Source organism: Campylobacter sp. IFREMER_LSEM_CL1097 (assembly GCF_025772225.1).
In the GTDB taxonomy this organism is placed as follows: Bacteria; Campylobacterota; Campylobacteria; order Campylobacterales; family Campylobacteraceae; genus Campylobacter_D; species Campylobacter_D lari_D.
In genome coordinates this window covers 1-56,928 of sequence record NZ_JAKMRT010000001.1, presented here as the reverse complement: position 1 = coordinate 56,928, position 56,928 = coordinate 1, and the positions used below count along the sequence as shown (strand labels likewise).

63 protein-coding genes, 1 tRNA gene and 1 other RNA gene (1 of these 65 only partly in view) are annotated in these 56,928 nt (G+C 29.7%); 39 read left to right on the top strand and 26 right to left on the bottom strand.

Annotation, left to right across the window (positions count from 1 at the left end):
- The 14 genes from pstC to msrA form a co-directional block, all read left to right on the top strand.
- Positions 1-262, top strand: the end of a protein-coding gene (gene pstC, locus L8W64_RS00325) for a phosphate ABC transporter permease subunit PstC (RefSeq protein WP_047208303.1). 653 nt of this gene lie to the left of the window's left edge; the window shows 262 of its 915 coding nt (coding positions 654-915); its start codon lies beyond the left edge, outside the window; its stop codon occupies positions 260-262.
- Positions 259-1,347: a phosphate ABC transporter permease PstA gene (gene pstA, locus L8W64_RS00320; RefSeq protein WP_133318866.1), complete on the top strand. Its 1,089-nt coding sequence runs from the start codon at positions 259-261 to the stop codon at positions 1,345-1,347. The genes pstC and pstA overlap by 4 nt, the downstream gene beginning before the upstream one ends.
- Complete coding sequence (gene pstB / locus L8W64_RS00315) at positions 1,344-2,084, top strand: phosphate ABC transporter ATP-binding protein PstB (RefSeq protein ID WP_087700725.1); 741 nt, start codon at positions 1,344-1,346, stop codon at positions 2,082-2,084. Before pstA ends, pstB begins: the two co-directional genes overlap by 4 nt.
- Positions 2,085-2,143: 59 nt before the next feature.
- Positions 2,144-3,355, top strand: a complete 1,212-nt coding sequence (locus L8W64_RS00310; protein WP_263672575.1) for a DUF2920 family protein — start codon at positions 2,144-2,146, stop codon at positions 3,353-3,355.
- A 71-nt stretch (positions 3,356-3,426) separates the two neighbouring features.
- A complete protein-coding gene (locus L8W64_RS00305) occupies positions 3,427-4,743 on the top strand; it encodes an MATE family efflux transporter (RefSeq protein WP_263672574.1) in 1,317 nt (438 codons plus the stop codon).
- A complete protein-coding gene (locus tag L8W64_RS00300) occupies positions 4,719-5,384 on the top strand; it encodes a M48 family metallopeptidase (RefSeq protein ID WP_263670249.1) in 666 nt (221 codons plus the stop codon). The genes L8W64_RS00305 and L8W64_RS00300 overlap by 25 nt, the downstream gene beginning before the upstream one ends.
- A gap of 64 nt (positions 5,385-5,448) precedes the next feature.
- Positions 5,449-6,963, top strand: coding sequence for a hypothetical protein (locus tag L8W64_RS00295; protein WP_263672573.1), 1,515 nt, complete (start codon positions 5,449-5,451; stop codon positions 6,961-6,963).
- On the top strand, positions 6,944-9,142 hold the full coding sequence (gene hypF / locus L8W64_RS00290) for a carbamoyltransferase HypF (protein WP_263672572.1): 2,199 nt from the start codon (positions 6,944-6,946) through the stop codon (positions 9,140-9,142). Before L8W64_RS00295 ends, hypF begins: the two co-directional genes overlap by 20 nt.
- 63 nt (positions 9,143-9,205) lie before the next feature.
- Complete coding sequence (hypB, locus tag L8W64_RS00285; RefSeq protein ID WP_261530076.1) at positions 9,206-9,940, top strand: hydrogenase nickel incorporation protein HypB; 735 nt, start codon at positions 9,206-9,208, stop codon at positions 9,938-9,940.
- On the top strand, positions 9,940-10,221 hold the full coding sequence (locus L8W64_RS00280; protein ID WP_012661500.1) for a HypC/HybG/HupF family hydrogenase formation chaperone: 282 nt from the start codon (positions 9,940-9,942) through the stop codon (positions 10,219-10,221). Before hypB ends, L8W64_RS00280 begins: the two co-directional genes overlap by 1 nt.
- Positions 10,208-11,299, top strand: coding sequence for a hydrogenase formation protein HypD (gene hypD / locus L8W64_RS00275; protein ID WP_263672571.1), 1,092 nt, complete (start codon positions 10,208-10,210; stop codon positions 11,297-11,299). Before L8W64_RS00280 ends, hypD begins: the two co-directional genes overlap by 14 nt.
- Position 11,300: 1 nt before the next feature.
- Complete coding sequence (hypE, locus tag L8W64_RS00270; protein ID WP_263672570.1) at positions 11,301-12,272, top strand: hydrogenase expression/formation protein HypE; 972 nt, start codon at positions 11,301-11,303, stop codon at positions 12,270-12,272.
- Complete coding sequence (locus L8W64_RS00265; RefSeq protein ID WP_039641489.1) at positions 12,272-12,637, top strand: hydrogenase maturation nickel metallochaperone HypA; 366 nt, start codon at positions 12,272-12,274, stop codon at positions 12,635-12,637. Before hypE ends, L8W64_RS00265 begins: the two co-directional genes overlap by 1 nt.
- Positions 12,627-13,127: a peptide-methionine (S)-S-oxide reductase MsrA gene (msrA, locus tag L8W64_RS00260; RefSeq protein ID WP_263672569.1), complete on the top strand. Its 501-nt coding sequence runs from the start codon at positions 12,627-12,629 to the stop codon at positions 13,125-13,127. The genes L8W64_RS00265 and msrA overlap by 11 nt, the downstream gene beginning before the upstream one ends.
- 58 nt (positions 13,128-13,185) lie before the next feature.
- Here the strand turns inward: msrA and tpx are convergent, their stop codons facing one another.
- The 5 genes from tpx to L8W64_RS00235 are packed head-to-tail and all read right to left on the bottom strand — an operon-like array spanning position 13,186 to position 19,140.
- Positions 13,186-13,710, bottom strand: coding sequence for a thiol peroxidase (gene tpx, locus L8W64_RS00255; RefSeq protein WP_263659853.1), 525 nt, complete (start codon positions 13,708-13,710; stop codon positions 13,186-13,188).
- 60 nt (positions 13,711-13,770) lie between these two features.
- Positions 13,771-15,792: an ATP-dependent helicase gene (locus L8W64_RS00250; protein WP_263672568.1), complete on the bottom strand. Its 2,022-nt coding sequence runs from the start codon at positions 15,790-15,792 to the stop codon at positions 13,771-13,773.
- A 7-nt stretch (positions 15,793-15,799) separates the two neighbouring features.
- The gene (locus tag L8W64_RS00245) at positions 15,800-17,041 is read right to left on the bottom strand and encodes an ArsS family sensor histidine kinase (protein ID WP_133318879.1); all 1,242 of its coding nucleotides are present in this window, start codon (positions 17,039-17,041) and stop codon (positions 15,800-15,802) included.
- Entirely contained in the window at positions 17,038-17,712 is a 675-nt protein-coding gene (locus L8W64_RS00240; protein WP_039626094.1) for a response regulator transcription factor, read from the bottom strand. The genes L8W64_RS00245 and L8W64_RS00240 overlap by 4 nt, the downstream gene beginning before the upstream one ends.
- A gap of 12 nt (positions 17,713-17,724) precedes the next feature.
- The gene (locus L8W64_RS00235) at positions 17,725-19,140 is read right to left on the bottom strand and encodes a DegQ family serine endoprotease (RefSeq protein WP_133318880.1); all 1,416 of its coding nucleotides are present in this window, start codon (positions 19,138-19,140) and stop codon (positions 17,725-17,727) included.
- Between the two features lie 152 nt (positions 19,141-19,292).
- On the opposite strand from L8W64_RS00235, the gene L8W64_RS00230 reads away from it, so the two are divergent.
- From L8W64_RS00230 to L8W64_RS00150, 17 genes are all read left to right on the top strand, one after another.
- On the top strand, positions 19,293-20,165 hold the full coding sequence (locus L8W64_RS00230; RefSeq protein WP_263664672.1) for a J domain-containing protein: 873 nt from the start codon (positions 19,293-19,295) through the stop codon (positions 20,163-20,165).
- 12 nt (positions 20,166-20,177) lie between these two features.
- A complete protein-coding gene (locus L8W64_RS00225) occupies positions 20,178-20,552 on the top strand; it encodes a heat shock protein transcriptional repressor HspR (RefSeq protein WP_039668403.1) in 375 nt (124 codons plus the stop codon).
- Between the two features lie 25 nt (positions 20,553-20,577).
- Positions 20,578-22,203 (top strand): cation:proton antiporter, encoded by a 1,626-nt coding sequence (locus L8W64_RS00220; RefSeq protein ID WP_133318882.1) that lies wholly within the window; start codon positions 20,578-20,580, stop codon positions 22,201-22,203.
- A complete protein-coding gene (locus L8W64_RS00215) occupies positions 22,200-22,532 on the top strand; it encodes a hypothetical protein (protein ID WP_258107332.1) in 333 nt (110 codons plus the stop codon). Before L8W64_RS00220 ends, L8W64_RS00215 begins: the two co-directional genes overlap by 4 nt.
- Complete coding sequence (locus tag L8W64_RS00210) at positions 22,529-23,155, top strand: HAD family hydrolase (RefSeq protein ID WP_263672567.1); 627 nt, start codon at positions 22,529-22,531, stop codon at positions 23,153-23,155. The genes L8W64_RS00215 and L8W64_RS00210 overlap by 4 nt, the downstream gene beginning before the upstream one ends.
- A 2-nt stretch (positions 23,156-23,157) precedes the next feature.
- Positions 23,158-23,421, top strand: a complete 264-nt coding sequence (locus L8W64_RS00205; RefSeq protein ID WP_039618310.1) for a DUF2018 family protein — start codon at positions 23,158-23,160, stop codon at positions 23,419-23,421.
- Complete coding sequence (locus L8W64_RS00200) at positions 23,421-23,858, top strand: exporting protein (RefSeq protein WP_263672626.1); 438 nt, start codon at positions 23,421-23,423, stop codon at positions 23,856-23,858. The genes L8W64_RS00205 and L8W64_RS00200 overlap by 1 nt, the downstream gene beginning before the upstream one ends.
- Positions 23,859-23,912: 54 nt before the next feature.
- A complete protein-coding gene (locus L8W64_RS00195; RefSeq protein WP_263672565.1) occupies positions 23,913-24,806 on the top strand; it encodes a polyprenyl synthetase family protein in 894 nt (297 codons plus the stop codon).
- Positions 24,806-26,113: a glutamyl-tRNA reductase gene (gene hemA, locus L8W64_RS00190; RefSeq protein WP_258107336.1), complete on the top strand. Its 1,308-nt coding sequence runs from the start codon at positions 24,806-24,808 to the stop codon at positions 26,111-26,113. The genes L8W64_RS00195 and hemA overlap by 1 nt, the downstream gene beginning before the upstream one ends.
- Positions 26,100-27,800 (top strand): proline--tRNA ligase, encoded by a 1,701-nt coding sequence (locus tag L8W64_RS00185; RefSeq protein WP_133318978.1) that lies wholly within the window; start codon positions 26,100-26,102, stop codon positions 27,798-27,800. Before hemA ends, L8W64_RS00185 begins: the two co-directional genes overlap by 14 nt.
- On the top strand, positions 27,797-28,192 hold the full coding sequence (locus tag L8W64_RS00180) for an FxsA family protein (RefSeq protein ID WP_133318888.1): 396 nt from the start codon (positions 27,797-27,799) through the stop codon (positions 28,190-28,192). Before L8W64_RS00185 ends, L8W64_RS00180 begins: the two co-directional genes overlap by 4 nt.
- Positions 28,183-29,109 carry a hydroxymethylbilane synthase gene (gene hemC / locus L8W64_RS00175; RefSeq protein ID WP_263672563.1) on the top strand — a complete coding sequence of 309 codons (927 nt, stop codon included), beginning with the start codon at positions 28,183-28,185 and terminating at the stop codon, positions 29,107-29,109. Before L8W64_RS00180 ends, hemC begins: the two co-directional genes overlap by 10 nt.
- Positions 29,110-30,903 (top strand): menaquinone biosynthesis decarboxylase, encoded by a 1,794-nt coding sequence (locus L8W64_RS00170; protein ID WP_263664676.1) that lies wholly within the window; start codon positions 29,110-29,112, stop codon positions 30,901-30,903.
- A gap of 119 nt (positions 30,904-31,022) precedes the next feature.
- Positions 31,023-31,364, top strand: coding sequence for a FlaG family protein (locus tag L8W64_RS00165; protein WP_133318891.1), 342 nt, complete (start codon positions 31,023-31,025; stop codon positions 31,362-31,364).
- A gap of 2 nt (positions 31,365-31,366) precedes the next feature.
- Positions 31,367-33,667, top strand: a complete 2,301-nt coding sequence (gene fliD / locus L8W64_RS00160) for a flagellar filament capping protein FliD (protein WP_263672562.1) — start codon at positions 31,367-31,369, stop codon at positions 33,665-33,667.
- An 18-nt stretch (positions 33,668-33,685) separates the two neighbouring features.
- Positions 33,686-34,057: a flagellar export chaperone FliS gene (gene fliS / locus L8W64_RS00155; protein ID WP_133318893.1), complete on the top strand. Its 372-nt coding sequence runs from the start codon at positions 33,686-33,688 to the stop codon at positions 34,055-34,057.
- A complete protein-coding gene (locus L8W64_RS00150) occupies positions 34,054-34,269 on the top strand; it encodes a hypothetical protein (protein ID WP_133318894.1) in 216 nt (71 codons plus the stop codon). The genes fliS and L8W64_RS00150 overlap by 4 nt, the downstream gene beginning before the upstream one ends.
- On the opposite strand, the gene rnpB is transcribed toward L8W64_RS00150, so the two are convergent.
- The 8 genes from rnpB to L8W64_RS00110 form a co-directional block, all read right to left on the bottom strand.
- Positions 34,264-34,585, bottom strand: an RNA gene (gene rnpB, locus L8W64_RS00145) — RNase P RNA component class A. The genes L8W64_RS00150 and rnpB overlap by 6 nt on opposite strands.
- 26 nt (positions 34,586-34,611) lie before the next feature.
- Complete coding sequence (locus L8W64_RS00140; protein ID WP_133318895.1) at positions 34,612-35,151, bottom strand: hypothetical protein; 540 nt, start codon at positions 35,149-35,151, stop codon at positions 34,612-34,614.
- The gene (locus L8W64_RS00135) at positions 35,114-36,124 is read right to left on the bottom strand and encodes a hypothetical protein (protein WP_263672561.1); all 1,011 of its coding nucleotides are present in this window, start codon (positions 36,122-36,124) and stop codon (positions 35,114-35,116) included. The genes L8W64_RS00140 and L8W64_RS00135 overlap by 38 nt, the downstream gene beginning before the upstream one ends.
- The gene (era, locus tag L8W64_RS00130; RefSeq protein ID WP_263670233.1) at positions 36,114-36,986 is read right to left on the bottom strand and encodes a GTPase Era; all 873 of its coding nucleotides are present in this window, start codon (positions 36,984-36,986) and stop codon (positions 36,114-36,116) included. Before era ends, L8W64_RS00135 begins: the two co-directional genes overlap by 11 nt.
- Positions 36,983-38,302, bottom strand: coding sequence for an ATP-dependent protease ATPase subunit HslU (hslU, locus tag L8W64_RS00125; RefSeq protein WP_263672560.1), 1,320 nt, complete (start codon positions 38,300-38,302; stop codon positions 36,983-36,985). The genes era and hslU overlap by 4 nt, the downstream gene beginning before the upstream one ends.
- A complete protein-coding gene (hslV, locus tag L8W64_RS00120) occupies positions 38,299-38,841 on the bottom strand; it encodes an ATP-dependent protease subunit HslV (protein WP_263672559.1) in 543 nt (180 codons plus the stop codon). Before hslV ends, hslU begins: the two co-directional genes overlap by 4 nt.
- Positions 38,841-39,284 (bottom strand): 50S ribosomal protein L9, encoded by a 444-nt coding sequence (rplI, locus tag L8W64_RS00115; RefSeq protein ID WP_039618280.1) that lies wholly within the window; start codon positions 39,282-39,284, stop codon positions 38,841-38,843. Before rplI ends, hslV begins: the two co-directional genes overlap by 1 nt.
- 11 nt (positions 39,285-39,295) lie before the next feature.
- Positions 39,296-40,516 (bottom strand): argininosuccinate synthase, encoded by a 1,221-nt coding sequence (locus L8W64_RS00110; RefSeq protein ID WP_263665722.1) that lies wholly within the window; start codon positions 40,514-40,516, stop codon positions 39,296-39,298.
- Between the two features lie 115 nt (positions 40,517-40,631).
- Here L8W64_RS00110 and L8W64_RS00105 point away from each other — a divergent pair, with 115 nt between their 5' ends.
- From L8W64_RS00105 to L8W64_RS00085, 5 genes are read left to right on the top strand one after another with little or no spacing between them, the layout of a single operon-like run.
- Positions 40,632-40,880 carry an RNA-binding S4 domain-containing protein gene (locus L8W64_RS00105; RefSeq protein WP_066007995.1) on the top strand — a complete coding sequence of 83 codons (249 nt, stop codon included), beginning with the start codon at positions 40,632-40,634 and terminating at the stop codon, positions 40,878-40,880.
- Positions 40,877-41,284: a tRNA (adenosine(37)-N6)-threonylcarbamoyltransferase complex ATPase subunit type 1 TsaE gene (gene tsaE / locus L8W64_RS00100; RefSeq protein ID WP_133318901.1), complete on the top strand. Its 408-nt coding sequence runs from the start codon at positions 40,877-40,879 to the stop codon at positions 41,282-41,284. Before L8W64_RS00105 ends, tsaE begins: the two co-directional genes overlap by 4 nt.
- Positions 41,277-42,002, top strand: coding sequence for an LPS export ABC transporter ATP-binding protein (gene lptB, locus L8W64_RS00095; protein WP_039618272.1), 726 nt, complete (start codon positions 41,277-41,279; stop codon positions 42,000-42,002). The genes tsaE and lptB overlap by 8 nt, the downstream gene beginning before the upstream one ends.
- The gene (locus L8W64_RS00090) at positions 42,002-43,249 is read left to right on the top strand and encodes an RNA polymerase factor sigma-54 (RefSeq protein ID WP_133318902.1); all 1,248 of its coding nucleotides are present in this window, start codon (positions 42,002-42,004) and stop codon (positions 43,247-43,249) included. The genes lptB and L8W64_RS00090 overlap by 1 nt, the downstream gene beginning before the upstream one ends.
- A gap of 6 nt (positions 43,250-43,255) precedes the next feature.
- Positions 43,256-43,873 carry a YggS family pyridoxal phosphate-dependent enzyme gene (locus L8W64_RS00085; RefSeq protein ID WP_133318903.1) on the top strand — a complete coding sequence of 206 codons (618 nt, stop codon included), beginning with the start codon at positions 43,256-43,258 and terminating at the stop codon, positions 43,871-43,873.
- Here the strand turns inward: L8W64_RS00085 and L8W64_RS00080 are convergent.
- From L8W64_RS00080 to L8W64_RS00040, 9 genes are all read right to left on the bottom strand, one after another.
- Positions 43,866-44,897: a UDP-N-acetylglucosamine--N-acetylmuramyl-(pentapeptide) pyrophosphoryl-undecaprenol N-acetylglucosamine transferase gene (locus L8W64_RS00080; RefSeq protein WP_220566373.1), complete on the bottom strand. Its 1,032-nt coding sequence runs from the start codon at positions 44,895-44,897 to the stop codon at positions 43,866-43,868. The genes L8W64_RS00085 and L8W64_RS00080 overlap by 8 nt on opposite strands.
- The gene (gene cysE / locus L8W64_RS00075) at positions 44,894-45,496 is read right to left on the bottom strand and encodes a serine O-acetyltransferase (protein WP_220566372.1); all 603 of its coding nucleotides are present in this window, start codon (positions 45,494-45,496) and stop codon (positions 44,894-44,896) included. Before cysE ends, L8W64_RS00080 begins: the two co-directional genes overlap by 4 nt.
- Positions 45,493-47,322: a biosynthetic arginine decarboxylase gene (gene speA / locus L8W64_RS00070; protein WP_133318906.1), complete on the bottom strand. Its 1,830-nt coding sequence runs from the start codon at positions 47,320-47,322 to the stop codon at positions 45,493-45,495. Before speA ends, cysE begins: the two co-directional genes overlap by 4 nt.
- Positions 47,319-48,545 (bottom strand): histidine--tRNA ligase, encoded by a 1,227-nt coding sequence (gene hisS / locus L8W64_RS00065; RefSeq protein WP_220566370.1) that lies wholly within the window; start codon positions 48,543-48,545, stop codon positions 47,319-47,321. The genes speA and hisS overlap by 4 nt, the downstream gene beginning before the upstream one ends.
- The gene (gene tmk / locus L8W64_RS00060; protein ID WP_220566369.1) at positions 48,538-49,122 is read right to left on the bottom strand and encodes a dTMP kinase; all 585 of its coding nucleotides are present in this window, start codon (positions 49,120-49,122) and stop codon (positions 48,538-48,540) included. Before tmk ends, hisS begins: the two co-directional genes overlap by 8 nt.
- The gene (gene coaD, locus L8W64_RS00055) at positions 49,113-49,592 is read right to left on the bottom strand and encodes a pantetheine-phosphate adenylyltransferase (RefSeq protein ID WP_133318979.1); all 480 of its coding nucleotides are present in this window, start codon (positions 49,590-49,592) and stop codon (positions 49,113-49,115) included. Before coaD ends, tmk begins: the two co-directional genes overlap by 10 nt.
- Positions 49,592-50,170 (bottom strand): UbiX family flavin prenyltransferase, encoded by a 579-nt coding sequence (locus tag L8W64_RS00050; protein ID WP_133318909.1) that lies wholly within the window; start codon positions 50,168-50,170, stop codon positions 49,592-49,594. Before L8W64_RS00050 ends, coaD begins: the two co-directional genes overlap by 1 nt.
- Positions 50,167-50,835 carry a flagellar basal body P-ring formation chaperone FlgA gene (flgA, locus tag L8W64_RS00045; RefSeq protein WP_220566367.1) on the bottom strand — a complete coding sequence of 223 codons (669 nt, stop codon included), beginning with the start codon at positions 50,833-50,835 and terminating at the stop codon, positions 50,167-50,169. Before flgA ends, L8W64_RS00050 begins: the two co-directional genes overlap by 4 nt.
- A 72-nt stretch (positions 50,836-50,907) precedes the next feature.
- Positions 50,908-50,982 (bottom strand) — tRNA-Gly (locus L8W64_RS00040).
- 109 nt (positions 50,983-51,091) lie between these two features.
- Here L8W64_RS00040 and L8W64_RS00035 point away from each other — a divergent pair.
- A complete protein-coding gene (locus L8W64_RS00035; RefSeq protein ID WP_039668370.1) occupies positions 51,092-51,388 on the top strand; it encodes an invasion antigen C in 297 nt (98 codons plus the stop codon).
- A 30-nt stretch (positions 51,389-51,418) separates the two neighbouring features.
- On the opposite strand, the gene L8W64_RS00030 is transcribed toward L8W64_RS00035, so the two are convergent.
- Both L8W64_RS00030 and murA read right to left on the bottom strand, forming a co-directional pair.
- Entirely contained in the window at positions 51,419-52,579 is a 1,161-nt protein-coding gene (locus L8W64_RS00030; RefSeq protein ID WP_263672558.1) for a molybdopterin molybdotransferase MoeA, read from the bottom strand.
- Positions 52,576-53,832, bottom strand: a complete 1,257-nt coding sequence (gene murA, locus L8W64_RS00025; RefSeq protein WP_263672557.1) for a UDP-N-acetylglucosamine 1-carboxyvinyltransferase — start codon at positions 53,830-53,832, stop codon at positions 52,576-52,578. The genes L8W64_RS00030 and murA overlap by 4 nt, the downstream gene beginning before the upstream one ends.
- An 86-nt stretch (positions 53,833-53,918) precedes the next feature.
- On the opposite strand from murA, the gene L8W64_RS00020 reads away from it, so the two are divergent.
- Complete coding sequence (locus tag L8W64_RS00020) at positions 53,919-54,776, top strand: DMT family transporter (protein ID WP_263672555.1); 858 nt, start codon at positions 53,919-53,921, stop codon at positions 54,774-54,776.
- 34 nt (positions 54,777-54,810) lie between these two features.
- Here the strand turns inward: L8W64_RS00020 and L8W64_RS00015 are convergent, their stop codons facing one another.
- Entirely contained in the window at positions 54,811-55,878 is a 1,068-nt protein-coding gene (locus tag L8W64_RS00015) for a tyrosine-type recombinase/integrase (protein WP_263659689.1), read from the bottom strand.
- Positions 55,878-56,561 (bottom strand): aspartate/glutamate racemase family protein, encoded by a 684-nt coding sequence (locus L8W64_RS00010; RefSeq protein ID WP_263661341.1) that lies wholly within the window; start codon positions 56,559-56,561, stop codon positions 55,878-55,880. Before L8W64_RS00010 ends, L8W64_RS00015 begins: the two co-directional genes overlap by 1 nt.
- 93 nt (positions 56,562-56,654) lie before the next feature.
- On the opposite strand from L8W64_RS00010, the gene L8W64_RS00005 reads away from it, so the two are divergent.
- Complete coding sequence (locus L8W64_RS00005) at positions 56,655-56,855, top strand: molybdenum cofactor biosynthesis protein (RefSeq protein ID WP_133318915.1); 201 nt, start codon at positions 56,655-56,657, stop codon at positions 56,853-56,855.
- The last annotated feature ends 73 nt before the right edge of the window (positions 56,856-56,928 follow it).

Genomic DNA, 56,928 nt, shown 5'->3' with positions numbered 1-56,928 from the left:
AGGACTTTCAAGAGCTTTAGGTGAAACAATGATTGTTGTTATGGCTGCTTCATTGCGTCCAAATTTAACAATGAATTTTTTAGAAGATATGACAACAGTGACTGTAAAAATAGTAGAAGCATTAAGCGGTGATCAAGCTTTTGATAGTTCTTTAGCTTTAAGTGCATTTTCTTTAGGGCTTGTGCTTTTTATTATTACATTAATCATTAATATTTTTAGCGTTTATTTGATAAATCGCTTCCATAAAAGGAAAAATTTATGAAAAAACTTTTTAAACAAAGAAAAAAAGCTTCAAAAAATTTCAAAAGATTCTGTAAAATGGGGCTTTATATAAACCTTATTTTTCTTTGTATTTTTTTATCAAGCGTAGGGTATCTTGGGATAGGAGCTTTTAAGCAAACTTACATTTATGCCCAGGCTGATAGAAATAGCCCTTCATATGAGCTTTTATCGCGTGCTGAACAAAGGAAAATAAGAACAGGTCAAATCAAAGAAAAATCTTGGCTTTTAGCAAATTCTGAAGTTGATCAATATATGAAAAAAAACTACAATAAACTAAGCGATGAACAAAAAACTTTAGTTGATGAATTAGTTCAAAAGCAAGAAATCAAACTAAGTTTTAACACAAATTTTTTCCTTAATGGAGATTCTAAATCACCTGAAAATTCAGGAATCTTTGCTTCTGTGGTTGGAACTTTACTTGTGATGATAGTATGTATGGTTGTAAGTATCCCAATAGGAGTTGGAGCAGCTATTTATTTAGAAGAATTTGCTCCGCAAAATGTATTTACGCATTTTATAGAAGTGTGTATTAATAACCTTGCAAGTATTCCTAGTATTTTATTTGGACTTTTAGGACTTGGGGTGTTTATTAATCTTTTTGGGATGCCTCGTTCTAGTGCTTTAGTTGGAGGATTAACTTTGGCTATTATGAGCTTACCTATTATTATTGTTTCAACTAAAGCTGCCTTAAAAAGTGTGGATATTAATATGAAAAATGCAGCATATGCTTTAGGCATGACTAAAATTCAAATGATAAAAGGTATTATGCTACCTTTGGCAATGCCTATGATTTTAACAGGTTCTATTTTAACTTTAGCTCAAGCTATTGGTGAAACCGCACCTTTGATGATTATAGGTATGATAGCTTTTATACCTGATGTGGCAAATAGTGTTTTTGCACCAACAAGTGTTTTACCTGCTCAAATTTTTTCATGGTCAGCTATGCCAGAGCGTGCATTTTTAGAAAGAACAGCAGCAGGGATTATAGTGCTTTTATCTCTTTTGGTGATTTTAAATTTAGCAGCAATACTTTTAAGAAGATATTTTCAAGGAAAATTAAAATGATAGCAAAAACAACAAATCTAAATTTATTTTATGGTAAAAAACAAGCTTTATTTGATATTAATATGGAAATTCAAAAAAATAAAATCACAGCTTTAATAGGTGCTTCAGGCTGTGGAAAATCCACATTTTTGCGTTGTTTTAATAGGATGAATGACAAAATAGCAAAAATCGATGGTCTTGTTGAGATTGATGGAAAAGATGTTAAAAATCAAGATTTAGTCGTGCTTAGAAAAAAAGTTGGAATGGTATTTCAACAACCTAATGTTTTTGTAAAAAGCATTTATGATAATATTTCTTATGCTCCAAAACTCCATGGGATGATCAAAAACAAAGATGAAGAAGATGCTTTGGTGGAAGATTGTCTTAAAAAAGTAGGGCTTTTTGAGGAGGTAAAGGATAAACTAAAACAAAATGCTCTAGCACTTTCAGGTGGTCAGCAACAACGCCTTTGTATTGCAAGAGCTTTGGCCATAAAGCCAAAATTATTACTTTTAGATGAACCAACTTCAGCGCTTGATCCCATATCTTCAAGCGTTATAGAAGAGCTTATTAAAGAATTAAGTCATAATCTTTCTATGATCATGGTAACGCATAACATGCAACAAGGTAAGCGCGTGGCTGATTATACTGCATTTTTTCATCTAGGCGAACTTGTAGAATTTGGAGAGAGCAAGGAATTTTTTGAAAATCCTAAAGAAGAAAAAACAAAAGCTTATTTAAATGGAGCTTTTGGATAATTTTTATTTATTTAGAAATTTTGATGATATAATTAATCAAAATTTCTAAAAGGCTTAACATGCTCATAAATCAAACTTATTTTATAGACTCTTGTGATGATGTAGAATTAAATATAAAAAGAGAAAGTAAATTAGAATATAGAATTACTTATGATGATAGTAAGCAAATGGAAGCTATTGTTTTTATCATAGGTGGATATGGAGCTAATGCTCATATGACTTTTGTTGATTTTAATAGGAAGTTTTTGGCTCAAAAATATAATGTTGTAGCTGTAAGCGTTTTGTATCATTGTTTTTGTCAAAGGAGATCAGATGTAGAAAAATATAGTGCAGCTATTACATTTACAGAAGAAGATTTAGTACACTTAAAAAACATTTTAGAAAATTTCAAAATTCAAACAAGTAAATTAGATTGCTCAACAGCATCAATTCATTATGAGTTTTTGCATCAAACTATTAGTAGCTTAAAAGAAAAAAAGTTATTAGATATAGATTATAAAGTTAGTCTTTCACGCTCTTTTATCCCGCCTAATAATGAATATAATAATTATGGAATTATGCCTGCTATCGATCATATCAATGCCTTAAAAGATATAATAAAAAATTATCCTCAATTTAAATCTTTACCTAAAATTTACGGGGGAGGATCATATGGAGGTTATTTAGCGCTAATGTGCGCTAAAATAGCTCCTTGGTATGTAGATGGAGTGATAGATAATTCTAGTGCTGGAATATTACCTTTACATTACATCATAGGAAGAGATATTAACGGATATGACCATGTTTTAGAAACTCCAAATGTTATATTGTATGGTATTTTAAAATCATATTGGACACGCAAAAACCCAAACTCACCTTATTATTTTGCTGATGAAAATTATTTAATTAGAGCTTTACTTAATAAAGATCATTTGATCTTACAAGCTCAAAAGAATAAAAATATTATTTATACAAGTTATCATAGCGCCAAAGATCCTGCAACTCCAATAGAATATAAAATACAATTAATTCAAACATATAAAGCCTTAAACTATGAAGTAGATTTTCATCTAATAGATGAAAAAGATATAGATGGCAAATTTATTAAAAATTTAACTCATGGGTGTGGAATTCCTGATAAGGCATTATTTAATAAAGAATTACCTATTATGCTTGAAAAATTAAAAGATAAAACATTTAGTATGAAAAAAGATAGTATATCTTATCCTTGTAAAAATAAAGTTTTTACCTTTAAAGATGAAAATGATAAATTTGTTTTAGAAATATTATAAAGCTTATAAAAAGTAATTTTTAAGTAAAATTACTTTTTACTTTCAAAAGATTATTATCAAAAAGAGTATTTATGGCAAGCAAACAACTTTCACTCAAACATCTTAGTATGCCTATATTGCTTGAAATGTTTTTAAGATATTTTTCTTTGATTATCAACACCGTGATGGTTTCGCAGTATTCTAACTTTTTAGTTGGAGCCATGGGTGCGGGTAATCAAGTAGCAGATTTATTTATCATTATTTTTAGTTTTTTAAGTGTGGGTTGTAGTGTAGTGATCGCTCAAGCTTTAGGAGCTAAAGATTACACTCTAGCAAGAAAGGCAATTCATCAAAGTTTATTTTTAAATGCTTTGCTTGGTTTTGTGTGCGGAAGTTTGATTTTATGGCATGGAGAGTTTTTGCTTTATCTTTTACAAATTCCAAATGAGCTTTTAAAGAATAGTGAAATTTACTTGCACATGCTTGGAATTTGTTTGTTTTTTGACGCTATGGGTATAGTTTTAGCTGCTATTATTAGGGTGTATAATATGGCTTATTGGGTTATGTTTACTACCTTATTGATGAATATTGTGATATTTATAGGAAATTTTTATGTATTACATTTTACCAAACTAGAGCTTTTTGGAGTAGGGCTTAGTAATATACTTGGGCGTTTGGTCGCCTTTGGTATGCTTGTAGCAATACTTAGTTTTAAACTCAAAATTCATCTTAAAATTAAAGAGATGATAAGTCTTGAAAAAGTGGTACTTAAAAAGATTTTTAACATTGGTGGTTTTGCAGCAGGAGAGCATTTGATATGGTTTATACAATACACCATAGCTTTTGCTTTTGTAGCAAGCTTGGGTAAAGAAAATTTAAGCGTTCAAACGATTTATTTTCAAATTTCTTTACTTATCATGCTAGTAGGGCAAGCTATAAGCGTGGCAAATGAAATTATCATAGGTAAATTAGTCGGCGCAAAATACTTAAATGTAGCCTATAAGCATACTTGGATAGCTTTATATTTTAGCGTGGTAGCAAGTGCTTTTGTAGCTTTGCTTAATTATGTTTTGCAAGATTTTACTATGGGTGTGGTAAAGCTTGAAGAAAGTTTAAAAGAGCTTATGATACCACTTTTTACTCTTTCAATTTTCTTAGAAATCTCAAGAACTTTTAATATAGTCATGGTGAATTCGCTAAGAGCAAGTGGTGATGCGAGATTTCCATTTTTAAGTGGAGTGGTGTTTATGCTTGGGGTTTCTTTACCGGTTGGTTATGTGCTTTGTTTTTATGCTGGACTTGGAATTTTGGGAGTTTGGATAGGTTTTTGTGCAGATGAGTTTTTACGCGGTATAGTAAATTCATATAGATGGAAAAGTAAAAAATGGCAAGGCAAAGCACTAGTATAAAAGGAATTTTAGAATTTAAAGAATTTCGTTTTGTTTTTGAAAAGAAAAAACTTAAATATCTAAGACTTAGGGTAGATAGGGATTTAACTTTCAAGCTTAGTATACCGCTATATTATGAGCAAAGAGATGTTTTAAGATTTTTAGAAAAAAATGAAAGTTGGATTAGAGCCAAAGAAAAAGAACTTTCTTTAAAAAGAGTAGTTTTAGCAAGTGATGAATTGTATTTTTTAGGTAAAAAATACAAGCTAGTTTTTAACGAAAATCATAAAAAAATTCTTATAAAAAAAGATAAAATTTTTGCAAAAAATCAAAAAGCCTTAGATCTTTTCTTGAGGCGTAGTGCTAGAGTGATTTTTGAGTATTTTATAAAAAAATGGCAATTTATCCACAAGAGAAAAGTGCAAAGAATTTGCATTAAAGAAATGATCTCAAGATGGGGTTCTTGTAATCATCAAAAAGCATACATAAACTTAAATTTAAAACTCATGCAAAAACCTATAAAAGCTATAGAATATGTGATTTTGCATGAACTTACACATTTAATCTACCCACATCATCAAAAAGAATTTTATGATTTTTTATATAAATTTATGCCTGATTATAAAGCAAGAGAAGTTTTTCTAAAAAGTCTTATTTTTTAAGCTTTCCTTAGAATTAAAATTGTTATATTTATATTTTTAAAAATTTAATTTTAAGGTTTTAAACTTGCTTTTAGAAATTACTTTTGATTATAAATCTAAAAATGATATTTTTGAGTATTTGTTAGCTTATTATGCTAAAGATTATGTGTATGATTATGAGCAAAAAGATGAAAAAATCATCATTAAGATTAAAGGCGAAAAAGATGAAATTCAAGCCTTTTGTTCTAATTTAGAAAATATCAGCCATAGTGTTTTTTTAAACAAATTTGACTTAAAAGTTATAGAAGAAGATTTTACACCTATAAAAAAAGAAAAAGCTTTTACTCAAAGAAGTTTTTTAACAAGACTTAATGCAAATGCTTATACTAATGGCGAGCTTTTAGAAAATGAATGGGGTATTTTTGTAGAAGAAGAATTTAAAATAGAAGAAGAATTTATAAAAATCACTAAAGAAAATTTCTACGATAATTTAAAAAAAGCCTTGGAAAAATTAAAAAACAAAGAAAAAATGCATTTTAAAAGTCCAAAAGGAATATATGCTTTTGAAATTTTTAATGAAGCATTGGATGATTTTTTAATACCTTGTGACCCAAAACATATCAATGCATTTTTTTCTTGCAATAACGAGCAATTTAAAATCTTAGCAGGGGTTGAAAAGCCTCTAATGAAGCTTAAATTTAATGCTATTTTTAGACAAAATCATCAATTAAATCATGAATATTTTAAAATAAAAATATATGATAATCTTTTCTTGTTTGCTTTATGTTTTGAACTTGAAAAAGAAGGAATTAAGTTTTTAAATTTTAAAAAGCTAGAACATTTTGAAGATGATTTTGAAGTAGCTTTAATCGAAAATGAACTAGTAGTTTGTAGGGGTTATGATTATATTTTACCCGAGTTTAAAAATTTGATTTTTCAAAAAGAGGATAAAAATTTCGCAAGAATTTCTTGTATATTGTCTGATTTTAAAGACAAAAAGCCTTTGCTTTTAGAACTTAGCAAAAGAAATGATGATATTATCTTACTTGATAAAGAGCTAAATCTTTTAAAACTTTGCTTACCAAAAAGCTTTGATGAGTTTTATGAAACTATAAGTCAAGATGATGTTGCTAAGAGATTATTAGCTAATTATGAAAAAGAATTTATTCTTGTGCGAAAAGAACTAAATATGGCTAATAATTTTTTTAATCTTTTTGGCATGGTAGGGATGATTTTAGAGCTTGATGAAGACGAGAAAAAAGCAGCATTAGCGCTTTTGGCCTTAGCAGATGAGAGTAAAATGGCAAAAGGTGTTAGGATAGACTTTAAGCTTAATGAGCAAAAAGAATTTGATTACACTAAAACCTTAAGAAGTGTGATGAGTTTTAAGCTTGCTGGAGTAGAAAATCAAATCATAGCCTTAGGTGTTGTTGAGAGTTTGGCGTATTTTTTAAGGGATTTATTTGATGATTTAAGGACTAAAGAACAAGTTGATTGTGCCGTGCTTAGTGGGAGCTTGTTTGAGCATAAAAGCCTTAGTAAAAATGTATTTAAACACATACCATTTTTTAAGTTAAGTGATGTCCCACTTTGGATATGAAATTCATATTAAAGGACTAGTGCAAGGCGTTGGCTTTCGTCCTTTTGTTTTTAACATAGCTAAAGAGCTTAATTTAAAAGGTGAAGTTTATAATAATAGCTTAGGTGTTGTTATAATCCTTGAGTGTGGCAATGATGATTTAAAAATTTTTAAAGAAAAACTTTTTGCTAATTTACCACCTTTAGCTAGGATAGATGATTTTAGCTTTTCTTATAAAAAACTTCAAAAAACTTATAATGAATTTATCATAAGTACTTCACAAGATAGTGAAAAATTTAGCCCGATTTTAAGTGATTTTGCTCTTTGTGAGGATTGCTATAATGAATTTTACGATGAGAAAAATCCGCGATTTAAATATCCATTCATCACTTGTACAAATTGTGGACCAAGATTTTCTATTATAAAAAAACTCCCATATGATAGAGTTAATACGACTATGGATGAGTTTAAAATGTGTTCTTTTTGTCAAAGCGAGTATGAAGATCCTACTAATCGTCGTTTTCATGCCCAACCACTCTCATGCCCAAAATGTAAAATTACTATTTTTTTAAAAGATAAAAATCAAAATATTTTAGCCAAAGATGAAAAAGCTTTTATCTTGCTTGCAAAGCTTTTAGAAGAAGGTAAAATCGTAGCTTTTAAAGGTATGGGTGGGTTTCATTTAATTTGTGATAGTACAAATAAAAATGCTATAAATGAACTTAGAATACGCAAAAATCGCCCTAAAAAGCCTTTTGCTATCATGGTAAAAGATCTTAAAATGGCTCAAGAATTAGCTTTTATTAATAAAGCTGAAGCAAAACTTTTAACTTCAAATTTAAAACCCATAGTTATTTTAAATAGCAAAAATATCCATAAAAGCTTAGCACCAGATACCAATAAAATAGGTATTATGTTAGCTTATATGGGAATGCATTTAATGCTTTTTGAACATTTTAAAAAACCTATCATTGCAACAAGTGCTAATTTAAGTTCACAAAGCATTATTTATGAAGAAACAAAACTTTTAGAGCAACTTAGTGATGTGTTTGATTTTTATCTTGATTATGATAGAGTAATACACAATTCAAGCGATGATAGCATTGCTCAAGTTATTAGCGAAAAAACTATGTTTTTAAGGACTTCAAGGGGTCTTAACCCACTTTATATCAATACAGCAGATATTTTTAATACAAAAGAAAATATTCTAGCTCTAGGAAGTGAGTTAAAAAACGAATTTGCATGTTTTTTTAAAAATCAAATTTTCATTTCTCCTTATATAGGCGATATGAAAAGTTTAGACATACAAGAGAGATTTTTTAAAATTTTAACTTTCTTTCAAAACTCTTATAAACTAAATTTTGATCATATTTTAAGCGATAAGCACCCACAATTTAACTATGTAAAAGAATTTAGAGATTATAAAAATTTTCGCGTGCAACATCACTATGCACATTTGTGTGCTTGTTTATTTGAACACAAAATTTACAAAAATAATGTTTTAGCCTTTGTTTTTGATGGAACAGGTTATGGAGATGATGGAAAAATTTGGGGTGGGGAGATTTTTAGAGCGAGTTTAAAAAGCTATGAAAGGCTAAATCATTTTAAAAATTTCAAACTAATTAATGCAGATATTAAAAATATCGCAAATTTAGCTTTAGCTTTAATTTTTGATTTTAATTTAGAAAGCAAAGCTAGCGAGTTTTTAGCTAAATTTTCTCAAGTAAAATTAAATAATCTTAAAAAAATTCACACTCAAAGCTCTTTATATACGAGTTCTCTTGGTAGGATTATCGATGCTTTTGGCGCTTTTGCTTTTGATATACAAAAGCTTGATTATGAAGCACAAACTGGGCTTTTGATGGAAAAATATTATGATAAAAATCTTGATTATAGTTACAAATTTAACATCAAAGAAAAAGAAATTTGTTTTAAAAATGCTTTTTTGCAAGCTTTAGAAGATAAAGATAAAGTTAAAATTAGCACAGGTTTGCTTAATGGCATTGCAAATTTAATTATAGAATATTCAAAAGATTTTAAAGAAGAAGTGCTTTTATGTGGTGGGGTATTTCAAAATAAAACCTTGCTTGAAATTTTAGATCGAAAAAATTTTGCTTATAAAACTTCTTTACAATTTCCTTGTAATGATAGTTCTATTGCACTTGGGCAACTTGTGCATTATTTATCTTTAAAAACTTAATAAAACTCATATTTTTTTAATACTTTTTTATATACAATAAAATAAAAATATAAAGGAAAGATTATGTGTAAAGATTGCGGCTGTTCTATTAATGGACATGAACATCATCATGATCACCATCATGAAAATCCAGTTTTAAAAGATGAAAAAACTATTAATGTTATTAGTAAAATTTTATCAAAAAATGATCATCAAGCAGCTCATAATAGAGAGCATTTTAATGAGTATAATACTCTTTGTATTAATCTAATGAGTTCCCCAGGAAGCGGCAAAACAACGCTTTTAGAAGAAACTATAAAAACTTTAAAAGATGATTTAAAAATAGCTGTGGTTGAAGGAGATTTAGAAACCAATAATGATGCAAATCGCATTATTAAAGCAGGAGGTTTAGCTCATCAAATTACTACAGGACAAACTTGTCATTTAGATGCTTTTATGGTGCATGAAGCTTTACATCATTTTAAACTTAGCGAACTCGATATAGTTTTTGTTGAAAATGTGGGAAATTTGGTATGTCCTGCAAGTTATGATTTGGGTGAACATTTAAATGTAGTTTTACTTTCAGTAACAGAAGGTAGCGATAAGGTGGAAAAATATCCAGTGATGTTTAGAAAGGCTGATTTATTAGTCATTACTAAAGCCGATTTGGCTCAACATTTTGACTTTGATTTCAAAGCAGCTTCTATGGCAGCTAAAAGGCTAAATCCTAAAATAGATATTATGATTTTAGATAGTAAAACAAAAACAGGATTTGATCTTTGGATAAATTATCTAAAAATGAAAAAGGAGCTTAACTAATGTGTCTTTCTATACCTTCTAAAATTTTAGAAATTGATGAGCTAAATTCAGCCATAGTAGAAACTTTAGGGGTTAAAAGAAGAGTAAGTTTGGATTTAATAAGTGAGCCTTTAAAAGTAGGCGATTATGTGCTTATACATGTGGGTTTTGCTATGGAGAAAATCGACACTCAAGCTGCACAAGAGAGTTTAAAAATTTATGCTGATATAGCAGAGAAAATGCAAAATGGACAAATCGATGAAAATGAAGGCGATATGGGGCTAAAAAATGGATTTAATTAATGATTTTAGAGATAAAGAAAGAATTTTAACCCTAAAAGAACTTATTACTTCTAAAATTACTAAGCCTATTAACATCATGGAAATTTGTGGTGGACATACGCATAGTATTATGAAATTTGGTTTGCCTGATTTATTGCCAAAAGAAATTAATTTTGTTCATGGCCCAGGCTGTCCTGTGTGTGTTATGCCAAGAGAGCGTATTGATGTGGCTTTAAAGCTTGCAAGTATGCCAAATACTATCTTTTGCGTATTAGGCGATATGCTTAAAGTGCCAGGAAGTTATGAAAGCTTAATTGATCTTAGAGCTAAAGGGGCTGATATTAGAGCACTTTATACACCTTTGGATGTGATAGATATAGCTTTAAAAAACCCTGAAAAAAATATAATCTTTTTTACCATAGGTTTTGAGACAACTACACCTATGAGTGGGGTGATTATAGAAAAAGGTATAGCTTTAAATTTAAAAAATTTATTTTTTCATATTAATCATGTTTTGGTTCCACCCGCGGTAGAAGCTATCATGCAAGATGAAAATGTAAAAATTGACGCCTTTTTAGGACCTTCCCATGTAAGCGTTATCACAGGATCAAATATTTATGAACCTATTGCTAAAAAATACAAAACTCCTATAGCAGTGAGTGGTTTTGAGCCAGTTGATATAATGCTTAGTGTGTTAAATATAGTAGAGCAAATGAATGCAAATACTTTTGAAGTTTATAATGAATATCACAGAGTAGTTAGCAAAGAAGGAAATTTAAAAGCTAAGGCTTTAGTGGAAAAATACTTTAAACCTTGTGATTTTGAATTTAGAGGTCTTGGAGTGATTGTAAATGGCGGACTTTGTCTAAAAGATGAATTTGCACACTTAGATGCTAGCAAAGTGTTTGATTGTAAAGTACAAAGTAAAGATGAAAGCAAAGCTTGCATTTGTGGTCAAATTTTAAGAGGCTTAGCTAAGCCTTACGATTGTAAGGTGTTTGCAAAAGCTTGCACTCCAAAAAATCCCATAGGTAGCTGTATGGTTTCTAGTGAAGGAGCTTGTGCGGCTTATTATAAATACTATCAAGATAAGGCATAAAATGAAGCAAATTACTTTAGCCCATGGTGGCGGTGGCGAAGAAATGAATGCTTTGATAAGTGAAATTTTTTCTATTTTTGAAAATGATGTTTTAAAAGAAGCAAATGACGCTGCTATTTTAGATGATTTGGCTTTTAGTACTGATTCTTTTGTATTAAATCCTATCTTTTTAAAAGATATAAATATAGGAAAATTAGCAGTTTGTGGTAGCGTAAATGATGTATTAATGGTGGGAGCAAAACCACTATATTTATCATTAGCTTTAATTTTAGAAGAGGGTTTTGAGCTAGAAAAGTTAAAAATCATACTAAAATCTATAAAAGAAGAATGCGATAAAGCAGAAGTAAAACTAGTTTGTGGGGATACTAAAGTTGTTCCTAAAAATAAAGGCGATGAAATATATATTAATACTTCATGTATAGGTAAAAATATACAAAAAATCAACACCAAAGACTTAAAAAGTGGTTGTGGTATCTTAGTTTCAAGGGATATTGGAGCTCATGGTTGTGCGGTTTTGGTTGAAAGAAATAATTTAGAGGCAAATATCCAAAGTGATTGCAAAAGCTTAAAAGATGAAGTTTTAGCACTTTTAAATGCAGATATTTCCATAAAAGCAATGCGTGATGCTACGCGTGGTGGACTTAGTGCGGTTTTAAATGAATGGTCCAAATTAAGCAATTTAGAGCTTTTAATATATGAAGAAAAAATACCAGTTTGTGATGAAGTTTTAGGGGTTTGTGAGCTTTTTGGGTATGAGCCTTATGAGCTTGCAAATGAAGGAACTTTTATTATTTGTGTAGATAAAAAAGATGAGCAAAAAGCATTAGAAATTTTAAAACAATTTAATGCTAATGCAGCCATTATAGGTAAAATCACAGCTAATAAAAAAGCAAGAGTGGTTTTAGAAAATGCTTATGGAGCAAAACGTATTTTAGAAGCTCCAAAAGGCGAACTTTTGCCAAGAATTTGCTAATGCATGAGTTAAGTATTACAGAATCTTTGCTAGAGCTTTGCGAAGAATATGCTCAAGGAAAAATTATTGAAGAAGTGCATGTTAAAATAGGGCGTTTAAGTGGGGTTGAACCTCCACTTTTACAAAGAAGCTTTGAAACTTTTAAAGAAAATAGTCCTTTGTGTAAGAATGCTAAATTTATTATGCATATTCAAGAAGTAGTAGTTGAGTGTCAAAAATGCCATTTTAGTGGAGTACTTGAAAATAATATCTTTTGGTGTCCAAAATGCGAAGATAAAGATTTAAAAATCATAGATGGAGAAGAACTTTATCTTATGCAACTTGTTTTAAAAGAAAATGAGGATTTGGAAAATAATGACAAATAAGGAAATTATCTTAGGTGCGGGTTGTTTTTGGTGTACTCAAGCTGTGTTTGATGAAATCAAAGGCGTAGTTTATACAGAAGTAGGTTATAGCGGTGGTAAGCCAAATCCAAGTTATGAAAGCGTGGTAAATGGTGATGGGAATATAGAAGTAGCTAAGATAATTTATGATGAAAAACAAATTTCATTAGAAAAAATCTTAGAAATTTTTCTCAAAATGCACGATCCAACAAGCTTAGATAAACAAGGAGCTGATGAGGGGATACAATATAGATCAGTTATTTTTTATCAAACTAATGAGGAGTTAAAAATTATTAGCAATTTTTTACAAAAAGCACAAAAATATTACACTAAAGACATAGTTGCACAAGTTTTAAAACTAGAAAAATTTTATAAGGCTGAAAACTATCATCAAAAATATTTTAAAAATAATCCTAGCCAAGCTTATTGTAGATTTGTTATTGCTCCAAAATTAGAAAAGGTTAATTGCTAATATTGTTTTTAAGTATTTTTGCAGTTAGATTTAAAAGCCTTTTGCAGGCTTTTAAAATTTAGTGGCAACCACAACCACCACATCCACAACTTTGACTAAAGAAATTTTCTAAAGCTTGCATATTAGGAAGTTCTGTTACTTCATTTACTAATTCTTTATAAGCAACTACACCATCTTTAATTACAAACACTGCTCTAGCTAAAATTCCCTCAAGTGGACCATCAGCCATTAAAACACCATATTTTTCACCAAATTCTTTAGAAACAAAATCACTCGCAACAGTTAAATTATCTATACCTTCAGTTGAGCAAAAACGACCCATAGCAAATGGTAAGTCCATACTAACTACGATTACTTCTACACCACTTGCTGCTGCTTTTTTATTAAATTCTCTAGCTTCAGTTGCACATACTGGAGTATCAAGGCTTGGTACGCTGATAATAATTTGAGTTTTACCTTTTGGAGCAATTTCAACACCTGAAAGATCTTTGGCTTTTAAAGTGATATTTGGAGCCATGTCGCCAATTTGGATGTTGTTTCCTTTTAAATTTACTTTATTTCCTTTGAATAATACACTATTCATTTTTTCTCCTTGAATGATTTTTATTAATCATAATATAAAAAGATTAATAAAGTCTTATTTTTATTCTTCTTTGCACATACCTGCTTCGATTAGAAAACACGAGGGTTGATAATTGCTTTTTTTAATCTTATCATATTTTGCATAGCTTAAGTATAAAGTATCTTTAGCTCTAGTTACAGCTACATAAAAAAGCCTTCTTTCTTCTTCTAAACTTCCGCCCATGCTCATGAGTTTTTGGTTGGGAAATCTTCCTTGTGCAAGATCAATTATAAATACAAGTTCAAACTCAAGCCCCTTACTTGCATGTATACTTAAAAGATTAACCCCGCTACCACTACTCATTTCACTAGCACCAAGAGTAAGAAAGTTATAGTATTTATAATTATCACTATAATTTTTAGCAAGTTCTTTTAATACAAACATTTTCGCGTTGATTTTTTCTAAAATTTCATTTTTTTTATTTAAATCAACATTGGAATTTTTATTAGTCGCTCTTTTAGTTGCCAAAATATCACAAATTTCTTTAAAATAATCATTTTCTAAAATCAAATCTACAAGCTGAGTTGAGATTTTACATTCACTTGCTTTTTTAATAAAAAGATAAATTTTTTCAAGATTTTTTGCACAAAACTCGTTGATTTTGGGTAAGCTTAAAATAGGGTGGGTGTTAAATTCACTTTCTAAGTTAAATCTTGAAGGCGAGGCTAGCTCCTCAATATCATCAAAAAGTCCTAGTTGGTAACTTTGTTTTTTGTATTTTTTTAAATTCACACTACTATCAGGATTTAAAAAGCCTTTAATTAAACTAGAATGTCCTAATTTTAATAAAGCATCAAAAATATCTTTTGCCAAAACCCCACCAACTCCTTTGGTGTATTCAAGTAAATGTATAAAAGCCATGATATCTTTTGGATTAAGCACGATTGCAAGCATAGAGCAAAAGTTTTTAACTTCCAAGCTTTCAAAAAAACTTCCTCCACCTTTTCTTTTGCTTGCTATGCCAAGTTCTCTTAAGGCTACTTCTACTCCATCTGCACTAGAATTGTTTCTAAAAATCACAGCAATTTCATCAAGATTAACCCCGCTTTGTAAGATTATTTTTGCTATGGTAGAGTATTGATCAAATAATTCATTAAAAGTTAGCAAACTTGGCGCTTTAAAATCTCCTTCTCTAGTTACAATTAATTCTTTAGGATATAATCTTTCATTGTTTAAAATAACCTTATTAGCTAACGCAAGTATATTTTTACTAGAACGATAGTTTTTATTTAAAGTAAAAATATTTGCATCGACAAATCTATCTTTAAAACTTCCTATAATAGAAATATCAGCCCCATTAAAAGCATAAATACTTTGATCATAATCACCCACACAAAACAAACTTTTACTTTTAAAAGCATCAATTAACGAGCCTTGCAAGGTGTTAGTATCTTGATATTCATCTACTAAAATCTCATCAAATTCAAAATGATGTGAAGCTAAAATATGTTTTAATTTGATCAATAAATCATTAAAATCCACATAGTTAAAACGCATTTTTTCTTCTTCGTATTCTTTTAAAATATCTTCATAAATTTCAGCATAAACAGCTTGTTCATCATAATTTTGACAAAACCAATTATAAAATTCATCTAAGTTTGCATTAGTATTTTGAAATAAAGAATACACATCATACAAATAGCTTGGCATATAAGGTTTAGTATCGCTTAGATGATGAAAAGTGCGTTTTTCAAAAATAGAACGCAAAAGAATTTTAAGCTCACTCGCAGGTTTTAAAATAATATCGTGATTTAACTCTTTAAGTAGAGAATAAGCAGTACTATGAAAGGTTCCTGCTGTGATTTTTGAAGTAATGCTTTTATCAAAATACCTACTAAGTCTTTCAATCATCTCTTTACTAGCTTTGTTTGTAAAGGTTAGAAGCATAATTTTTTCAGGCTTTATACCATTTTGAAGTAAAAAGGCTATTCTTGCAACTATAGTTGAAGTTTTACCCGTGCCTGCACTTGCTATAATTAGATTGTGTCCAAAAGGAGCACTAGCGGCTTTATATTGTTCTTCATTTAAACGCGATAAGGGCATGAATTTCCTAGTTTAAAATTATATTTTGTATATCATTAAAATAAAAATGATTAACACCATCTTTATATTCATAATAAAGAGTAAGTTTATGAGAATCTAAAATAGTCTTAACAATGTATAATCCAAGTCCAAAACTATCTTTATTTTTCTTGCCTTGCGTAAAGGCTTGAGTATAGTATTTCAAGTCTTTATCTAAGGCTTTTCCTTTGTTTTTAAAGCAAAGATAATCTTTAGTTATTTCTATAGTAACGCAATTTTCATCAGAGTATTTTGTCGCATTATCTATCATGTTTTTCATTGCAGTGGTAAAAAGTTTAAAATCTACATTGACACTAAAACTTTCTTTTATACTAATTTTTACCTTTTCATCATCACTCATAGCTATATCTTTAGCTTCATCTAAAAGATCTAAGATATTGTATTTTTTTAAATTAATCAAACCAGCACCCGAAGTAATTTGCTCAATGGCTGCAAATTCATTAATCAAAATCTCTAAACGATTAAAAGCACCCACTAATCTTTCTTTATATTTGCTATCTTCAAGCATTTCTAAAGTAATTAAACCTTTAGTAATGGGGGTTTTTAGCTCATGCATAATATTTCTTAAGAAAAACTGCCTTGAAGTGTTTAGTTTTTGAATTCTTAAAATAGACTCATAAAAGGCTGTTGCTACTTGAGAAATTTCATCATTTCCCTTGCTAACATTTTGAATTTCATTGAGTTTATTTTCGCCAAATTTATCAATTTGTCTTTTTAAAGCTCTAAGTGGTTTTAATTTTTTAATGATAAAAATATATAAAATCAATAAAACCATTACTACTATACTAGCAATAAGCTTGATCACAAAATAACGATAACCTTGATATTCTAAATCTTTATATAAATAAAGCTTACCATCAAAGATGATTTTTAAATACACATTATCTTCTAAAGTAATGATTTCAACTACACCTGTGCTAGTTTGAGCCCGTGCTATAGTTTCAGCTTTATAGATGATTTGTCTTATGGCTGATGGAGTTGTTAATTCTATCATTTTGTAATTTTTTGTTTGCTCATAAAATTCTCTTTCACTAATCACATGATTAAAATATAATAATCTTGCATTAGCTATAAAAGAATATTTTGCATTAAGCTCATTAGTGTAATTTTGTTGATCATATTTTATAAGCCATAAAAAAGCTAAAATTACACTAACGCTTGCAAGCAAAAAAACAAAGGTTATAGTATAAAAAATTGATGATTTATTCATTGAGTTAATTTATATCCTATACCTCTGATTGAATGAATGTATTTTGGAGTTTTAGGATCATCTCCGATTTTTTGTCTGATTCTACTAATGATTACATCTATACTTTTATTACTAGAATCTTCACTAATAGAGCTACAATTATACACAAGCTCTTCGCGGCTTACCACTCCACCTTCTTTTTTAATTAAATAACTCAAAATATCAAATTCAGCATTAGTAAAGCTAATTTCTTGATCTTTCATAGTGATAGTATGTTTATATTTATCATATACAAGATCTTTTTTAACTTGAGCTTGAGCAGTTTTTGTGTTTGAAATTCTTCTTAAATGACTTTTAATTCTTGCTTGAAGTTCTTGAGGATTATATGGTTTTGGTAAATAATCATCTGCACCCAAATCAAGCGCTGCAACCTTATCGCTAATATCATGCCTTGCACTTGAAATGATAATAGGTGTATCATATTTTTTACGAATTTCCTCGCATACTTCAAGTCCATCAAGTCCAGGTAAGCTTAAATCCAAAATGATTAAATCATAAGGATTTAAAGCAAGTCTTGAAAGACCTATATAAGGCTCGTGAGCAATATCTACTTTCATATCAAATTGCTCTAAATATTCAGCTATAATCTCTGCTAATTCTAAATCATCTTCTATCATTAAAATATTTGTCATTTTTTTCCTTTCTTAAAAAAGTAAAGCTCTTACAAATCCGCCTCTATTAATCCAAATTTTAACATACTCTTTACCTTTATTTAATTCTAAAGCCTTAGATAATTCTTTAAAATTTGAAATTTCATACTGATCAACACCTATGATAATATCACCTTGCTCAAAACCTATTTTTTCAGCTTTTGATTTTGGAGTAACTTCGGTAATTAAAATACCACTAATACTTTCAGGTATGCGGTATTGCTGTCTATTCTTAGAGTCAAGTTCCACTAATTTTAGACCATCAATATAACCTTTTTCATATTGTAGCGACTTTTCATCTGTTTTTAACATAAATTTAGCTGTTTTGACTTTATTATCTCTTTCATAAGTTACTTCTACTGCTTGTTTTGGATCAATACTTCCTATGTAGTTTTTTAAATCCATAGGGCTTTTAATCACAGTTTTATCTACTTTTATAATCAAATCTCCTCTTTTTAACCCTGCATTATAAGCTGCTGAATCTTTTTGTACTTCAGTAATTAAAGCACCTTCTTGATTAGTATAGGCTTTTTTAATATCTTGAGTTAAAGCTCCTATGACTACACCTAAATATCCTCTTTCAATTTTTCCATGCTCAATAAGTTTTTGTGCAATAGATTTTGCCATATTAGAAGGGATTGCAAAACCTATGCCATTATTTCCACCACTTCTTGAAAGTATGGCTGAATTTATCCCAACTAAAGCTCCTCTACTATCTACCAAAGCTCCGCCTGAATTTCCAGGATTAATAGAAGCATCAGTTTGGATGAAATTTTCATATTGATTTAGACCTATATTGTTTTTATTTAAGGCCGAAATAATCCCACTTGTAACACTACTTCCAACACCAAAAGGATTACCCAAAGCAAACACCACATCACCTTCTAGTAATTTATCTGAATCAGCAAAAACTACTGCGGGTAAGTTTTTTGCTTCTATTTTTATCACTGCTAAATCTGTTTTAGGATCAGCTCCGATTAATTTAGCTTTATATTCAGTGCTAGAATCAGGTAAATTTACAGTGATTTTTTCAGCATCTTCTATAACATGATTATTTGTTATAATATAACCATCGCTTGAAATAATTACACCAGAACCTAATGAGCTTACAACTTCTTTATTTTTTTTATTTTTTGGAGCTTGTGGGAAATCAAAACCAAAAAATTGTCTAAAATAAGGGTCATTGAAAAAATCATCAATTCCAAATGAACTACTTTGAACAGTTTTAGAAGTTGAGATATTTACAACTGAATTTTTAACTTTTTGTATGGAATCATGATAAGAAAGTATAGTATTTTGATTATCAGTTGGTAAAGTTCTTTTTACATTATCATCTGCTTGTTTAAAATCAATACTAGCACTAAAAAGACTAGTTGCCAATGCCAAAGAAAGAATCATAGTTTTTTTCATGTTTTATCCTTTGTAAAATCATTTAATGCAAGTATAAAATTTTATTTTTACACAATTGTAAATAAAACCTTTAGTTTTAAAACTTATAAAAGTTGATTGACTAAGACTAAAGTTTTTGATATAATCTTATAAAAAATTAAGGAATAATAAAAATGAGTAAAAGTTTATATGAAACACTAGGAGTTTCGCAAAACGCTAGTGCAGATGAGATAAAAAAAGCTTATAGAAAATTAGCAAGACAATATCATCCCGATATCAACAAAGAAAATGGCGCTGAGGAAAAATTTAAAGAAATTAACGCCGCTTATGAAATTTTAAGTGATGAGAAAAAAAGAGCTCAATATGATAGATATGGCGATTCTATGTTTGGCGGGCAAAGTTTTCATGATTTTTCAAGAAATGCAGGTGGAGCTGACATCAATGATATTTTAAAAAATATTTTTGGTGGAGGCTTTGGAGGATTTAGTGGCGGTTTTAGTTCTAGTAATAATTTTAGAAGTGGCTTTGGGGGATTTGGAGGATTTGAAGAAGATTTAGACTTGCAAGCAAGTGTTAAAATTCCTTTTGAAAAAGGAATTTTAGGTGGTGAGCATTTGGTAAATATAAATAACGAGCAAGTTAAAATCAAAATTCCACATGGCATAAAAGATGGCGAAAAGCTACGCATACGAGGTAAAGGAAAAAGCTTTCAAGGGCAAAGAGGGGATTTGATTTTAAAAGTTGAACTTGAAAAAAGTGATGAATACGAAAGAGAAGATGATGATTTGTACAAAAAGGTTGAAATTAGCTTAAAAACAGCGCTTTTTGGAGATAAAATCAGTGTGCATACCCCAAGAAAAGAAGTTAAAATTACCATACCGCCAAATTCTAAAAACAATCAAAAAATTAGACTTAAAGGCTATGGAGTGCAAAATAGAAAAACAGATCTTTATGGGGATATGTATTTAATTTTAAATGTAAAAATACCTGATATTAATAGCCTTGATCCTGAATTTGTAAAAATTTTAGAAGAAAAATTACCTTGAAAGGAGTAAGTAATGGAGCATAGTTATGATGAACCGGTGTATCTTATAAGTGTTGTTGCAAAAGTTTTAAGTATACACCCACAAACTCTAAGACAATATGAAAAAGAAGGTTTAGTTGAGCCAAGTAGAACCGATGGTAAAATGAGGCTTTATTCTCAAAAAGATATAGATAGAATTAAAATGATTTTACGCTTAACAAGAGATCTTGGGGTTAATTTAGCTGGTGTTGATGTGATTTTAAAACTAAAAACAAAAATTGATGAGTTTGAAAACACTATTGAAGAGTTAAGATTAGAACTTGATAGAAGAGATAATCCTTCAAAATCAAGAGCAGTAGTTAAACATAGAAGTAATTTTGATTTAATTTTTTTAGAAAAAATAAAATAATAAAAACATTACAAAAGGTTGGTGAGTGGATGCTTTTATAACTTTATTTTTAACCGCAGTAGCAGTTGCTGTCATACTTAATGTTATACTTAAAAAATTTGGTATTCCAACTATTATAGGTTATATAGCTACAGGTTTATTTGTACGTGAATTTTATGGTTTTAGCACTAATGAATTTGTTATACATGTAGCTGAATTTGGCATAGTTTTTTTAATGTTTACCATAGGGCTTGAATTTTCATTTAAACATCTTTTGGCAATGAAAAAAGAAGTATTTTTAAATGGAAGTTTGCAAATGCTAACTTGTGGTTTGGTTTGTACTTTACTTGTAACTTATATTTTAGGTATAGCAAGCCATATCGCAATGATAGCAGGTTTTGCTCTAGCCTTATCTTCCACTGCTATAGTTTTAAAAATACTTAATGATAATGGCGATATCAACGAAGAATACGGCAGAAAAGCTTTAGGAATTTTACTTTTTCAAGATATTGCTGTGATACCACTGCTATTAATGATTGATATATTTAGTTCTCAAAATGCTGATATTTCAAAACTTTTACTTACAACTTTAGTCAGTGCTGTGATTTTACTTGTTTTGCTTTATTTTATAGGCAAATACCTTTTTACTTATGTTTTAAAATTCATCATTAAAACTAACGCAAATGAAATTTTCATCGCTACCATACTTTTTACTGTAATAGGAGCAAGTTTTTTGGCTCATTCTTTTGGCTTTTCATACTCACTTGGAGCATTCATAGCTGGAGCCTTGATAGCTGAAACTAAATATAAACATAAAATAGAAGCAGATTTGGTTCCTTTTAGAGATTTGCTTTTAGGATTTTTCTTTATCAGTGTTGGTTTGCAAATTGATTTTCATATAGTTTTTGAAAATTGGTTTTTGATTTTTGTTTTTGTAAGCTTGGTTTTATTGATAAAATTTGTAGTAATCTATGGTCTTTTAATTCTTTATACAAGAAAAAGAGTAGCGTTAAAAACCGCTTTGAGTATTTCTCAAATTGGAGAATTTGCGCTAGCAGTATTTTCATTAATGCAAGTAAATTCACTTATAGATGAAAAAACAGCACAAATTTTTATTATAGTTTCTATCGTCACTATGGTTGCAACGCCTTTTATTTTAAATAATCTTAGAAAAATAGCCAACGCAGCCGAAGGTGAGCAAAATGATATGGCTAAATTTTATTTATGTGATCAAAAAATGAAAGATCATTTTATCATTTTTGGTTATACAAGATTAGGTCAAGAAGTGGTGCAAAAGATCAAAAAAACAGGTATCCCATATTTGGTTTTAGAAAGTGATTTAAATTTAGTTGAACTTGGCCGCAGTAGAAATGAAAATATCTTTTTTGCAAATGTAGCCCAAGTAGAAACATTAAAAGTAGCAAATATAGAAGAATGCTCAGTTGCTATTATAACTATAAGTAATGAAGCTAAGCTTGATATGCTCTATCAAGTGCTTTCTAGCTTTAACAAACCCATACAAACGGTTTTAAAAACAAGTGGTACAGGTGCTAAGATCATTTTCCCACATACTGATAAACATTTACACATTGTAGATGCTGAAGCTTCAATAGCAAGAAATTTAGTACAAGAAGCATTACAATGTAGAATCAATACAAGTGCAGCAGAATGAAAAATGATGAAAAAGCTTTAAGGGTAAAATATGTAAGAGCTTTAGAAAAATTTACTAATTCTGCTGTGAGTGCTTTAAAAAGAGAAGATTTTGATTTAACTCTTTTTAGAGAAAGAATGCAAAAAAATGCTAAAATCTTTGAGAAAATTCAAGCAGTGTTTTTAGATTCTACTTATACTAAGGCTTTGGAGATTTTTGTAAATGAGTGTTTAGATGAAAGTTTAGACCAAAAAACCTTAGCTTCAAAAGCCAATGCCTTATATAAGCTAAAAAATAATCAAAGTTATAAAAAAGACAAACATAAAATTAAATTTAAGGATGAATATTGATAAATGTAATTTTTGATATGGATGGCACGCTTATAGATAGTGCTAATGCTATAATATGTGCGGTAAATGAAATAAGAGCGGATTTAAATTTAGAACCTTTAAAAAGAGAGTTTATTTTAGATACTATCAATACTCCTGGACAAAATTATGCTAAGATTTTTTACGGGGTTGATACTTACTCACATACTAGCTTTAAAGAAGGTTATGAGAAGTATTTTATTAAGCATTATGATCAAAGCGTGGTGCTTTTTGATGGTGTGCTTGAGGTTTTGGAATTTTGTAAAAAAAATGATTGCTATTTAGCTATAGCTACTAACGCACCTCAAGAAAGTTTGGTGCCTATTTTAAAAAAACAAAACATTCTTTCATATTTTGATAAAATACTAGGTGTTAGTTATGGTATAGAAGCTAAGCCTGATCCTATGATGCTAAGATTAATCGCAGATGAAGCAAAATATGAAAAAAGTATTTTTATAGGCGATAGCTTAAAAGACAGACTTTGTGCTAAAAATGCTAAGATGGATTACATACATATTTCTTGGCAAAAAGAAATTAAAAACTTAGATGAAGCTAATGATAAAACTACTTTAATAGAAAAAATTCAAACTTACATGAAAGGTTAAAAATGGATATATTTGATGAAATGTTTGCAAAAAGCCCTAAAGAAAAATTTATCGAAACAATAAAATATGCAAATTTAGGTGCATTAGAAAATGTTTTAGAAAAATTATTAGCCGATCATATCGCTATGATAGAGCTTTTAGAAAAAAATAATTTAAATGAAAGCGATGTAGCGCAATTTCAAATGGAAAATTCACTCTTAATAGATGAGAGAAAAAATGATTTTTACATAGGATTAAGCGCTGAAATTTTAGGACATGAGGGTTAATTTTGCGTTTATTTTTATCTTTATTTTTGATACTTAATTTTTTAAAGGCTGAAGTATTTTTTGATTATACTTATAAATTTACCTTAAGTAAAGATGAAAAAGCAAGTGTAAAAATAAAAGAAATTGACTATCCTGATGAGATTTATTATTTTGACTTTTCATGGACTTTATTTGATCGAACTAATATCATTGTTCATTCAAGATATAAAAAATACCCTAGACAATTTGTGATGTCTTTAAGAAGAAACTTAAACTGGGTAGATCAAACCTTAGTACCTGATTATAAAAATCCTCATATAGATAAAGCAAGATTAATACTTGAATTTAGTGATTTTAAAAAAGGCGAAGCTATTTTTACTGTATATATAGAAGATAGAGATAAAAGATTAGAAGTAGAATTTTTAGACCCTAGAAAAGCTAGTCTTAACCAAAACTAAAGTAAAATTTAATAAAATACAATTATAAGTTATAAGAAAACTAAGGAAAGCATAGTGCAAAAGATCGATCAATATATGCATGAATTTTTATCTGAATTAAATTATGAGCCTATTTTAACCATGAGTTCAAAACTTCAAGGTGGTAAAAAATTACGCTCAAAACTACTTTTAAAAATAGCTGGCGAAAGTGATATTAGCTATAAAATCTGTGCTATTATAGAGTTAATTCATGCTGCAAGCTTATTGCATGATGATGTGATTGATGAGGCAAAATTAAGAAGAGGAGTAAAGTCTATCAATGCACAATTTGGAGCTAAAAATGCTATCATGCTTGGAGATATCTTATACTCAAAAGCCTTTTATGAGCTTTCTTTGATTGATTTAAAATTAGCAAAAATCATTTCTAATGCTGTTGTTATGCTTTCTGTTGGTGAGTTAATGGATGTAAATTTAAGCAAAACTTTCAATACCGATAAAAACGCTTATTTGCAAATGATATATAACAAAACAGCCGTTTTAATCGAAGCTAGTGCAAGATGTGGGGCTATACTTGCTAATTTAAATGAAGATGATTTTGCAGAATATGGTAAAAACTTGGGCTTGGCTTTTCAAATCGTAGATGATATTTTAGATATCAAAGGCGATAAACAAACCTTAGGCAAACCCGCCATGAATGATTTTAAAGAAGGTAAAACTACCCTTGCTTATATGTATTTATATGAAAAATTAAATCCACAAGATCAAGAAATACTTAAGTCTTATTACAAGAAAGATTTAAATATAGATGAACTTACTTGGATTAAAAATAAAATGCAAGAGCATGAAATTTTTAATCAAATTGGTCAAGAATTAAACACCTATGCGAATAATGCCTTAAAAGCCATAGAAAAATACAATATAAAAGATTTAGAAGATATTATTAAAAGTATGATAGAAAGGGAATTTTAATGCATTATTATTGTATCAGTTTTACGCACAAAAATACAGATATTGCTACTAGAGAAAAACTTTCCTTTTCCAATGAAGATAAAAAAAGAGAACTATTAAGATTAATCCATACTAATAATAAAATTCTAGAAAGTTTAGTGCTTAGCACTTGCAATAGAGTTGAAATTTTTCTTTTTATCGGAGAAATTGAAAGTATCAATGAACATATTTTAAAAACACTTAGTTTGCTTTGTGGGGTTGATAAAGAAAATTTAAGCACAAAAGCTGATTTTTATGAAGATAGTGGGGCTATCCATCATTTATTTTCTGTGGCAAGCTCACTTGATAGTTTAGTTATTGGAGAAACACAAATTGCTGGACAATTAAAAGATGCTTATAAATTTGCTCTACAAGAACAAAGATGTGGTGTGCATTTAACTAGAGCAGTCCATTATGCTTTTAAATGTGCAGCAAATATTAGAAATCAAACTGAAATTTCCAAAAATCCTATTTCAGTTGCTTCAGTAGCAGTAGCAAAAGCCAAAGAGCTTATAAATTTAGAAAATAAAACTGCAGTTGTAGTGGGTGCAGGGGAAATGAGCGAGTTAGCCTGTAAACATTTATTAAATGCTAAGGCCAAAGTATTGATTTTAAATCGAGATATACAAAATGCCCAAAAACTTTGTGAAGATTTAGGTGAAAATGCAAATTGCGAAAGTATCGCAAATTTAAAAGAAGCATTAAATAAATATGAGATATTTTTTAGCGCCACAAATGCTCCACATGCTATCATAACTAATGACATATTAGAAGAAAAAGATTATAAAAGATATTTTTTTGATATAGCAGTGCCTAGGGATATTGATGTAAAAGCAAATGAAAAAAATATAGTTTATGCTGTTGATGATTTAGAAGAAGTTGTAAGAAAAAATTTAACACTAAGAGAACATCAAGCCCAGATTGCTTATTCTATAGTAGGCACTATGACAAATGAGTTTTTTCAACATCTAAGCAAACTAGCAACCTTACCTTTGGTTAAGCAATTACGCTTGCAAGCTGATGAAATCGCTAAAGAACAATTACAAAAGGCCATAGATAAAGGATATTTAAAACACTCAAATCATGAAGAAGCAAGAAAGCTTATAAGACAGGTGATGAATGCATTTTTACATCATCCTAGTGTAAATTTAAAAAAACTAAGTGGAACTATGCAAAATGACTCTGTTGTAAATGCCATGCGTTATGTGTTTGATTTAAAAAATGAAAGCATGGAAGGTTTAAACTTCTATAAATGTGAATTTAATTTGGAGAATAATCATGAAATTTAGTAAATTTTATGCCATAAGCACAAAAGAAAATCCAAAAGATGCTACCCTGCCAAGTCATATATTTTTAGTTAAGGGTGCTTTTGTAGAACAAATTGGAAGTGGTTTGTATAATTTTTTACCTTTAGGAAAAAGAGTTTTAGATAAGATTAAAAATATCATCAAAGAAGAAATGGATAAAGCAGGGGCTTTAGAAGTAAATTTAAGTTTTAATACCCCAGCTGAACTTTGGAAAGAAAGTGGGAGATTTAATGTTTTTGGTAAAGAGCTTTTACGCTTTAAAGATAGAAAAGAAAATGATTTTGTCTTAGGACCAACCCATGAAGAAGCCATAGTAGCTTTGGTTAGAAATAAAGTAAATTCTTACAAACAACTTCCTTTGCATTTATATCAAATAGGACTTAAATTTAGAGATGAGGCTAGACCTAGATTTGGACTTTTAAGATGTAGAGAATTTTTAATGAAAGATGGTTATAGTTTTCATAGCAGTGAAGCTGATTTAGACAAAGAATTTAATCTTATGCATGAAACTTATAGTAAAATTCTTACAAGATTAGGGCTTGAATTTAGAGCTGTTGAAGCTGATAGTGGGGCTATTGGTGGAAGCGGTTCAAAAGAATTTATGGTTTTGGCTAAAAATGGCGAAGATGATATATTATTATGCGAGCATTGTGATTATGCTGCAAATATTGAAGCAGCAAAAAGAGCTAAAAAAAGTTGTGAAGATGAAAGGCCAGAAGCTGATTTTGCTACACAATTTCACACTCCAAATGTAAAAACTATAGAAGAATTAGCGGAATTTTTTAAAATTAATCCTTACTATACTGTTAAAGCTATTGCTAAAAAAGCTATTTATGAAAATGAAGAAAAAATTGTAGTATTTTTTATACGCGGCGATGATGAACTGCAAGAAGTTAAAGCACTAAATGCAGCAAATGCATTAGAATTAGTTGATGTAAGTGAAGAAGAATTAGAAAAAGCAGGTTTAGTGCCAGGATTTATCGGCTTTGTAGGATTAAATGGAGTTGATTTTTATATTGATCGTGAGCTTGAAAATGAAACAAATATGATTATTGGAGCAAATAAAAAAGATTATCATTTAGTCGGAATCAATGTTGTAAATTTAAATAAAGAACGCTTTAAAGATCTTGCAGCAGTTAAAGAGCATGATCTTTGTCCAAAATGTCAGCACAAGCTTAAGCAAAGCAAAGGTATTGAAGTAGGGCATATTTTTAAACTTGGAAATAAATACTCAAAAGCAATGAATGCAAGCTATTTAGATGAAAATGGTAAAGCTCAATTTTTCACTATGGGTTGTTATGGTATGGGAGTGAGCCGTTTAGTAGCTGTCGCCATAGAAGCAAGCCATGATGAAAAAGGTTGTATTTGGAATAAAACTCTAGCTCCTTTTGTTTTAGATATTATCGTTTCTAATATAAAAGATACAAAAGCTATGGAATTTGCCGAGCAAATTTATACTCATTTTAAAGATAAAGAAATTTTGTTTGATGATAGAAATGAGCGTTTTGGTGTAAAGATTAATGATTTTGAATTAATGGGCTTTCCTTATGCTTTAGTTATAGGTAAAGGCTTAGAAAGCGATGAAGTAGAGTTAATCCATAGAAATACCTTAGAAAAACAAGTTTTAAAAACCCAAGAAGTAATTTCACACTTAGAGAAAATTTTATGATAGCAAAAACAAATTTAAGTGCTTTTTTGATTTTAGAATTGATTGCTAGTATTTTATTTATAGTCTTTTTTGGTTTTTTAAATTTTTTTATGATAGTTTTTGCAAGTATGTTTTTAGGAGCAATGTTTTTAGCAAAGACTTGGACAAATCTCATCACTATGCAAAATGCCAATACTAATTTATTTGGTATGATTAAATTATTTTCCTTAACTATAGTTGGAATTTTACTTTTAATACCAGGAATTTTAAGCACATTTTTGGGAATTTTACTCTTATTTTTTATGATGATATTAAAATTATTTACAAAACAAAAAAGAAAATATCATCAAACAAACAACGAAGAAGAAATCATAGATGTAGAAATCATACAGGAGCATAAAAAATGCAATTAATCATCGCAACAAGAAAAAGCCAACTTGCATTATGGCAAAGTGAGTATATAAAAAATAAATTATTACAAACACATTCTGATTTAGAAATTTCTTTAGAGGGTTTTAAAACTAAAGGTGATGTTTTACTTGATTCTCCTTTAGCTAAAATAGGTGGAAAAGGACTTTTTACAAAAGAACTTGAAGAAAGTATGTTAAGAGGTGATTCACACTTAGCTGTGCATAGCTTAAAAGATGTGCCAAGCTTCTTTCCTGATGGCTTAGTTTTAGCTGCTATTTCAAAAAGAGAAGTGGTAAATGATGCTTTTTTAAGTGAGTATTATGAAAGCTTAAATGCTCTTCCAAAAGGTGCAAAAGTAGGCACTACAAGTCTTAGAAGAAGAATGCAGCTTTTAGCGTTAAGACCTGATTTAAATATCATTTCTTTAAGAGGTAATATCAACTCACGCTTAGAAAAACTTAAAGCTAAGGAATTTGATGCTATTATTTTAGCTCTAGCTGGCATTAAACGCTTGGGTTTAGATAAAGAAATAAAATACATTAGGGCTTTTGAACTTGATGAGATAATACCTGCAGCTTCTCAAGGAGCTTTAGGTATAGAAAGCATTGATGATAAACAAATTTTAAAATACCTTGAATGCTTAAACGATAAAAATGCCTTTGTAGAAACTTATATAGAAAGAGATTTTATAAAAACCCTAGAAGGTGGTTGTCAAGTACCTATAGGAATTAATGCAAAAATCATTGATGAAAAAATAGAAATTCGCGCCATAGTGGGCTTACCCGATGCAAGTAAAATTTTAAAAGAAAAAAGAGTGATTGATAAGCAAAATTACTCAAATGCAGGCGAGCTTTTAGCCAAAGAAATGATAGCAAAAGGTGCAAAAGAAATTTTAAAAGAAGCAGAAAGTATGATATAAATGCAAAAATTCGTAGAGCTTTTAGAAAAAAATAATTTATTAAAAACCATCCATGAGCCAGTAGATGTAGAACTTGAAATGGCACATTTAGCTTATATAGAAGTTAAAAAAGAAGACTCTAAAGCCTTGCTTTTTACTAATGCAGTAAAAAATGGCAAAAAATACGATTATCCTGTATTATTAAATACTTTTTGCAGCAAAAAAGCTTTAAATTTAGCATTTGGAAAAGATTATGAAGATGTAGCTAAAGAAATTAGCTCTTTACTTAAAATGCACATACCGCAAAGCTTTGGTGCGAAATTAAATTTTTTCAAAACCTTGCTTGATTTAAAAAATATCCCACCAAAACGCATCAAAAAAGATGGAGAATTTAACTACAAAAGCTTAAATTCTTTATATGAAATACCTATTTTAAAAACTTGGGAAAAAGACGCTGCACCTTTTATCACTATGGGGCAAGTTTATACTCAAAGCATAGATGGAAAACAAAATAATCTTGGAATGTATCGCTTGCAAGTAGTTGATGAAAAAACCTTGCTTATGCATTGGCAAATTCACAAAGACGCGAGCCACTTTTTCCATGAGTATAAAAAAGCAAATCAAAAAATGCCAGTAAGTATAGCCATAGGTGGAGATCCTTTATATATTTGGTGTGCTCAAGCGCCTTTACCAAAAGGTATTTTTGAACTTTTACTTTATGGTTTTATCAAGAAAAAACCTGCTATTTTGGCAAAATGCAAAAGCAATCACCTCTATGTGCCTTATGATAGTGATTTTGTGATTGAAGGTTTTGTAAATCCAAATGAATTTGCACCCGAGGGACCTTTTGGAGATCATACAGGCTTTTATACTCCTATTGAACTTTGTCCTGTCTTAAAAGTAGAAAAAATCTTTGCTAAAAAAAATGCGATTTATCAAGCTACGGTTGTAGGAAAACCGCCTTTAGAAGATAAATACATGGGGCTTGGCACAGAAAGAGTTTTTCTACCTTTACTTCAAACTAACGCACCTGATTTGATAGATTATAACATGCCTGAAAATGGAGTTTTTCATAATTTAATCTTAGCCAAAATAGAAGCAAAATATCCAGCTCATGCAAAACAAGTAATGCATACTTTTTGGGGAGTAGGGCAAATGAGTTTTGTAAAACATGCTATTTTTGTCGATGAAAATGCACCTTGCTTGCAAGATTATGACAAGCTCATACCTTATATACTTAATCGCTTTAATGAAGAAAAATTACTTATTAGTGAAGGAATTTGCGATCAACTCGATCATGCTTCAAGCACTTATTGTTACGGTGGTAAAGCAGGACTTGATGCGTGTGGTGATGAGAAAAAAGTTGAACTTGAAATTCTAAGCGATGAAGCTTTGTTTTCACTTTTTAAAGAAAAAGATCAAAATATTTTAAAATTAAAACAATTTTACACCCAAACCTTTGCTCCAATTTGTGTGATCTTAATTGATAAAAAAGAAAAAATTGCTCAAATTTTTGAAAAACTACAAATTTATAAAAAACATTTTAGAATTTTAGTTTTTTTAGATTCAGATGCTATTTTGGAAAATCCTTATATGTTAATTTGGCGTGTGGTAAATAATATCGATGCAAAAAGAGATATATTTATCAAAAAAGATTGTGTTGCAATTGATGCGACAAATAAAGGATCATTAGAAGATTATCATAAAGAATGGCCTTTAATGACAAATTGCTCCAAAGAAGTTATAGACAGACTTATTGCAAAAAAATTACTTGTAAATGATGAAAAATTCTTCAAAAAGTTTGAAATTTTTTAATTTTAAACTTTTTGAGAACACTTTTTGCTTATTAAATATATATATTTTTAATTTAAATATTAAGTTTTTTAAAATTGTGTCGATAGTGTGTTTTAGAGTCTTTTAAAAAGGAGTTTAAAATGGACATTAGCAATATTCAAAGGGATACAAATATAACTCATTTTAACACAAAAAGTGTTGAAAAGCCATCTCAAGAGAATAAGCAACAAGTTGATTTAAATGATCAAGATGAGAATTTAAATGAAAAATTAAAAAACGCAACAGAAAAACTTAATAGACAAATGGAAACATTGGAAACAAATGTGCGTTTTGCGTATAATGATAAAATAAACGAAATGTATGTAAATGTCACCGAAAAAGACACAGGTAGGTTAATACGCAAAATTCCTAGTGAAGAAGTTATGAAATTAATAGAACATTTTAAAGGTGTTATTGGCACCATTTTTGATAAGGAGAGTTAATCATGGCAGTAGGTAGTTTAGGAAGTTTAGGTATAGGTTCAGGAGTTTTAACAAGCGATACACTTAATAAGCTTAAAGAAGCAGAAATGAATGCTCACTTAAAGCTTTATAACACGCAACTTGAAACTAACACTTCAAGACAAAAAGACTTAGCAGAGCTTGAAGCTAAACTACTTGCTTTTCAAACTGCTGTAAATAGTCTTGGCGATACTTCTCAATTTAACAAAAAGAAAGTTTCTCCTAGTGTAAGTGGCGATAGCGCTGCTGCTAGCTTGGTTGTAGGCTCTTTATCTAATCTTTCAAATATGAAAGTCATAGTCGATCAACTTGCTCAAAAAGATGTTTATCAAAGCAATGGCTTCCAAGATAAAACTGCCTCTGTAATGAAAAGTCTTGGTATAGAAGGAACAGATGGTAAAGCTTCTTTTACTATTACCCAAGATGGAAAAGATTATAAAATAGAAATTGATCAAAGCACAACCGTAGCTCAACTTGCTGAAAAAATTAATTCCGCCACAGGTGGTAAAATAGAAGCTAAGCTAGTAAATACCGGAGATAGAGACAATCCATACCGCTTAGTAGTGCAAAGCACTGAAACAGGAACTAAAAACAATATCTCTTTTTCAGGCGATGATAAGCTTTTAAAGGCTATGGGTTGGGAGCTTGATAAAAATAGCATTAGTGCGGGTGGTTTATATGGTTTTAGACCTCAAGGTGCTGGGGATAAGGATAAAGATAAAATAAGTGGAAATATTACTGGAACAATTTCTGATAAATTACTTGAATCAGGTCAAAGCACTTCTTTTACTTTTGTTATAAAAAATGGTGAAAGATATGATAGATTTACTATAGATATAAATGATCAAACAACCTATAAAAGTTTAGCAGAGGATTTAAGAAAACAAACTAATGGAAAAGTGGAATTAAGCTTTGGAGAAGATGGAAAATCTTTTACTTTTAGAGCTACTAATGGTGGTGAATTAAGTCTTTTTGATGGTGGCTATGCAACTGATGCTGATGGCAATATAGATCAAGCAAATTATATTAGAGATAACAAAGCTACTTCATTATTAAGTAGTAAATTTGGCATTACTCTAGATACAAGCACACCACAAGGCTACAATGTAAAAGCAGACAATGAAAATCATATCCAAAAAGGTATGGATGCTATCTTTAGTGTAGATGGTGTTAAAATGACTAGACCAACTAATACCATCACAGATATAGGACCTGATATTACCCTAGAGCTTAAACAAAAGGGTGAAATTAGTTTCAATGTTACTCAAGATACTGAAGCCATAGCACAATCTTTAGAAAGTTTAGCTACTGCTTATAATGATTTAATGATCAATCTTAATGCAGCGACAAAATACGATCCTGATGCAGGGACAAAAGGAAATTTCGTAGGTGTAAGCTCGATTTATAATATAAAATCACAAATTAACAATATTTTGCTTCAAACTATCACAGTAGATGGAACAATCACAGTTGGAGATAGTGATACTTCAGATGGTGTTAAAGTTTCTTCAAAAGTAAGTTTATCTTTAGCTGATTATGGTTTGACTTTAAATGATGGGGTTTTAACCTTTGACTCTGGAAAATTTAATGCTAAATTTAACGAAGATCCTGAAATGGCTGAGAAATTTTTCGTAGGACACAATGGCTTTGAAGACATTGATTTGGTAGGAGATAAGATTAGTAATTTTGGTAAAGATGATATTAAATTTGAACAAGGTAAATTTACTATTACTTACAATGATGAAACTATAGATTTAGGTAAAACTGCCAATGGAGATCCTTTTACTTTAACTGGCGATACAGATGTGGAAAAAGCCCAAAATTTAGTTGATCATATAAATAGTTTTGGCTTAGAAGGCTTAGAGGCTAGTTTTCAAATTATCAACCAAGGCAGCAAAGATCAACAAATTCAATTTAAAATCAAAGGAACATCAGGAAGTAACCTAGAAATTCAAGGCGATAAAGACTTTTTGAAAAAATTTGGCTTAAGTCCAAAAACTATATATTCAGTTTATAAAGAAGAAACTGGAACCTTTGGGGTATTAAAAAACACTATGGGTGAGATGATGAGCTCTGATGGTTCTTTTGGGGGTTATAAAGACTCTTTAACTAAAGAATCAAAAAATCTAAACGAAACTATAGAAAATACTAAAAAATCCATAGAAAGCAGATATGACACAATGTGGTCAAGATGGGCAGCATATGATGGTATAATTGCAAAATTAAATAACCAAGCAAGTGTTATTACAAATATGATTAATGCAGCAAATAATCAAAATTCTTAAAAAATAGAGAGGATTTAAATGCTAAATAGTGCAGTATATAATGCGTATTCACAAAATCAAACTGGTGTAGAATCCCAAGAAAAACTTATAGAGATGTTATATAGCGGGATTTTACGCTTTGCAAGTAGGATAAAAATAGCTATTCAAAATGGAAATATAGAAGAAAGAGTGTATTATGTAAAAAGAGCTAGTGCTATTTTTATAGAATTGTTAAATTGCCTTGATTATGAAAAAGGCGGAGAAATAGCACACTACTTAAGTGGCCTATACACTAGAGAATTACAACTTCTTTCTTTGGCAAATATAGAAAATAGTGAAGCAAGAGTAGATGAAGTTATCAATGTAGTCAAAGGCTTGTTAGAGGCTTGGAGAGAAGTACATCAAAAATGAGTGAAAAAAAATGGATAGATGAATTTAAACTAGCTGTATATACTGAAGATGTGGAAAAAATAGTTAAACTCATAGAAAAACCTGACTTTAAAGATTGTCCCAATGAGGCTTTAGCTCTTACTAATGAGGCAATAGCTTTTATGAAAAAAAAGCAAGATGAAGTAGCAAAAAATTTACAAAAACTCAAAAAAGCATCTGCTTATATGAAATAAAACATGGCGATAAGCCGAGTTCTGTCAAGAGCGATCATTTATCTAGACTTGTTTTTGCAAACAAGTTCAAGCGAAGGGTTATATTATAAGACTAAAACCACCCCTTCTTGCTGCGGATTGGGTTTACATAGCTAGCTTTGTTACCAAAGCTACTGGTAGGCTCTTACTCTACCGTTTCACCTTTTCCATATAATATGGTAGTTTTCTTTCTGTTGCACTTTCCCTTAGGTTACCCTAGCCATCCATTAGATGGAATCCTTGTCTTATTGCAGCTCGGACTTTCCTCTTCAAAAGAAGCGATCGCTTGCCATGTTTAGATAAATTTTATCAAAAAAATCATTTTTATACTAGAGTAAAAATAAGATTTAATGTAATTTTTAATTCATTTTCATATTTTACAAGCTCTAAATTTTTGACTTTTATATAAGGATCTAGTTCTTGCAAAAATTGCATTAAAAAATAAAAATCACCATTAAAACTCAACCTTAAATCATAATAAGTAAAATACTGATCTTGACTTTCATGACTTTGGATTTGTAAAAACCTTACTTTAGTGAGATTTTTTTCTATATTTTTTAAAACACTTTGATAATCTTTACTTTCTTCTAAGGATATTTCATTATCAAAAGATTGCAATTTTTCATCTTTAAAATCAGAAATCAATTCTTGTTTTTGCTCATATTTTGCTTGTAAAATAAATAACTCATCTTTTGACAATTTCATTTGTTTTTCAAAATACTCAAAAATACTCATATAGATTATAAAAAAACCAAATACAAAAGCCATTATCAAAGTCAATATAAATTCGCGTTTAGATAATCTCGTAAAGATATTTTCTAAATTTTCATAAAGATTTTTCAAAAACAAGAGTAATTTTTTCATCGTTAATCTCTTTATTTTTTAACACAAAATGATATTTTTTAAAATCATCATAAAAATCATAATCTTTATTAAGCTTTATGATAAAATCATTATTTTTTATATATAAAGCTTCTATATAACTTTGATGAGAATTTAAGACTTTTAAAAAATTATAAAAATCCTTATAGCAGAGCGTATTTGCATAAAATTTTTGTAACAAATCAACTTTTTGTTCATTTTTTTCTTGTAATTTTTCAACTTCTTGATTTTGTTTTTGATTTATTTTTGCTTGCTCTAAGATATCATCTTGATTTTTGATTAAATTTTCATATTTTATTTTTTCTTTTTCATAAAATGATTTTTGCGTATATAAATACAAAGGATAAACTAAGGCTAGTAAAATCCCGCATGTAAAAGCTAATAAAATTTTAAAACTAAAAGATTTTAAATGATTTATTTTTGCTTTATTGGCAAAATTAATTTTAACTCGATCACATTTTTTTAATAATTTTTGATAGAAAATATTACTATTAAATTTATCAAAACTGCTAAGATTTTGAGTATCGTCTATACTTATAATGTTTTTATATGTATTTTTTAATTTTTCATCATATATTTTACTATAAGTATTTAATGGCATAACTTTGCAATTTTGAAATTCACATCCCAAATACTCCACTAAAACTATATATTTTTTCTTAAATAATAATGCAAGATTTTCACTATTTGTATCATTCCTAAAATACACTTCAAAGAGCAGGGGTTCTGGGATTACATAATCAACATCTAAAATATCTTCATATTTACACAAAAATACATGAGTAAAAGATTTATCTTGAAAATACTTTAGCTCATATGAAAAATCATCTTTAAGACCAAGTTCCTCAAAGCTCTTTTTTAAGATTTCATCTTCACTAATAGGATTTGTAAGTTTTACATATAAAAGTTTTTCATAAGTAAGAAAATCTTTTTTGATGATTTTCTTACTCATCATAAAGGATTTTTTTGAGATTTTGCTCGTTTTTATGCCAATTTTTTTCTAATTGAACGAACAATTTTAGCATTACCTTTTTTTGAGCTAATTTTTCTATTTTCATCCTAGCTTCTTTACCTATACGCTTAATTGCAGCTCCATCTTTACCTAGTATCATTCCTTTATGAGAATTACTATCTGTAATGATGATAGCGTTAATATAATAAATTTGCTCAAGCTCTTTGATTTTTTCTATTTTTACTTCAGTGCTATAAGGAATTTCATCACTTAAATTTTCATATATGGCCTCTAAAATAAAATCTCTATAGATATCCTTTTCATTTGTGGTAGTAATAAACTCAGGATCAAAATAATACGGATGTTCAGGCAAATACTTAATCATCTCATCTAAGAGAATTTTTTTATAAAATTTTTGCTTAGCAGAATAGGGGATAATAGCGCTAAAATGCGAGTTAAACTGAGAATACTCGCTTAATTTTTTAAGTAAGACTTCTTTTTTTACCAAATCAACCTTATTGATCAACACAATATGCGGCACTTTAGGATTTAAACTTAAAAAATTTTCATAATCTTTAATATCATCATAAATACTAGCCACAAATAAAATCACATCACAATCTGCAATGCTTTTAATCGCCAAATCAATCATAAGCTGATTCATAGCTTTAGAGCTTGCATGTAAGCCTGGTGTATCTATAAAAATAAGCTGATGATTCTCATGCATTATAATTGCATTAATCTTTCTTCTTGTGGCATTTTGCTTATGAGAAACCATAGCCACTTTTTCTTCTAATAAAGAATTAAGGATAGAACTTTTTCCCGCATTAGTTCTACCCACTATGCTTATAAAGCCACTTTTCACAAGATATACCTAGCTAAATCTTTATTTTCTATGATATCTCCAAGTTTAACTTGCACTTTAAAATCATCTATTTTATAAACTTTTCCAGCATATTCATCTGCCTCAAAACTAATATCTTCCAAAAGTTTTTCTACCACCGTGTGTAAGCGTCTTGCGCCAATATCTTGCATTTCTTCATTAGCCTTGCTTGCTATTTTTGCTATTTCTCTAATAGCCTCATCTTCAAAAACAAGCTCTACATTTTCAGTTTTTAAAAGCTCAATGTATTGTGTTAGTAATGAATTTTTAGGTCTTGTTAAAATAGCATATAAAGCATCCTCATCTAGCGAATCAAGCTCAACCCTTAAAGGAAAACGCCCTTGAAGTTCAGGGATTAAATCACTTGGCTTGCTTAAATGAAAAGCACCTGCTGCGATAAATAAAATATGATCAGTTTTTAAAGGTCCAAATTTAGTTTGTATAGTACTACCTTCAACTATAGGAAGCAAATCCCTTTGCACCCCTTCTTTGCTTGGATCTTGGCGGTTTGAATTTGAGCTTGAAACTGCTACTTTATCTATCTCATCGATAAAAATAATCCCTTCATTTTCAGCTCTTCTTAAAGCCTCGCCTTTAATGCTTTCCATATCAAGAATTTTTTCACTTGCTTCTTGAGCTAAAGCTATTCTTGCATCTTTTACTTTCATTTCTTTTTTAACTTTTTTATTACCCACGCCAATAACTTTTACTATATCTTGCATAGCACCCATTTCAGGTGGTAAATTTGGATTAGTATCAAACACGCTTTGTGAAATTTCAACTTCTATTGTGCTATCATCTAAATCACCAGCTTTTAATTTCACGCGCATTTTTTCTAAAGAATTTTGATACTCTTCTTGTTTTTCTTCACTAACACCCTTTGGTAAAGGTGGTAAAAGTTTTTCTAAAATTTTATTTTCTATAAATTCATTAATTTTGTCTTTATTTTTTTCTTTTTCTTCGTTTTTTACCAAATTTAAAGCAGCATTAGCTAAATCTCTAACCATGCTCTCTACATCACGCCCAACAAAACCAACTTCAGTATATTTACTTGCTTCAACTTTTACAAAAGGAAGTCCCATCATCTTAGCAAGGCGTCTTGCAATCTCTGTTTTACCAACCCCAGTTGATCCTATCATTAAAATATTTTTTGGCATGATATCATCTTGAAGTTCAGAGCTAAGCTGCATTCTTCTATAACGATTTCTTAAAGCAATTGCTATGATTTTTTTGGCGTTTTTTTGTCCAATTACATAATCATCTAAAAATTTTACAATCTCTTTTGGAGTTAAATTCATTTATCATCCTCAATTACATAAGTTTTAATATTTGTATTAGTATAAATGCAAATTTCACCAGCTATTTGCAAGCTTTCTTTGACTAATTCTTCTTCATCTAAATTTGAATGTTTGGCTAAAGCTCTTGCAGCAGAAAGTGCATAATTACCCCCACTACCAATAGCGGCTATAGCACCATCTTCAGGCTCAACTACATCTCCAGTTCCTGAAAGTAAAAATATATGATCTCTATCTAATACCAACATCATTGCTTCAAGTTTTCTTAGGTATTTATCCTTACGCCATTCTTTTGAAAAATCTATTGCAGCTTTTAATAAATCACCCTTAGAACTAGAAAGTAGTTTTTCAAACATATCAAAAAGATTAAAAGCATCAGCGGTGCTTCCTGCAAAACCTACTAATACTTTTCCATTGTTTAATTTTCTAATTTTAACTGCATTGTTTTTTAAAACAGTGTTTCCAAAACTTACTTGTCCATCTCCACCAATTACAGACTTATTTTTACCTTTATAAGCTAAAATTGTAGTTGCGTGAAACATTATTCTCCTTTAACTTCTAGCTTAAATACAGCATGAATTGCATGGCCTAATTTTGCTGAAATTTCATGCACACCAAGCTCTTTTATAGTGTCACATTCTAGGCTTTTTTTATCAAGCTCTATGCCTTTTTGATCTTTTAATGCATGTGCGATTTCATCTTTAGTAACCCCACCAAACAAGCTTCCATTAGCTCCTACAGGCTTAGCTATACAAATAGTGATTTTAGATAATTCCTCTTTTAATTTTTCCAAATTTGCAAGTTCAAATCTTAAATTCTCAGCCTTTTTCTTTTGCTCTGCTTCATATTGTTTTAAAACTTCATGTGTAGCAGCTTTGGCAAAACCTTTGGCAATTAAAAAATTTTGTCCATATCCATCTTTTACTTCTTTAACTTCTCCTGCTTTTCCTAAGCTTTTTACATCTTTAATTAATAATACTTTCATTGTTTTCCTTTTTAAAATTTTCTTCCATTTTTACCTGCGATGATAAATCTCAAAGCATTTAATCTTATAAAGCCTGCTGCATCTTTTTGATCATACACAGCATCTTCTTCAAAAGTACAATAAGCCTCGCTAAATAAGCTATCATTCGCACTTTCTCTGCCTATTACCATTACATTACCTTTATATAATTCAAGTTTAACTTTACCATTTACATATTTTTGTGACTCATCAATTAAGGCTTGAAGCATTAATCTTTCAGGCGAGAACCAATAGCCATTGTAAATTAAACTTGCATATTTTGGCATTAATTCATCTTTTAAATGTGCTGCTTCTCTATCAAGAGTGATACTTTCTATAGCACGGTGTGCTTTTAAAAGTATGCTTCCACCCGGAGTTTCATAACAACCTCTACTTTTCATACCCACATAGCGATTTTCAACAATATCAAGACGACCTATACCATGTTTTGCACCAAGCTCATTAAGTTTTGCCAAAAGTTGCGCGGGAGACATTTTTTCTCCATTAATAGCACATAAATCGCCTTTACTAAACTCAAGCTCTATCACTTCGCTTTCATTTGGAGTTTCTTTTAAATCTTTCACCCAACGCCACATATCCGCTTCAGGTTTAGCAGCAGGATCTTCAAGTACTAAACCCTCATAAGAAATATGCAATAAATTTGCATCCATAGAATAAGGTGACTTACCTGGCTTTTTAGCTATATCAATACCATGTTTTTGCGCATAAGCTAAAAGTTTTTCACGGCTATTTAAATCCCATTCTCTCCAAGGAGCAATAATGGCTAAATTTGGATTTAGCGCCAAAGCACCTAATTCAAAACGCACTTGATCATTTCCTTTACCTGTTGCTCCATGACTAATAGCATCTGCATTAGTTTTATTTGCTATTTCTACTAAAGCTTTTGCTATCAAAGGTCTTGCTATACTTGTACCTAGTAAATATTCTCCTTCATAAATAGCATTTGCTCTAAACATAGGAAACACATAATCTTTTACAAATTCATCTTTTAAATCTTGAATAAAAATATTTTCTTCTTTTACACCCAAAGAAAGCGCTTTTTTTCTAGCAGGTTCAAGCTCTTCGCCTTGTCCAATATCTGCTGTGAAAGTTACTACTTCACATTTATACTCATCTTGTAGCCATTTTAAAATTATACTTGTATCAAGTCCGCCAGAATATGCTAAAACTACTTTTTTAATATCTTTTTTCATTGTCTTTCCTCTTTGTAAAAAAATGATTGTAAAATTTAACGAATTTAGCTTAATATAATGTAAAATATTTAGACATTTTATAACATTTTCTTGTATTTTTTGATAAAATATTTTTATGAGAATAGATAAATTTTTAAATGTAGTTAATATTACTAAGCGTCGTGCTATTTCAGAAGATATGTGTAAAAGTGGTGTAGTAAGTATAAATAATCAAGTAGTTAAAGCTAGTAAAGAAGTAAAAATTGGCGATGAAATAAGCATTAAATTTATAGAATATACCAATACCTATAAAGTCTTAGATATACCAACAACCAAAAGCATACCAAAAGCTATGCAAGAAAAATATGTGGTAAAAATCCAATGAAAGAAATGATTTTAAGCCAAAATGAGCTTTATAAGCTTTGTGAAATTTTACCTAAAAATGGAGTTATTTTACTTCAAGGGGATTTAGCAAGCGGTAAAACTACTTTAGTGCAAAATTATGCTCAATTTCTTGGAGTAGAAAAAACGCTTAATTCTCCTACATTTTCTATCATGCAAGAGTATGATTTTCAACAAGGTAAAATGTATCATTATGATATTTATCAAGAAGGTTTTGATGGACTTTTAAAAAATGGCTTGATTGAAAATTTTTTTGAAGAAGGTTTGCATTTGGTAGAGTGGGGTGATGAAAAATTAAAAAAATATTTAGATAAATATCAAATTTTTAATATAATTTTACAAATCATTCCTTATGAAAATAAAAGAAAGTATATAATACATGAGTAAGCTAGAAGCTAGAAATTTAGAAAAAATCATTAAAAAAACAAAAATCATACACGATGTTTCGCTAGAAGTGCAAAGTGGAGAAGTTGTAGGACTTTTAGGGCCTAATGGAGCAGGAAAAACTACGAGTTTTTATATGATATGTGGGCTTATTTTACCAACAAGTGGACAGGTGTTTTTAGACTCACAAGATATCACAAAAGAACCGCTTAATAAAAGAGCAAAGCTTGGCATTGGGTATTTACCTCAAGAAAGTAGTGTTTTTAAAGACTTAAGCGTAGAAGAAAATTTACTTTTAGCCGCCCAAGTAATATATAAGGATAAAAATTTATTAGAACAAAAGATAGAACAAATGCTAGAATTACTTAGCATAGAGCCTATTAGGCACAGAAAAGGTATGAGCTTAAGCGGGGGTGAAAGAAGGCGTTGTGAAATCGCAAGATCACTTATGTGTGATCCTAAATTTTTACTTTTAGATGAACCATTTGCTGGGGTTGATCCTATCGCAGTGAGTGAAATTCAAAGCTTGATTAATGATTTAAAAGCTATGAATATAGGTGTTTTAATCACTGATCATAATGTAAGAGAAACTTTAGCAATTTGCGATAGAGCTTATGTGATTAGAAGCGGAAGGTTGCTAGCTAGTGGTAATGCTAATGAAATTGCGCATAATGAAGATGTTAAAAAATATTATCTTGGAAGTGAGTTTAGACTTGAATAATGCTTAAACAAAAAACCTCTATAACGCAAAAAGCAAAACTATCACAAACCTTAAGATCTTGGCTTCCTATATTGCAAGCTAATATTGAAGATCTAAAAGAAAGTTTAGATGAATTTGCTAAAGAAAATCCTTTTATAGAGATCAAAGAAAACTCAAGCATTACAAACAATCAAAACAAGTATTATCAAGAGTATTTTAGTAAAAATACCACCACGCAAATGATTGATGCAAAAAGCTTGGAAGTAAAAAATGTATATGAACTTTTAAGCGAGCAAATCATACCACCATTTTTTCCTACTAAAAAATCCCAAACCATTGCTGAAAAAATCATAGAATGTTTAAATCATGAAGGTTATTTTGAATATGATGAAGAAATTTTAGGTGAATTTGATCCTTTAGAAGTAGAAAAAATCAGACAAAGATTTAAGTATCTTGAGCCTATTGGAGTAGGTGCAAAAGACAATCAAGAAGCTTTTATTTTTGCACTAGAACATTTTGACTTAGATGATGAGCTTTATGAGTTTTGCAAAATGTTAATTTTAAATTTAGAAAATGCAAAAGATTTTATCAAAGATCCTTTGTATAAAAAGGCTATAGCTATAATTAAAAAAATCTCCATTCCACCTTTTTTGGAGTATTTTGAAGAGAGCATGGAAATCATTCCTGATATATTTATTTATCAAGAAAATGGTGAAATTAAAATTAAAATTAATGATGATTATTATCCTGAAATTGCTTTTGAAGCAGATGGTTTAGATCATGAGTTTTTAAGTGCTTATTTAAAAGATGCAAAAAATTTAATCGATGCGCTAGCTATGCGTAAAGCTACCCTTTATAAACTAGGGCTTATGATTATAGAATATCAATATGATTTTTTCATGGGTGGGGACATCAAACCTATGCAGCTTAAAGATTTAGCACAAGATCTTGAAAGAAATGCTTCTACTATTTCAAGGGCAATTGCAAACAAATACTTAAGTTGTGATAGAGGTTTAATACCTTTAAAATCTTTCTTTACCACCGCAGTTGATGATGGCGAAACTTCTAATGCTACAATCAAAGATTTTCTTAGTAATTTAATTAAAAAAGAAAATCCTAAAAAACCTTTGAGTGATTTGAAAATTCTTGAACTCACTCAAAAAGAATTCCCAAGTGTGCAACTAGGGCGTAGGACTATCACTAAATATCGTATGCAACTTGGTATAGGAAGCTCAAGTGAGCGTAAAAAATTATATGAATTGATGTAGGAAAAGATGAATTTAGAAAGTATTTTTGAAAAAACCATAAAACAAAATGTGCGTTTAGTAGCAGCTAGCAAGTATGTTCAAGATGAACAAATTCGAGAGCTTTTTAAGCAAGGTGTTATAGAGTTTGGAGAAAATCAAGTCCAAGCTTTAGCTTTAAAAAAAGAAAAACTTCAAGATTTAGAAATCAAATGGCATTTTATAGGCAATCTTCAAAGTAACAAAATCAATCTTTTAATCAAACAAAACCCATTACTTTGGCAATCTTGCAATGGCTTAAAAATCGCCAAAGCCGTAGATAAAAGACTTGATTATAAATTAGATACTTTATTAGAAATCAATACTGCCAATGAAAGTTCTAAAAGTGGTATAGAGCAAAATAAGGCCATAGAAGAATATTTACAAATACAAGAAGAGTGTAAAAATTTAAACCTTACAGGCATTATGTGTATAGGCTCTATGGATGAGGAAAAAGTTCAAGAAAGCTTTGAGCAAACTTTTAAAATCTATGAAATTTTACAAAAACACGGGGCAAAAATTTGCTCCATGGGTATGAGTGGGGATTTTGAACTAGCTATAAAATGTGGTTCAAATATGGTGCGTTTGGGGAGTATTTTATTTAAATAAACCCCATTTGTTTTGCTTTTTCTATCATAAAATCTGCGCCATTTTCACTTTTTAATCCTTGCAAGGCTATAGATTTTTCTTCTAATGAGAAATTTTCTACTAAATTTAAAAATTGATGTTTTTCTTCTTGGGTTAAAATTTCACATAAATTACGCTCTTTTAAATACAAAGCATTAAAATATTGATGATTTTTAGCCGCATATGGATAAGGAATAAAAATACAAGGAAGTAAATTTGCACTAAGCTCAAAAAGACTGCTTGCACCTGATCTTGATATAGCTAAATCTGCTTTAGAAATTTTATCTATAATGTTTTTATCGAAGTCAAAAAGCTCTACTTTGACATTTAAATCCTCATAAGCTTTTTTACATCTTTCATAATCATTCTTACCACATTGATGGATGATATTTATGCCTTTTTCTTTAAAGTATAAAGCATTTTCTAAAGCAAGGTCATTAATAAATTTAGCCCCTTGAGAGCCACCAAGAAAAATAATATTTTTTAATTCTTTTCTCACTCTTGCTTTTTGAGAAAAAATCTCGCTGATAGGATAAGGACAAAAGAAAGTATTTGCTTTATCAATCTGATCGTCAAAAGCAGTAAAAAAAGCTTTAGAAAAAGGCTTTAAAATTGAATTTAAACTTCCTATTTTTGAATTTTGCTCATGGATTAAAAGTGGGATATTTGCCATTAAAGCACCAAAAGCGCCTGGGGCACTGCTATATCCACCCACACTAAAAACTGCCTTAATATTATGTTCTTTTAAAATTTGTTTTGTTTTTCTTGCAAGTTTTAAAATATGTAAAAATGATTGAACTTTAGCTAAGCCTTTTTTATTAACAACGCCTTGAGAGCTTAGAAAATATTTTTTATAAAAACCATTTTCATTTTCAAACCAAAGTCTATCTTGGCCATTTTCACTTCCTATGTAAATACATTCTATGCCTTGTTTTCTTGCACTTTGCAATAAACATCTAGCTATAGCCAAATGCCCTCCCGTGCCTCCACCTGTAATTGCTATCATTTGTCCTCTTTATTTAGTTTTTCTTCTAAAAATTTAATTCTTTCCTCTAGTTTTTGAATTCTCTCTTTTTGGCTTATTTGAAATTCTTTAATATAAGCAGGTATACCAATAGCTGTTAAATTTACCCCAACATCTTTTAATACAACTGCATTTGAACCTATTTTTGCATTTTTACCTATGGTAATATTACCTAAAATTTTAGCCCCAGAGCCTATGATCACACCATCTTCTATAGTAGGATGTCTTTTGGCATTTTTATCTAAACTTGTACCACCTAAGGTTACTCCTTGATAGATAATCACATCATTACCAATTATAGCTGTTTCACCTACTACCACACCTATTGCATGATCTATGAATATCCTTCTACCTAGCGTAGCTCCAGGATGCAAATCAACCCCTGTTAAAAACTGAGAAATTCCACTAATCATTCTTGCTATGCGTTTATAATTTTTGATATAAAAAAAATGCGCAAAACGATAATTTACCACAGCCCAAACACCAGGATAGTTAAAAACTAATTCAATCCAAGATCTATATGCAGGATCTTTTTGTTTTGGCATAGAAAAATCTTCTTTGATTAGTTTAAAAATACTCATTTAGAACCTATACTTTTTAAGTATCCATTATCATTTAAAAATAAATAAATTTCACCCAAAATATGTTTTTTTTGATTTTCATTTACAAGTTTTGAAGCATAAATTTTTTCATTAATATTATCCATAATTGCATGCACATCATAATCAAGATCTTCTAAGGTATCTAAAATAGATTGAGCCTCTAGCACGCTTTCTACTTCAAAACCCTTTTCATTAATACTTATACAAGCTTCAGTTGGATGTGTAAAAAGATTATGCTTCATGCCAAGCACTTCTTGATAAGCTCCCACTAGGAAAAATCCTAAAAAATAATCTTCAGCTTCTACATCAATATCATGTAAAAACAAAGGATTATCTTTAGAATAAGAAATTTCTCCATCGCTATCACAAGTTATATCCCATATACTTGCACTTCTAGTTGGCTTTTTATTGAGTCTATCAAGTGGCATGATAGGGAAATTTTGCTCTAAACCCCAAAAATCAGGTAAAGACTGAAATACTGAAAAATTCACTAAATATTTTTCTTGCACTTCATTTTGTAAACTCGATAAATCAGCTTGATCACCCACCAAAGAAATGGCTTTTCTCATAATCAAATGCACTAAAATTTCACTATTAGAGCGATCTTGTAAATCCACATAACCCAAATCAAACAAGGTTAAAATACTCTCCATATGATCAATGCTATCATGTAAATACTCAAGCGCATTAGAAGCTTTAATGTTTTTATACAAATCATAAAGTTCATCAATAAGTTTTGGGTTTTTATCTTTTAATAAAAGCTTGCTTTCTGTGTATTCTTGAGAAAAAAGCTCTAAAACAGGCGCTACTAAAACAGCATGATTAGCTGCTACAAAACGCCCACTTTCTATAAAAATATCAGGCTCTAAATCTTTTTTTTGTTCTGCAATACCTTTTAAAATAAACACAACATCGTTTGCATACTCACTTAAGGTGTAATTTCTGCTTGTTTCGTTTTTAAACTGAGAGTATTCTACCGCTAAACCTCCACCAAGATTAATAGCTTTTAAATTTTTTGCCCCCATTTTTCTAAGCTCGGTGTAGATATTACCCGCTTCATTTAGAGCTTTTTTCAAAGGATGAATTTCAGTAATTTGTGAGCCTAAATGAAAATGTATCATAGTAAATTGCTCTAAAAGTTTATTAGCTTTTAAAAGATTTACCGCTTCAATAAGCTCAGTGGATGTTAAACCAAATTTTGAATTTATACCACCACTTTTTGCCCAAATTCCTACTCCAGCTGAATGCAAACGCACTCTTAAACCTATATTTGGCTTTGGCTTAAAACGATTTTTAGCAATTTCAATCATCGCTTCAAGCTCATTAAGTCCTTCCATAGTTAAAGTGATATTATGACCCATTTCACACGCTATAAAGCCCATATTTATGAGTTCTTTATCTTTAAAGCCATTAACTGTTATAGGAGCACTTTCATTATTATAAGCCATAGCTAGTAAAAGCTCGGCCTTACTTCCTGCCTCTAAGCCATAGTTGTATTCTTTACCTAGATTAACTAAATTTTTTACAAAACCTGGATATTGATTGACTTTTAAAGGATATACAGCGTTAAAAGAACCTTTATAGTTAAATTCTTTTTTTGCTTTAGCAAATTTATTATAAATTTGCTCAATTTGCTTATGGATTAAATGAGGAAAACGAAGCAACAATGGCCCCTTATAACCATCATCGCGCAAAGTATTTACTATATCTATAATGGCAGGTTTTTTACCATGATTTACACATACTTTGCCATTTTCGATGATAAAATTATTTGCACCCCAAATATTAATACCATAATCAATCATAACTCATTCTCCAAATTTGCTAATTTTATATTTTTATTTTCTTTACTATCTAAATTTTTATAAAAAATCTCTTCTTTTTGCATTTCATCTTCACCTATACACAAAAAGATTTTAGCATTAGCATTATCTGCTTGGTTTAAATGCTTTGCAAGTTTTTTTGCTTCATAACTTATATATACTTTATGTTTTTTTCTTAAAGTATTTGCTAATTTAAAAATAGTATCTATATAAGCTTCATCCATAGCACAAAGATAAATTCCTTCTCTTGATTTTACGCTTTGTTTTTGCTCTAAAATAGCCATAATCCTTTCTATACCCATAGCAAAACCCACGCCATAACCACTTTTACCATCTAAGTATTCAATTAATCTATCATACCTTCCACCACCTGCTACGGCAGCTTTTGCACCGATTTCATCGCTAACAAACTCAAATGCACTTTTAGAATAATAATCAAGCCCACGCACTAATTTTTCATCACATTCAAATTCAACATCATTTTCTTTTAAAAGTTTTTGTAATTTTTCATAATCTTTCTTGCAACATGAGCATAAATTTTCACTTAGTTTTGGCGCATTTTCGATTAAACTTTGACAATGATCATTTTTACAATCAAGCACTCTAATAGGATTTAAGTCTTTTCTTCTTAAGCAATCTTCACAAAAACCTTCTTTAGAATTTAAAAAAGCTATGAGTTTTTCTTTATATACACCCATACATTCTTTACAGCCTAAAGAATTAATCTTCAAACTTGTGTGAATTTCTAAGCGTTTAAAAATTTCATTTAGCATTAAAATAATACTCGCATCCTCATATACACTTGCCACACCAAAGCTTTCTACTCCAAATTGATGAAATTCACGCAATCTTCCTTTTTGTGGCCTTTCATAGCGAAACATAGAGCCATGATAAAACCATCTTTTAACACTTTGAGCCTTGTCCATTTTAGCTTCTATGTATGATCTTACCACCCCAGCTGTCCCTTCAGGCCTTAAACACACTTCATTGCCTGCTTTATCAACAAATTCATACATTTCTTTGCCAACTATATCAGAGCTTTCTCCAACACTTCTTTTAAAAAGCTTAGTAAGTTCTAAATGCGGACAATTAATAAAAGTAAAACCATAGTTTTTAGCTACTTCTTCACAAGTTTTTACCACTTTTTCATAAAGAGTAGCTTGATCATCTTGTAAATCTTTCATTCCTTTTAAAGCATTAATCATCTATAAATTCCTTAATTTTTTCATGTAAATTTTCAATACTCAAAGAAGCATCTAATTTTAAAATTTTTATATCTATCTTAGTTTTTAAAAACTCTAAAGTTTCTTCTAGGGCATTTTGTATATTTAAAAAATATTCAACCCCTCTTTTTTCAATACTATCTAGATCTTTTTTAGAAAGTCTTTGTGCGATAAGCTCTTTAGAACCATGCAAAAACACAACCTTTTGTGGAAAAACTCCACCTGTGGCAAAAGAATTTAACTCAAATAAAATATTTTGATCAAAATCACATCTTGCATAAGCCATATTAGAAACAAAACTACGATCTGAAATGATAAGTTTGTTTTTATTTTGTGCTAAATGCATGTCGATTAAATTTGCTCTATCTGCTAAAAAAAGCAAAAGCTCAGCTTTTTTAGAAAAATGTATTTTGCTTTCTAATAAAATTTTTCTCAAATGCACTCCAAGCTCACTTCCACCTGGTTCTTTAGTAAAAAATGCATTATGAAAATATTTTTTTAAAAGTTCTATCTGTGTGCTTTTACCCACACAATCAACCCCTTCAAAAGCTATATACAATCTCTCTCCTTTAATAAAGGTATAATTTCTTTTGGCACAAGCTTGCTCACATCACCATTATGAGCACAAATTGATCTTACTATGGAGCTTGAAATAAAAGAATTTTTTAAATTTGGCATAAGATATATAGTTTCAAAATCTTCCCAAAGCATGTGATTTGCATAGCCAAGTTGTAATTCATACTCAAAATCACTCACCGCTCTTAAGCCTCTTATAATGATATTTATTTGCAAATTTTTAGCAAGATCTACTAGTAAGTTATCAAAAGTTGTAATTTTAACATTTTTTAAGTCTTTTGTAGCAATTTTTACCATTTTTTCTCTATGTTCCAAGCTAAACATAGGCTTTTTACTTTCACTTTTAGCTATAGCAACTACCACCTCTTCAAACATCTTGCTAGCTCTAATGATAACATCTAAATGTCCATTAGTGATAGGATCAAATGTTCCTGGATACACACAACTAGCCATCACTGCCACCTTTGGTATAAATTATGCTCGATATTTGCTAAATCAAGCCATTTTCCTATGATAAATTCATATAGTTTTTCCAAATTATCAATCTTAGCATAACTTGCCATTACAGGAGGAGCGATGATAACTCCATAACTAGAAAGTTTAGCCATTTGTTCTAAATTTAAAGTAGAATAGGGCATTTCTCTTACTCCAAGTATGAGCTTTTTGCGTTCTTTTAAAGCCACTCCCGCAGCTCTTGTAAGTAAAGTATCATTTATACCGCAAGCAATTTTTGCTAAAGTGTTAATCGAGCAAGGTGCGATAAAAGTCGTTTCTATGCCAAAAGATCCGCTTGCTACGCATTGACTAATGTCTTCATTATCTAAAAAATTTACATGTTCAAGCTCAAATTTATCTTTTATGTGTTGCAAAAAGTCTATATTTTGCAAAAGGGAATTTTCTTTTATAAAGCTTATTTTTGCATTTTTACTCACAATAGCATAAATTTGTCCTTTTTCTTTTAAATGTTTTAATAATAAAAAGCCAAGCTCGCAAGAACTAGCCCCGCTAATACCTACTAAAATTTTTCTCATTTTAGCTCCACATAATTTTTACTAATAACTTTACCATGCACGACTTTTCCATCTTTATTTTTAAGGCGAATTCTTTGGTTTAAATTCCCACTTTGCAAGGCTTTTAATTCTATCATCATACTTAAATCCCCATCTTTGATGATACCATAAACAGAATCATTTCTTTGTATAAGGGTTTTGGTTTTAAACATATTATATTTTAAAATCATATTTTCTCTTATATTGCTTTTGGCTATTAAATTTGCGATTTCATCTTTTTTTAATACACCTTGAGGGGCTTTATCAAAAGGAATTTTTAAAATTTTAAAACTAGCAGGACTTAAATTTTCATTACGCGAAATAGGACGCGTAGTTTGCAAAACTTCTAATTTTGCCTTTAAAAAATACTTAAAAAATATATTTTTTTTAAACTGCTCTGGAGTTTTAAATTCAGCCTTTATAAAGCCATCGGCTCTATCAAAATTATGATTACCTAGCTTTAAAAAAATATATTGATTAAAATCAGCAGGCAAACTTGATTGAGTGTTAAGATCCAAAGAAATGATTTCTAGTTGCGGATAATTTGTCTTAAATTCTTTAATCAAAGCTAATTTTACTTCATCAAAATTTGAAGCAAAACTAAAAGTATAGAAAAATAAAACTAGAATGATTTGCTTAAAAAACAATACAACGACCTTTTATAAAAATTATATTAATCGTATAATACATCAAAAAAGTTTGATTTTAGTTAAAAGAAGTGGAGCGGGAAACGAGATTCGAACTCGCGACCCCAACCTTGGCAAGGTTGTGCTCTACCCCTGAGCTATTCCCGCATTTTAAAAGTAGAGTGTGATTTTATCAAAACTTTATTTTATTGTCAAGTTTTTAAAATTAAGGAATGTTTTTTGCTTGTGATTATTAAATTTTAAAAAAGGAGTTCTCATGCAAGTAAATGATAAAAATAGTCCGCTAGCTCTAAACAATATGACAAAAATCAAAGAAAAAAACACATCTTCAGATGAATTTCAAGCTACACTTAATGCACTTAAAGACAAAGAGGAAAAAGAGTATAAAAAAGATAGCAACAATGCTTTTAGTAATACAGATTTAAATATAGGTTCGATTTCTAAAGATTATAGCGTATATGCTTGGGAGAAATTACGCCAAAGCAAATACCAAAAAAATGAAGAAAATATCTTAAACAATCTTTTTAAAACTTTAGATAAAGCAAGAAGTTAATCATTCAAAATAGGGTAGTGCAATACCCTATTAAATTTTTAAAACTTTAACTTCTTGATCTTTTACTAATTTTGTATCATCAATTTGCGTGATTAAAATATGCGTGTTTTCACATAAAGGTTTTAGCATACCTGAGCCAAATTTAGCTTCACTTGGTTTAAAATATCCATCGACTAATTTTCCAAAAGCAAAATCATTTCTTTGACCTTTGAAATTTAAATCTTTAGTCAATCTTGCTTTATCAAATTCCAAAAAATCTTTACCATAAAGCAAATTGAGTATATTTTTTGCAAAAATATGCGTTGAAACTAAAGAGGCTAAAGGATTTCCTGGTAGGGCTAGAAAAAGCATATCGCTTTTGCTAAAAAGTTTTACATGCTTACAAAGTTTAGCATTTACTTTTTCAAAAATAGGGCTAAAATCACACTCAAGTAAAGCTTGTTTGATAAAATCAGCCTCACCCACGCTAGCTCCACCACTGCTTACAAGCATATCAAATTCTTTATTTTCTAAAAGCTTTTTATATGCATTTAAATCATCTTTTATAAGTCCTAAATACTCAACATCAGCATAATCTTGCAAAAGAGCATAAATTCCAAAAGCATTTGCATTATATATGCTGTATTCATCAGCATTTTCCCAAGGTTCTACAAGCTCATCTCCACTTGAAAAAATCCCAACACGCAATTTTTTAACGACATTTAACTCATAAATTCCTTGAGCAGCGAGCATAGCTACCATGCCTGAAGTGATTTTTTGCCCCTTTTTAAACAAAAGTTCTCCAAGCTTTGCTTCCTCGCCTTTAAAGCGGATGGCATTGTTTTCTTTAGCATTTTTGGCATTGAGCTTTTCATCTTCAAGCAAAGCTTCTTCAAACATTAAAATAGTATTTGCATTTTGAGGAATTTTAGCTCCTGTCATAATCTTATAGCATTCATTTTTTTCTATAATATAATCATTTTTATCGCCTGCTAAAATACTTCCTTTAATTTCTAGCAATTCATTCTTATGTGTATAATTTAATGCATAGCCATCTAGGGCAGAATTATCAAAAGCGGGTAGGTTTTTTTTCACAAAAACATCTTCATATAAAATACACCCCAAAGCTTGTGTCAAATTTACTTTTTGAAATTCATTTTTTGTTTTGATTTGTTCTTTTAAAAAATCTAAAGTTGCAAAAATATCTCTCATTCTTCAAGCCTTCTTATACTTGCGCCTAGTTTTTTAAATTTTTCTTCTAAATTTTCATATCCCCTATCAAGATGATAAATTCTATGAATTTTACTAGTTCCTTTAGCTGCTAAAGCCGCTAAAATCAAAGCAGAAGACGCACGCAAATCAGTAGCCATAACATCAGCTCCCAAAAGCTCTTTAGTGCCATTTATAGTAGCAATATGCCCGTTTAATCTTATATCAGCTCCCATTCTTAAAAGCTCACTTACATGCATAAAACGATTTTCAAATAATCTCTCATCAATAATACTTGTACCATTTGCTTTTAAAGCTAAAGCCATAAATTGTGCTTGCATATCCGTTGGAAAACCTGGATATTCGCTAGTTAAAATTTCAATTGGTTTGATTTCTTTAGCAGGATTTATACTAATACTATCTTCATTAATATCAAAACTAAAACCCATTTGCTCTAGCTTTGCCAAAACTGCACTAAGATGGCTTGCATTGACTTTTTTTAGAGTGATTTTTGAGTTAGTGATAGCTCCTGCACACAAATAAGTTCCTGCTTCAATGCGATCAGGAATGATTTCAAAAGGTTTAAATTCTAAAAGTTCTCCACTTGTGCCATAAATTTCAAGTTCAGAAGATCCTATGCCTTGTATATCAAGCCCAGCCCTAGCTAAAACCTCACAAAGTTGCACTACTTCAGGCTCTTTAGCAACATTTAAAAGTCTAGTTTTACCATGAGCTAGGGCTGCTGCCATAATGATATTTTCACTGCCTGTAACAGTGATTTTATCAAACATCACATCAGCGCCCCTAAGCCCTCCACTAGCTACTACATAACCTTGTTTAATCTCAATATTAGCTCCCATTTTTTCTAAAGCTAAAAGGTGTAAATCAATAGGACGTTGACCTATAGCACAACCTCCCGGTAAAGAAACTTCGCAATTTCCAAATCTAGCTAGTAAAGGCCCTAAGGTAAGTATAGAAGCACGCATTTTACGCACGATGTCGTATTTTGCTATGGTTTTATTTAAATGTTTTGTATTTATTTTTGCAAAATTGTCTTTAAAAGTATAATTTGCTCCTAAGTTTTCAAGCAAAGAAAGTAGGGTGCAAATATCTGCTACATTTGGTAAATTTGAAATTTGCACTTCATTTTTAGCTAAAATACTTGAAGCTATCAAAGGAAGTGCTGCATTTTTTGCACCACTTATTATCACTTCTCCATTTAACTTTTCAACACCATCAATCTCTAAATAAGTCATTAATTTTCCTTAAAATATATACATTTAATGATATAATAATATTTTACTACAAATATTATATAAATTAATAAGATTAAAGGTGTTTTTTGGGAGTTTTTCTAGTCATACTTGGTGGGATATTTTGGGCCATAAGTGGAGTTTTGGCTGAGTATTTGTTTAAAAATCATTATTCTGCTGAATGGGTAAGTTTTTATCGTTTGCTTTTTACTGGTGTTATTTTAATAATTTTGGGTGCAAAAAATTTCAAATTAAAATTGCTAAAGCAAAAACAAGAACTTAGCTCTCTTTTAATTTTTTCTATCTTTGGTTTATTGATAACTCAATATGGTTATTTTAAAGCTATTTATTATACCGATGCAGGAACTGCTACGATGATACAATACAACGCACCATTAATCATAATGCTTTTTATGTGTTTTAAAAATAAAATTTTACCTAAAAAAATAGAACTAATCGCTTTGTTTTTAATACTTTTTGCCTTATTTTTACTTATAACAAATGGAGATATTAACAATTTAAAACTTGATATAAGAGGTGTTATTTGGGCTTTTTTTGGAGCTCTTGGAGTGGCATTTTATTCTTTGAGTGCTAGGCTTATCATAGCAAAATATGGCTTATTTTTAATCATGGGTTTGGCTAGTTTATTTGCTTCTTTTTTGCTTTTTGTATTATTACAAGGAAATATCCCAAAACATGATTTTTCTTTAAATTCCTTTTTGGCTATGAGTGGGATTGTATTTATAGGCACAATAGGGGCTTTTTGTTTATATTTAAAAGGAGTTGAATTAATAGGAGCTTTTAAAGCTAGTATGATAGCTTGTATAGAACCTGTGGCTGCTGCTTTTATGAGTTTTTTATTTTTAGGAACTATTTATAGTGCGATTGATCTTTTTGCTTTTGCTTTGATTATTCTTAGTGTGTTTTTAAATGCCAAAAAACACTAAGAATAAGTGATTAAAAAATACTAGATAAAACTATCTAGGTTCTATCGTGAAGTTTTTTGGCTACCTCTGCAGCTAATTTTAGCTTTTCATTATCAAAGTGCGTATAAATTCTTGAAGTATTTAAACTCGCATGCCCTAGTGCTTCTTGGACTAAAACTAAATCTTTTTGTTTTTTATAAAGTAGGGTAGCAAAAGTATGTCTTAACATATGAGCTCCGTTTTTTTGCTTGCGAATTCCTGCTTTAAATAAAATTTGTTCTACTATACGCGAAACATAAGCTTGGGTTAGGGCTTTGCCATTGCGATTGACAAATAAAAGTCCATCATAAGAAAGATAATTTACCCTTACATCTTTTAAAAGATGTTCTATAAGCTCTTTTTTAATCATCACAACGCGGTATTTATTACCTTTAGCTCTAATGCGTATAATATAAAGATCATTTTCTTCGCTAATATCTTTTAATTTTATATTAATAGCTTCACTAACCCTAATTCCTGTAAAAATGATAATTTTAATAATCAAACGATTGCGTATGGTATTACTTTTAAAATCTGTATTATCAATAGCATCTAAAAATTTACTCACTTCATCTTCACTCATATACTCAGGTAGCTTAACTCCCTTAGAACCACTTATACCCGCCCAGTTTTTAAGATTAATATCAAAAATGTGCGCCTTTTGATCTTCTTCGTTTTGTTTATCTAAAAATGCAAAAAAATTAATCACAGCTATACGGTAGTTTTTCTTACTCGCATCAGACAAAGAAGCACTAATACTTGCTAAAATTTCTACTAAAAGCTCTTCATCGATTTGTTTTAGTGAATAAAGCTTATAAAATAACAAATACTCATAAAGTTTTTTCAAAGGATTAAAATATGTATTTACACCGCTAAGTCCTGCATTTCTTGCTTTTTTTACATAAGCATCAAGCTCTTGTATATTTTTAACACCCTTACTTAAGGCTAAATTTACTACAGCCAAGGCTTGAGGGTCTTTTAATTCTTTATTTGATAAAGAATTTAGTTTAAATTTCACATATCTACAAAGCCAAAATAAAAATGACTTTTCAAAATTTTCTTCACAATCTAGAGGATATTTCATCACTCATTCTCCAAAGCTTTCAAAGTAGCCATTTTTGCATGAATATATGCACTATCAAATAGCTTTTTAGAGCTTTCTTTTATAATCAAACCAAGTTCAGTACAACCCAAAATCACTCCTTGAACCTCCGAAAATTGAGCAATCAAATCACATAAATATCTTTTTGATTTTTCATTTATAATACCTTTGCAAAGTTCATTAAAAATAATGTCATTAAGCTTTAAAATATCATCATTTTTGGGAATAAAAACTTCAATCTTTGAGTTAATTAAAAGTTGTTTATAAAAATCTTCTTGCATAGTGTATTTTGTCCCCAATAACAATACTTTATCGATATTTTGCTCTTGAAGTTCTAAAAGCATAGCTTTGGCTATATGTAAGATAGGAATTTGAATGTTTTTTTGTATATTTTCATAACATTTATGCATAGTATTAGTGCAAATTAATATAAAATCAACTCCACTTTTTTGCAAAAGTAGGGCATGTTGGGTTAAAATTTCACTTGCTTTTTGCCAATCATTCTTTCGTTGGCATTCTTCTATTTCTTCAAAATCAACACTAGTTAAAACTATCTTAGCACTATGTAATTTTCCTAATTTTTCATTTGTTAATTTATTGATTATTTCATAATAGCTAAGTGTGCTTTCATAACTCATTCCGCCTATTAAACCTATGGTTTTCAATTTTTTTCCTTTTAAAATTAATATAAAAATTATAAAAAAATCTTACTTAAAAAATATCAAGCTATAATTATAAAAACAAAATAGGGTGATGATATGTTTTTTAAGAAAAAAACCGCGCAAAAGCAAGTAAAACAAAACAATATTTCAAAACAAGATAATACTTTAAATAACGACTTTGCACAAGAAAAAAGACTTTACGAATTTAGAGAAAATATGAAAAAACTTAGCAAAAATGAAAATAGTGCTAAACTTTTAGCAAAACAACTTTCAAGATTGATTCAAAAATCCAAATAAAATCAAAAACTCCACACAAGTTAAACTTTTGTATTAATTTCTTTTTTTACTCATCATTTTAACTTTTTTAGTC

What these genes read in the sequence shown, in the direction of transcription:
- L8W64_RS00180 (WP_133318888.1), top strand. Translation starts at nt 27,797, where the DNA reads ATGATAGCAAAAACAAATTTAAGTGCTTTTTTGATTTTAGAATTGATT.
- pstB (WP_087700725.1), top strand. Translation starts at nt 1,344, where the DNA reads ATGATAGCAAAAACAACAAATCTAAATTTATTTTATGGTAAAAAACAA.
- hisS (WP_220566370.1), bottom strand. Translation starts at nt 48,545, where the DNA reads ATGATTAATGCTTTAAAAGGAATGAAAGATTTACAAGATGATCAAGCT.
- hslU (WP_263672560.1), bottom strand. Translation starts at nt 38,302, where the DNA reads ATGAATTTAACTCCAAAAGAGATTGTAAAATTTTTAGATGATTATGTA.
- L8W64_RS00235 (WP_133318880.1), bottom strand. Translation starts at nt 19,140, where the DNA reads ATGAAAAAAACTATGATTCTTTCTTTGGCATTGGCAACTAGTCTTTTT.
- L8W64_RS00050 (WP_133318909.1), bottom strand. Translation starts at nt 50,170, where the DNA reads ATGAGAAAAATTTTAGTAGGTATTAGCGGGGCTAGTTCTTGCGAGCTT.
- lptB (WP_039618272.1), top strand. Translation starts at nt 41,277, where the DNA reads ATGAGTAAGCTAGAAGCTAGAAATTTAGAAAAAATCATTAAAAAAACA.
- L8W64_RS00240 (WP_039626094.1), bottom strand. Translation starts at nt 17,712, where the DNA reads ATGACAAATATTTTAATGATAGAAGATGATTTAGAATTAGCAGAGATT.
- hypE (WP_263672570.1), top strand. Translation starts at nt 11,301, where the DNA reads ATGAAGCAAATTACTTTAGCCCATGGTGGCGGTGGCGAAGAAATGAAT.
- hemA (WP_258107336.1), top strand. Translation starts at nt 24,806, where the DNA reads ATGCATTATTATTGTATCAGTTTTACGCACAAAAATACAGATATTGCT.
- L8W64_RS00035 (WP_039668370.1), top strand. Translation starts at nt 51,092, where the DNA reads ATGCAAGTAAATGATAAAAATAGTCCGCTAGCTCTAAACAATATGACA.
- hypD (WP_263672571.1), top strand. Translation starts at nt 10,208, where the DNA reads ATGGATTTAATTAATGATTTTAGAGATAAAGAAAGAATTTTAACCCTA.
- rplI (WP_039618280.1), bottom strand. Translation starts at nt 39,284, where the DNA reads ATGAAAGTATTATTAATTAAAGATGTAAAAAGCTTAGGAAAAGCAGGA.
- L8W64_RS00245 (WP_133318879.1), bottom strand. Translation starts at nt 17,041, where the DNA reads ATGAATAAATCATCAATTTTTTATACTATAACCTTTGTTTTTTTGCTT.
- L8W64_RS00030 (WP_263672558.1), bottom strand. Translation starts at nt 52,579, where the DNA reads ATGAGAGATATTTTTGCAACTTTAGATTTTTTAAAAGAACAAATCAAA.
- coaD (WP_133318979.1), bottom strand. Translation starts at nt 49,592, where the DNA reads ATGGCTAGTTGTGTGTATCCAGGAACATTTGATCCTATCACTAATGGA.
- L8W64_RS00205 (WP_039618310.1), top strand. Translation starts at nt 23,158, where the DNA reads ATGGATATATTTGATGAAATGTTTGCAAAAAGCCCTAAAGAAAAATTT.
- L8W64_RS00305 (WP_263672574.1), top strand. Translation starts at nt 3,427, where the DNA reads ATGGCAAGCAAACAACTTTCACTCAAACATCTTAGTATGCCTATATTG.
- fliS (WP_133318893.1), top strand. Translation starts at nt 33,686, where the DNA reads ATGCTAAATAGTGCAGTATATAATGCGTATTCACAAAATCAAACTGGT.
- hslV (WP_263672559.1), bottom strand. Translation starts at nt 38,841, where the DNA reads ATGTTTCACGCAACTACAATTTTAGCTTATAAAGGTAAAAATAAGTCT.
- L8W64_RS00140 (WP_133318895.1), bottom strand. Translation starts at nt 35,151, where the DNA reads ATGAAAAAATTACTCTTGTTTTTGAAAAATCTTTATGAAAATTTAGAA.
- L8W64_RS00215 (WP_258107332.1), top strand. Translation starts at nt 22,200, where the DNA reads ATGAAAAATGATGAAAAAGCTTTAAGGGTAAAATATGTAAGAGCTTTA.
- L8W64_RS00280 (WP_012661500.1), top strand. Translation starts at nt 9,940, where the DNA reads ATGTGTCTTTCTATACCTTCTAAAATTTTAGAAATTGATGAGCTAAAT.
- L8W64_RS00250 (WP_263672568.1), bottom strand. Translation starts at nt 15,792, where the DNA reads ATGCCCTTATCGCGTTTAAATGAAGAACAATATAAAGCCGCTAGTGCT.
- L8W64_RS00090 (WP_133318902.1), top strand. Translation starts at nt 42,002, where the DNA reads ATGCTTAAACAAAAAACCTCTATAACGCAAAAAGCAAAACTATCACAA.
- L8W64_RS00005 (WP_133318915.1), top strand. Translation starts at nt 56,655, where the DNA reads ATGTTTTTTAAGAAAAAAACCGCGCAAAAGCAAGTAAAACAAAACAAT.
- L8W64_RS00150 (WP_133318894.1), top strand. Translation starts at nt 34,054, where the DNA reads ATGAGTGAAAAAAAATGGATAGATGAATTTAAACTAGCTGTATATACT.
- speA (WP_133318906.1), bottom strand. Translation starts at nt 47,322, where the DNA reads ATGATTGATTATGGTATTAATATTTGGGGTGCAAATAATTTTATCATC.
- L8W64_RS00080 (WP_220566373.1), bottom strand. Translation starts at nt 44,897, where the DNA reads ATGATAGCAATTACAGGTGGAGGCACGGGAGGGCATTTGGCTATAGCT.
- L8W64_RS00300 (WP_263670249.1), top strand. Translation starts at nt 4,719, where the DNA reads ATGGCAAGGCAAAGCACTAGTATAAAAGGAATTTTAGAATTTAAAGAA.
- L8W64_RS00230 (WP_263664672.1), top strand. Translation starts at nt 19,293, where the DNA reads ATGAGTAAAAGTTTATATGAAACACTAGGAGTTTCGCAAAACGCTAGT.
- cysE (WP_220566372.1), bottom strand. Translation starts at nt 45,496, where the DNA reads ATGAGTATTTTTAAACTAATCAAAGAAGATTTTTCTATGCCAAAACAA.
- tpx (WP_263659853.1), bottom strand. Translation starts at nt 13,710, where the DNA reads ATGAATAGTGTATTATTCAAAGGAAATAAAGTAAATTTAAAAGGAAAC.
- L8W64_RS00110 (WP_263665722.1), bottom strand. Translation starts at nt 40,516, where the DNA reads ATGAAAAAAGATATTAAAAAAGTAGTTTTAGCATATTCTGGCGGACTT.
- L8W64_RS00310 (WP_263672575.1), top strand. Translation starts at nt 2,144, where the DNA reads ATGCTCATAAATCAAACTTATTTTATAGACTCTTGTGATGATGTAGAA.
- L8W64_RS00085 (WP_133318903.1), top strand. Translation starts at nt 43,256, where the DNA reads ATGAATTTAGAAAGTATTTTTGAAAAAACCATAAAACAAAATGTGCGT.
- L8W64_RS00105 (WP_066007995.1), top strand. Translation starts at nt 40,632, where the DNA reads ATGAGAATAGATAAATTTTTAAATGTAGTTAATATTACTAAGCGTCGT.
- L8W64_RS00135 (WP_263672561.1), bottom strand. Translation starts at nt 36,124, where the DNA reads ATGATGAGTAAGAAAATCATCAAAAAAGATTTTCTTACTTATGAAAAA.
- fliD (WP_263672562.1), top strand. Translation starts at nt 31,367, where the DNA reads ATGGCAGTAGGTAGTTTAGGAAGTTTAGGTATAGGTTCAGGAGTTTTA.
- hypB (WP_261530076.1), top strand. Translation starts at nt 9,206, where the DNA reads ATGTGTAAAGATTGCGGCTGTTCTATTAATGGACATGAACATCATCAT.
- murA (WP_263672557.1), bottom strand. Translation starts at nt 53,832, where the DNA reads ATGACTTATTTAGAGATTGATGGTGTTGAAAAGTTAAATGGAGAAGTG.
- hypF (WP_263672572.1), top strand. Translation starts at nt 6,944, where the DNA reads ATGTCCCACTTTGGATATGAAATTCATATTAAAGGACTAGTGCAAGGC.
- L8W64_RS00225 (WP_039668403.1), top strand. Translation starts at nt 20,178, where the DNA reads ATGGAGCATAGTTATGATGAACCGGTGTATCTTATAAGTGTTGTTGCA.
- hemC (WP_263672563.1), top strand. Translation starts at nt 28,183, where the DNA reads ATGCAATTAATCATCGCAACAAGAAAAAGCCAACTTGCATTATGGCAA.
- L8W64_RS00170 (WP_263664676.1), top strand. Translation starts at nt 29,110, where the DNA reads ATGCAAAAATTCGTAGAGCTTTTAGAAAAAAATAATTTATTAAAAACC.
- msrA (WP_263672569.1), top strand. Translation starts at nt 12,627, where the DNA reads ATGACAAATAAGGAAATTATCTTAGGTGCGGGTTGTTTTTGGTGTACT.
- pstA (WP_133318866.1), top strand. Translation starts at nt 259, where the DNA reads ATGAAAAAACTTTTTAAACAAAGAAAAAAAGCTTCAAAAAATTTCAAA.
- L8W64_RS00265 (WP_039641489.1), top strand. Translation starts at nt 12,272, where the DNA reads ATGCATGAGTTAAGTATTACAGAATCTTTGCTAGAGCTTTGCGAAGAA.
- L8W64_RS00015 (WP_263659689.1), bottom strand. Translation starts at nt 55,878, where the DNA reads ATGAAATATCCTCTAGATTGTGAAGAAAATTTTGAAAAGTCATTTTTA.
- tsaE (WP_133318901.1), top strand. Translation starts at nt 40,877, where the DNA reads ATGAAAGAAATGATTTTAAGCCAAAATGAGCTTTATAAGCTTTGTGAA.
- L8W64_RS00165 (WP_133318891.1), top strand. Translation starts at nt 31,023, where the DNA reads ATGGACATTAGCAATATTCAAAGGGATACAAATATAACTCATTTTAAC.